Genomic DNA, 57,205 nt, shown 5'->3' with positions numbered 1-57,205 from the left:
CGTCCGACACGGGGCGATTGCGCTTGACGAAGGCGGCGACGACCTTGCCCCATTTCTCGTCGGCGACGCCGACCACCGCGACCTCGTCGACCGCGGGATGCAGCGACAGGCAGCTCTCGATCTCGACCGGCGAGACGTTCTCGCCGCCGGTGATGATCATGTCGTCGACGCGCCCGGTGACGAACAGGTCGCCGTCGGGATCGACGAAGCCGGTATCGCCCGTAAAATACCAGCCCTCGCGCAGCGACTTGGCATCGGCCTCGGGGCGGCGCCAGTAGCCTTCGAAGGCCTCGTCACCGGCGAGCGTGGCGATGATCTCGCCCTCCTCGCCGACCGCGGCAAGCTCTGCGACCGACTTCGCGCCGATGCGCACGACCTTGACGTGCTGATTCAGCCCCGCCTTGCCGGCTGAGCCGGGCTTTGCGGCGGCGTTCTGGTCGATCGTAAAGGTGTAGATCTCGGAGCTGCCGTAGTGATTGACGAACAACTCTGGCTTGAACGCCTCGTTCAGCTTCTTGAGAAGGCCGTCGGTCATCGAGGCACCGGCGAAGCCCAGCTTGCGGACGCTGGAGACGTCGGTCCTGGCAAAGGCCTCGTGATGAACGAGGTCGTGATAGAGCGTCGGCACCAGATAGAGGTTGGTGATCTCCTCCTTCTCGATCAGCGCCAGCGCCTGCCGGCTGTCATAGCGCGGCAGGCAGATGAAGGTGCCGCCGATCAGCGACATCGCCAGCAGCGAGCGGACGCCCATGGTGTGGTAGAGCGGCATCACGCCGAGCGTGCGCTCGGCGCGGCCGTAGAGATTTTGCGCGACATGGGCGATCGCAGCAGCACGTTCGGCGCGATGCCGCCGCGGCACGCCCTTCGGCCGCGAGGTCGTGCCCGACGTGTAGAGCATGATCGACCATGCATCGGTGCCGACACGCGGCTCGGCGTCCGGCGCGCTGTCCTTGATCAGATCGGCAAAGCTGGTGGCCTCCCCCGTCCCGGGATCGACGGACACGCGCAGCAGCTTGCCTGCCAACCCCGAGCCCTGCACCGCCTCGGCAGAGATATCCTGATAGATAATCGCGCAGGCTTCGGCATTCTCGATGCAGTAATCGAGCTCGTCGGCCTTGGCGCGCCAGTTGATCGGCGTAATCACGAGCCCTGCGAACTGGCAAGCCCAGTGCAGCGTCGCCGCCTCCCGGCGGTTTTGCAGCAGCGTGACGACGTGATCGCCGGGCTTGAGGCCAAGGCGGTCGAACGACGCCAGCAGTGCGGAGATCTCGCCGTACCATTGGCGGTAGGTCAGGCGCAGATCACCGTCGACAATCGCAATCGCATGGGGATCGCGCGCGGCGCTGGCGATGAAGCTGCTGGCGAGATCAAGCATCGGACGTCTCTTTTTTGGATGAAGCGAGTTCGGCGGCGGCTTCGAGCGCCGCCTGGATGATCGGTGTGTAGCCGGTGCAGCGGCAGATATGCCCGCTGAGGAGGTCGCGGATCTCGGCCTCGGTCGGCGCCGGGTTCCTGGCGAGATAGTGGTCGAGCGACATCAAAATGCCGGCGGTGCAGAAGCCGCACTGGAGCGCGTGGTTGCGGCGGAACGCCTGCTGCAGCACGCCGAGCCGGTCCGCCGACGGTGCGAGGCCTTCGACGGTCCTGAGCTCGCAACCATCGACCTGCGCAGCGAGCGTGAGGCACGACCGCGTCAGCATGCCGTCGACGACAACAGTGCAGGCGCCGCAGACGCCGTGCTCGCAGCCGACATGGGTGCCGGTTGCTCCCAGCTGGTGGCGCAGGAAATCGGAGAGCAGCATGCGCGGCTCCGCCTCGCCCTCGACCGGCTTGCCGTTGAGCGAGAAACGGACGGCGTGGCGCTGATCTGCCTTGAGACAGGTCATTGCAGCACCTCGCCGAACAGATCGCGACCGATCATGCGCACGAGGTCGCGCCGGTAGCGCGCGGTGGCGTGGACGTCGTCGCGGGCACCTAGCTCGTAGGCGAAAGCATTGAGGGCATCGTCGAGCGCGCTGCCCTCCAGCCGCGGCCAGTCGCGCGCGGTCGGAACGTCGGCGACGCCGCCAACGGCGAGACGCACGCCCGTCGGTGTCTTCATCGCCGCGCAGGCGACAATGGCGAAATCGCCATGGCGGCGCGCGACCTCGCGGAAGGCGAAGCGCGATCCCTTGACGGCGGGCAGCGAGATTCCTTCGATCAGTTCGTCATCGGCGCGCGCGGTCAGCATCATGCCGGCGAAGAAGTCCTTGGCGGCAACGCGCCGCCGCCGCTTGGCGCTGCGCAGCAACACCTCGCCGCCGAGCGCAACCAGCGTCAGCGGCATCTCGGCGCTGGGATCGGCATGCGCGAGCGAGCCGCAGATGGTGCCTCGGCTGCGGGTCTGCACGTGCCCGACCCATGGCAGCGCCAGCGCGACCAGCGGCAGCGCCTCGGCGAGGTCAGGCCATGCAAGGAGGTCAGCCTGGCGCACGCCGGCGCCGATAGTGACGGCATCGCCCCTCCGCTCGATCTGGCGCAGCTCCCTGATGCGCATGATGTCGATCAGCAGTTTTGGCTTGGCGAGGCGCATGTTGAGCATCGCCATCAGCGACTGCCCACCCGCGAGCACGCGCGCATCGCCGCCCTGCTGCGCGAGTCCTTCGAGGACATCGCCAAGGGTTTCGGCACGGAGATAGTCGAATGCGGGCGGTTTCATCGGCGCCCCCCGAACAGGCTCGCCACCTTTGCCAGCAGCGCGAACAGCGAGAAGCCGCCCTTCGCACCACCGCCGCCAGCCTTGCGGGCCAGTGCGGTGAAGAACTGGCCGATGATCACGCGCGTCGCGCCATCGAGCAGGCGACCGCCGATGCTCGCCACCTTGCCGCCGATCGCGGCGTCGTAGCTGTAGCTGAGCCGCGTGCCACCGTTGCCGTCCGGTTCCAGCGTAATGCGTCCCTCCGCGTTGCCGAAGCCGAGTGCGCCGGTGGCTCCTCCGCGCAAGGTGACGGCGCGCGGCGGGTCGAGATCGAACAGCTCAACATCGGCGCGATAGCGTCCGCTGACGGGGCCGATGCCCAGCGTGACATCGGCGCGGAAATGCGTGTCGGTGATCTTGTCGACGCGCTGGCAGCTAGGAATGACCGATTGCAGAGTGGCGGGATCGAGTAGCATCGCCCAGACCTGCTCGGGCGGCCCCTTCACCGAGGCCTGCCCCTCACCGCGCAGCCGTCGGTCGCCTTCGCGCACAGGCGCGGCAATCGCTCCACCTGCCGGAGGCGGCGGTTCGGCACCGCGCACCAGCTCTGCAAGCCGCGCCGGCACCAGCGGCAAGGTGATGTCGGCAACGCCCAGCGCATCCGCGACCGCATTGGCAAGGCAAACCGGCGTCGACATGCAATTGCCTTCACCGACGCCTTTTGCTCCGAGCGGCGTGAACGGCGACGGCGTCTCCATGTGGATAATCTGCGGCTCCGGCACCTCGGTGGTGGTCGGCAGCAGATAGTCGGCGAGCGTTCCCGTCAGAAAGCTGCCGTCCTCGGCGTAGGCATATTCCTCGTAGAGCGCGGCGCCGAGCGCCTGGGTAAAGCCGCCGCGGATCTGGCCGTTGACCATGCCGGGATGCAGGATGGTGCCGCAGTCGTGCATGGTGACGTAGCGATCGATTCGCGTCTCCAGCGTCGTCGGATCGATCTCGACGCCGCAGAAATCGAAGATGAAGCCGTGGCAGAGCGAGGAGTTGATGCGGTCGTCCTCGTCGGGCGGCGTCAGCTCCGGCGGCGTCCAGAACACGGTCTCGCGGATGGTCTGGCCGGCATCATCAGGCAGCGAGCCCGGCGACCAATGGCTGAGCGCCGCGACGCGCGAGAACGCGATCCGGTTCTCCGGATTGTGCCTGGAGGCAACGAAGCCTTTCGCAAACACGATGTCGGCGGCTTCGACGTTCAACTGGCTTGCGGCGATGCGGGCGAGACGGCCGGCAACGCGCTCGGCGGCGATCTTCGCGGTGCCCGCCACCGCCGCCGCAAAACGGCTGGCGTAATTGCCGGACGCGATCGACCAGGCGTCCTTGGCGGTGTCGATCTCGGTGTTGACGCGGATATCCCTGGGCTGGAGGCCGAACACGTCGGCGACGACCTGCGACAGCACCGTGCGATGGCCCTGCCCCTGCGGCACGGAGGCGACGTGGATGGTGACGCTGCCGACCGGATCGAGACCGACGGTGGCCGTCGCCTGCGCGCCGTTCTTGGGACCTGCCTTGCGGCGCTCGGCCGCCGTCAGCACCGTCGTGATGTAGCCCATGTTGGAGACGCTGGGCTCGACCACCGCGGTGAAGCCGATCCCGTAGAGCCGCCCCTGCGCTCGCGCCTCGTCCCGCTTCGCCTTGAGCTCAGCGAGTCTGCCCTGCTCGACAGCGAGTGCAACGGCTTCCTGGTAGTTGCCGGAGTCGAGCAAGGCACCGGTCGCCGTGCGATAAGGAAACGCGCCGGCGTCGATCAGATTGCGCTTGATGACATCGAGCGGATCGAGGCCGAGGCCGATCGCGATCCTCTGCACCAGGCGCTCCAGTGCGAAATAGACCTGCGGGCCGCCAAAGCCGCGGTTGAGACCGGTCGGTGTCTTGTTGGTGACGACGACACGGTTGCGGATCTTGACGTGGCGGATGTCGTAGGCGCCGGTCAGATTGCCGTGCATGCGGTAGAGCGTGGCAGGCTCAGGCGCGCGCAGATGCGCGCCGCAATCCTCGACCTGGTCCCAGTCGAGCGCTAGGATCTTGCCGTCGGCCGCAACCGCCGCCGCCAACGTCGTCGCGCGGTTGGTCGCCGACACCGACGCGGTCAGATGCTCGAGCCGGTCCTCGATCCACTTCACCGGCCGTCCCGTGACGCGCGCTGCCGCCGCGATCAGCACGATATAGGGAAACACGCCCTGCTTGACGCCAAAGCTGCCGCCGGAATCAGGCGGCGTGCGCAGCCGCAACCGATTGCCAGGCACTTTCAGCGCGCGCGCAATTACGGTGTGAATGCTGAACGGGCCTTGGAAATTGGCGAGGACTTCGTAGGCATCCTCGCCCGCATCGTGCGATGCGACGACGCCATAGGTCTCGATCGGCGTGCAGGAATTGCGGGGATAGCGGATGTCGATGGAGAAGCGATGCGGCGCCTCCGCAAAGGCCTTTTCAGGATCGCCGTAGCGGAAATGGCGGTCGCTGGCGAGATTGCCGGGAAAGCCATCGTGGAGCACGGGCGCGCCCGGTGCGAGCGTCCCAAGCGGATCGACGACAGCAGCCCGCGGGCGATATTCGACATTGATCAGCTCGGCCGCATCCTCGGCGCGCGCACGGTCAGTTGCGACGACCAAAGCGACCGGTTCACCGACATAGCGCACGCGGTCCATCGCAATGGGCCAGCACTCCACCGGCGCCTTCACGCCAACGACGAGGGTTGTCGTGACGGCCTTGACGTCGCTGCCGGTCAGAACGGATGCAACGCCCGGCAGACGCTTGGCGGCTTCAACATCGATGGAGAGAATATCGGCATGCGCATGCGGCGAGCGCAGGATCGTCGCGTGCAGCGTGCCGGGCTGGACACCGAGATCGTCGATGAAGCGGCCGCGGCCAGAGAGCAGCGCGGCGTCTTCGACGCGCTCGATCGAACGCCCGACCCACGGCTCATCGCCACTTCCCGGATTTGCGGATTTGACCGCCTGCAACATGTCCCGGCATACCTCCCGACGCGTTCTTTGACGCGACGATGACGTTTGTCAGGACTGGGGGTGCGGGAGCCATACCGCCCGCTCTCACGACTTACCAAATCGTCTCATTCGAGAGCGTGCAGCGCAATATCAGCCCGCAAGACTCAACCCGCGAGACGCGAGACGTTGCGAAACTCGCGCGGGCTGACGCCGGCATGATCCCGGAAGAAGCGCGTGAAATGCGCAGGCTCCGGAAAGCCAAAGCGCTCGCTGAGCTCGCCGAGCGGTGTGTCCTCGCGCATGACAGCATCGAGCGCGCGCTCCATCCGGACGACATTGAGATACAGCTTTGGCGAGACGCCGAGCGAGGTCTCGAACAGGCGGAAGAACTGCGCGCGCGAGAGGCCTGCGCCCTTCACGAACTGATCGACGTTGGCATAGGAATCGTGCACGCGCATCGCATCCATCGCACGGCGGATGCGCCAATCGCAGCTCACCGCGCTCATGCCGCGGATCGAGGTCGGGAAGCTGCGCCAGGGCGTGAAGCGCTCGATCACCGCGATCATGAGATCCGAGAGCGTCTGCTCGTGGGTCCGCACCGCATCCGGATTCGCCATCATTTCGGCCGCCAAATGCAGCGTGAGCTGACGGATGCGCGGCGACACCTCGCCCGACGGCCGCTCGAAAAAGCCCGGCGCACCGCTGGCCGCCCAGCCGGGACGGAACTCCTTCAGCCATTCCGGCTCGATATAGAGCGCCATGATCAGCGTGCGCGGACGGTTGGCGTCGTGCACATAGGCATGCGGCTTCCAGCCGTCGACGAGCACGGCGGCCGTATCCGTCAGCGGCGCGACCTGGTCGCCCACAAGAAACTGCGTGTCGGAGCCCTCGACCTTGAGCAGGACGTGGCAGTGATGATGAGCGTGGCGGACCAGCGAACGGTCCATGTCGAGCAGAGCGACCCTGCCGAAAGCGCCATGAGCGATGCGCAGGGCCGTCGACATCAGTTCCTTCCTCCCGGCAGCGTTGCGCTGCAAAATGATTGCTTCATTGGCGCGGCACTATAAGCAGCACCCGCTTCATATTCCAACGGCGCAAACCGACGCAAGTTGCTTCCGAGCGGTAATCCGCTCATGCGCGCGTCTCCGAAAGAAACCGCGCGACCGCAGCGCCGGGGTCGGCCTGCAAGGCAGTGGCGAGATCGACCTCCTCCTCGCCCTTGACGCGAATGCGCTTGAAAGCGAGCTCGGGCGCGTTGACCGGCGCGGTCGCATCGAGACCCATCTTGGCGCTGATGCCGTTGTCGGTGGTCGGATCGAGCTTCGAGCCGAGCGCGCCGGCGACGACCATGAGGTCGCGGTCGGCCTGGAAGCGCGTCGCCACCGCCCATTCGATTTCCTCGGACGAGGAGATGTCGACATCCTTGTCCACCACGATCACCTGCTTGATGTCGTAATGGGCGCCGAACGCGCACATCATGATGTTCTTGGGCTCGCCGTCGTTCGCCTTGTCGATCTTGATCGCGAGGTGGTAGCGGCAGGTGCCGCCGCGCGTGAGGCGGACGTCGATCACGCCAGGAAAACTGCGCCGCAGATGCTGGAGCAGCGTCGCCTCGCGCGGCACGCCGCCGAGGATCAGGTGCTCAAAACCGCCGCCCACGATGGTATGGAAGATCGGTTTCGCACGATGCGTGATCGCATCGACCTCGATCACCTCGCGATTGGCGCGCGGACCGTAATATTGGGGGAATTCGCCGAACGGACCTTCCGGTTCGCGCACGCCCTGAAGAATGCGTCCCTCGATGACGATCTCCGCGTGGGCGGGCACGCGGACTGAATTGGTGCGGCACTTCACGACGTCGACGGGCGCGCCGAGCAGCGCGCCCGCAATCGCCATCTCGTCCTCGTCAAGCGCGGCGATCGCCTGCGAGGCCAACATCAAGGCCGGATGCGCGCCGATCACGATCGCGATCTCCAGCGCCTGGCCCAGCTCCTCCGCGAGGCGGTAGTAGGAGAAGGTGTGCCGCGGCAGCAGCAGCACGCCGATGCGGTTCTTGCTGCTGATCTGACAGCGGTGGATCGAGACGTTCTGTACACCGGTCTTCGGGTTGCGCGCGATCAGCAGGCCGGCCGTGATGTAGGGGCCGCTGTCGCGTTCATTGTGCTTGGGCACCGGGAGTTGGCGGAGCAGATCGACGTCCTCGTGGACGACGTCCTGCACCGGTCCGCTCGCGACCTCATGCGTCGGCAGCGGATGGTTTGCGGCAGCCAGGAACCGTGACAGCAACTGGTCCTCGGTCACGCCGATGGAATCGGCGACCCAGTCGCGGCCCGCGAAGAGATTGGCGACGACGGGAATTTCATGCCCATCGGGGCGCGGGAAGAGCACCGCGCTATCGCGCTCCAGCCTCTTGGCGACGGCGGCGAGCTCGTCGGCAAGGGCGATGCCCTCCCGCGCAATGGCGAGCTTGCCGCGCTCGGCGAGAAACGCGAGCCAGGCGCGCAGATCGGCGGGCGTGTTCGCGCCTCTCCTCGCAACATTTTCCATTCGCATACGGGTCATTCCTCAGGTCTTCAGGTCAAGGCGCGATCTTGCGCAGCGGCGGCGAGCGGCGCTTGAGCGCCTCGTCCTCGCCCCAGCGGCGCACAACGCCGATATCGATGTCGAACAGGTCGAGCACACGGCCGACGGTGTGCTCGACCATGTCGTCGAGGTTCTCGGGTTTTGCGTAGAAGGCCGGCACGGGCGGTGCGATGATCGCGCCCATCTCGGACAGCGCCGTCATCGTCCTGAGATGCCCGGTATGCAGAGGCGTCTCGCGCACCATCAGCACCAGGCGCCGGCGCTCCTTGAGCACGACGTCGGCGGCGCGGGTCAAAAGCGTCGTGGTCACGCCCGAGGCGATCTCGGACATCGAGCGCATCGAGCACGGCGCCACGATCATGCCGGCGGTGCGGAACGAGCCGCTGGAGATCGCCGAGGCCATGTCGTCGATCGCATGGCAGACATTGGCGAGCTCCCTCACCTCCGCAATCTTCAAATCGGTCTCGTAGGCAAAGGTCTGCTCGGCGGTCTTCGACATCACCAGATGCGTCTCGACGCCGGCATTGCGCAGGAGCTGCAGCAGGCGCACACCATAGGTGACACCGGAGGCGCCGGAAATGCCGATGATCATCCGTTTGGGTGTGGCGTCCTGCATATGTCTGATTTCGCTCCCAGACGGCGCGGCCCTCGAGGCCTCGCGGTCCGTCACGAGACTAGGCAATCCCACCCATCACTACAAATAATGATTGATTATATCATTCATCATCCGTGATGATGGCCGCGCGCAAGCAACAGCGAACAAAGGACAGCTCCGTGGAACTCCGGCAGATGCAATATTTCCTTTGCCTGGCCGAGGAAAAGAACGTCACCCGCGCCGCGCGCCAGCTCAACATCGTGCAGCCGGCGCTGAGCATGCAGATCGCCAAGCTCGAGGCCGAGCTCGGCCAAAAGCTGTTCGACCGCAGCGTCCAGGGCATGACTCTGACCAGCGCCGGCGAGGCGCTGGTGCGGCTAACCGCTCCGATCGTGCGCGACGCCGAGTACGCGCGGCAGGAGATGGCGCAGCTCGGCGGGCGCATTTCGGGGCGGGTCTCGGTCGGCCTCATCACGTCGGTGGCGCAGAGCACTATGGCCAGTTCGTCGGCGACGGTCGCCAGTCGTTATCCCGAGATCACGCTGTCCGCCTGCGAGGGCTATACCGAGACGCTCGTGGACTGGGTCAACACCGGCCAGCTCGATTTCGCGCTGATCAACGTGCCGCGCCGGAAGACGCCGCCGTCCGCGCATCACATCATGGATGAGGAGATGGTGTTCGCCTGCCGCAAGGACAGCCCGGTCAGGCCACCGGCAAAGCTACGCTTCGACCACGTCGCGAATTTCGACCTCGTGCTGCCGTCCAAGCGCCACGGCCTGCGGCTGATCCTGGATGAGCACGCCGCCGCCGTCGGCATCGACCTGCGGCCGCGGCTCGAGCTCGACACCCTCCCCGCGCTCTGCGACGTGATCGCGACCACCGATTTTGCCACAGTGCTGCCGACCATCGCGCTCCGGCAATCGCTCGCGAGCGGCGCCATCCGGGCGCATCGCTTCGACCAGCAACGGATCGTGCGCTCGATTGCCTGGGTGCATCACCCGCGGCGAGCGGTGTCGGTCGCGGCCAAGGCGGTGCTCGACGTCATCAGCCACGATCTTGCGCAAGCGGCCGCGGTGGCGAGAGAGTTTGTGGTGCCCTCCGCCGGCGGGGCTAGCTTGCCCTCCCGCAAGGAGCGCAGGAAGCCGCGGAAGCGAGCTGGTTAGAACTGATCGAGATTCGCGCCATCTGCGTTGAAACTCTCAATCGCAGGCCGATATTGTCTGACGCACGCCACCGCGTCCGGACCAATCACCGCCCAATGCCTTTCTTCCGGCTCAACGACGACCATTTTCGCCCCGATGATCTCGGGGATTTCGACCCCGAGACCGTGCCAAGCGCCCTCGCCGCCTTCGGCGGTCACATGGTCACGAAGGGCATGGAGCTGGCCATGCACGAGCATCGCAAGGACGAGCTTGTCCTGACCTTGCGGGGCATCGTCAGGCTGGAGGCCGGACACGGCGTCTGGATCGTACCGCCGCGCTGTGCGGTATGGATTCCCGGCCGTGTCCCGCACAGCGTGACCGTCGTAGGCGATGTCGAGATGTATTGCCTGTTCGTCGAGCCGGATGCAGCATCAGGGCTGCCGAGACACTGCTGCGCTCTGTCGATCTCGCCTTTGCTGGCAAATCTGCTGGTGCATGCGACCCACATGCCTGTCATGTACGATGTCGATGGCGCCGACGGCCGGATCGCTACGGTGCTGCTTGACCAGCTGTCGACGGCGCCCGTCGAGGAACTGCGCTTCCCGATGCCTGTAGATGCCAGACTGCGCCGGATCGCCAGCGCGATGATGGCAAATCCTTCCGATCGCGCGACGATCGACGATTGGGGCCGGCGCATCGCCGTTGCCCCGAGAACCCTCACCCGCATCCTGCAACGCGAGACCGGCATGAGTTTTGGCCGCTGGCGCCAGCAGCTTCACATCCTCATCGCGCTTCAGCGCCTCGACCAGGGCGCTTCCGTCCAGGCCGTGGCGCTCGATCTCGGCTATGAGGGCGCGAGCGCCTTCGTCACCATGTTTCGCAAGGCGCTGGGCAAGCCGCCGGCACGTTATCTCGCCGAGCGTCGCATCGGCGTACACTGACCGGAAATCGCAATCGATTGTCCCGTTCGCGGAATGCGGTCAGAGGCACGATTTCGTATCGAGGCTCCGAAGCGCCAGTGGGCGCATTGCAAGGAGCCGACCAAGATGGATTCACTCAGCACGGGCCTCGTCGCAGACGTCCTTCATCGCCTTCACCAGGAGGCGAAGATTGCCGACGCGCCGCTGATGCAGACCTTCGCGCGTGAGGCCAGCAGTCGCGAAGAGATGATCAGCCAGGCCATCGCGGCCGAAAGCCGCGATCTCAATGAAGTCTACCAGAGATTTGCGGACAACTTCCTGAGCGTCTCTCCGCGGTTCGGACGCTTCCTCTACATGTGCGCCCGTACCTGCAAGGCGAAGCGCATCGTCGAGTTCGGCTCCTCGATGGGGATTTCGGCGATCTACATGGCGGCAGCGTTGAGCGACATGGGCGGCGGCCGCCTGATCGGGACCGATCTCGAGTCCGGCAAGATCGAGCGCGCCCGCGCGAACGTTGCCGCCGCGGGGCTCGCGGACTTTGTCGAATTCCGGCTCGGCGATGCCCGCGAAACGCTCGGCTCCGGCCTCGGCGAGATCGACATGGTGATGCTCGATGGCGCCTTCACGCTCTATCTTCCCATTCTCAAGCTGCTGGAGCCGCAGCTCAAGCCCGGCGCACTCATCGTCGGCGAGAACGCGTTCGAGGAAGCTTCGGGCTATATCGACTACGTCAGAGATCCCGAGAATGGCTACCTCTCGCTGTCGCTGCCGTTCGACCCCGGCCGCGGCAATGAACTCACGATCAAGACCAGATAATCCGGGAGCCAAGCCTTGATCGAGCCCAGCCCGGCACCACAAATCTCCGAGTCATCACAGGCACCGCAGGGACGTGTCACACGCATGTTACTGCGATGGCTGATGCGTCCTGCGCGCGTTGCAGCCATCGAGACACTCTCGCCGCGCTTTCGGCTCATCGAACTCGAAGGCGAAGCGCTTAAGGACGTCAAATGGACCGCCGGCCAGAAGATCCAGATCGCGATGGGCGCGGGCCTGAGTGCGCGCACCTATACGCCGATGTCGTGGGACACAGGCAACGGCAGAACACGCCTCGTCGCCTTCGTACATGGCGACGGCCCCGGCAGCCGATGAACGAGTGGCTTGCGCGAAGGCGATACCTTCCAGTTCTTCGGGCCGCGCCGCTCGCTCGATCTTGCCGGCTTTGAGGCGCCAGTCGTCCTGTTCGGCGATGAGACCTCGTTCGGCATTGCCGCAGCTCTCCGCAACAATTTGCAGGCCGGCGGCGCGCTCCACATGTTCGAAGCCACTGATGCCGCGGAGTCGCGGCAGGCGCTCGAGGCTATTGGCCTCGGCCAAGCAAGATTGATCGCTCGCAGCGACAGCGACGACCATCTCGCGACCGTTGAGGCGGAAATGCTGCGCCTTGCTGCAAACGGAGCGCAGTTCGTCCTGACAGGTAAGGCCTCATCGATCCAACGCGTCAGCCGCGCGCTGAAAGCTGCGGGCGTCACATCATCGCGGATCAAGACCAAAGCCTATTGGGCGCCGGGCAAGAGCGGGCTGGATTAGGCGTCGCTGTCGTCGTACTCGGACAAGATGTCGCGCCCACTGCAAAATGAGACGGGTTGGTAAGTTTTGAGACGTGCAGGCATGACGGTCGTAGCGGCCTGCTAACTACGGTCCAGGCGCAGAAAAATGCGACCTGGCGCTCATCCCCGACGACTCCCGTCCCGGACGCTCCCTGGGCTCGCAGAACAAGACACAGTCGGGAGATTCAGTCCGAGATGGCACGGTTCGGTCGCAGCAAGATCACAGATGGCGCTCATCAGCAGAACGAGGGATTTCGTCCTGACCGGAGGTCGCTGCTCTCGCTCGGTGGTGGCGCCCTGCTCGCAGCAACGGGAATGCGGCATGCAAACGCGCAAGACTATCCGACCCGCCCGGTCCAGGTGCTTGTGCCCTTCGCCGGCGGCAGCGCCAGCGACGTCATCACCCGCATCCTGCTCAACCGCATGTCCATGTCACTCGGGCAGGCCTTCGTGGTCGACAATCGTCCCGGCGCCGGCGGCAATATCGGCACCGCGGCTGCGGCACATGCCGCACCCGACGGCTACACGCTGCTTATGAGCACCTCCGGTCCACTGGCCGCGAACAAGTCGCTTTACAAGGAGCTGCCCTACGATCCGCAGAAGGATCTCGTCCCGATCGGCCTGTTCGCGACGTTACCGAATGTCATCGTGATCAATTCGAGGCTGCCACCGAAATCACTGAACGAGCTGATCGACTATGCCAAGGCGCATCCGCGGGAGCTGAACTACGGAACGGTCGGCGTCGGCTCGTCGCAGCATCTGGCGGCCGCCTATTTCGAGCAGCTCACGGGCACCGAGATCACGCACGTTCCCTATCGCAATATCGCCGCCTATACGCCGGACTTCATCGCGGGCCAGGTCCCTCTTGGCTTCCAGCTCTTGCCGAACGTCATCAGCCTGATCAAGAGCGGCGATGCACGCCCGCTCGCGGTGGCCAGCGACAAGCGCATGACCGCGCTGCCGGATGTGCCGACCGCGGCGGAGGCGGGCCTCAAGAATTACGAGAGCGCCGCTTGGCTTGCTCTGCTCGCGCCCGCGAGCACAGGCAAGGCCGTACTCGACAGGCTCTATGCGGCGATGGCGGAAGCCGTGAACGATCCGAAGGTGCGCGCCCTCTTCGTCGAGCAAGGCGCTGAGCCCATGGTGATGGACCCACAAGGCCTGAAGGATTTCATGACATCGGAAACGACGAAATGGGCTGCGGTCATCAAGAAGATCGGCATCGAGCCGATGTAACCCCGAGCTTTTGTGCAATTATCAGCATCGTCCGGATGATCCGTCCGCGATAGCTCGCCAAAAAGCGCCTCCAACTTACGCTGCCGTGAAGGGCCGCAGATCCATGTGCCGGTTGACATCCTTATAGAGGAGATAACGGAACCGACCTGGGCCCCCAGCGTAGCACGCCTGCGGACAGAACGCCCGCAGCCACATAAAATCTCCTGCCTCGACCTCGACCCAGTCCTGGTTGAGCCGGTAGACGGCCTTGCCCTCCAGAACGTAAAGACCGTGCTCCATGACATGGGTCTCTGTGAAGGGAATAGATGCGCCCGGCTCGAACGTGACAATATTGATGTGCATGTCATATCGGATATCGGCCGGATCGATGAAGCGTGTGGTCCTCCATCTCCCATCCGTATCTGGCATTAGCGTCGATGCGACCGAGTCCTCGTTGGTCACGATGACGTCGGGGTGAGCAAGCCCCGGTACGCCCTGATACAGCTTGCGGATCCAATGAAGATGAGCTGGGCTCGAGCTGCGATTGCGAATGCTCCAGCCGCGGCCGGGCGGAAGATAGGCAAAGCCCCCGGGCCGCAGCTCCCGCTCCTTGTCCGCCACCTCGAGGCTCAATTTGCCACCCGCGACGAACAGCGCGCCTTCGGCATCCTTGTCCGGCTCCGGCAGCTCACTTCCCCCGCCCGGTGCCACCTCCATAAGATAATGGGAAAATGTCTCGGCGAATCCGGAGAGCGGTCGCGCCAGCACCCAGACACGCGTGTTATCCCAATGCGGCAGATGGCTGACGACGATATCGCGCTGCACACCGCCGGGTATGACGGCATATGCGTTCGTGAAGACCGCCCGGCCGCTCAAGAGCTCCGTCTGGGCCGGATGGCCGCCCTGCGGCACGTGATAGGTTTGCGATCGCATGGTCGTGGCCTCCGATAGGTTTCCCGTGTGGTATGTCATTGCGCGGCTCTGCTTGCCGCGCGTCATTTTCCGAGAATGCTGTCCGGCGCAAGATCGAGCTGCATCACCTCTTCCAGCCAATATTCCTCAAGATTGTCGCCCCCACCCTTCCGGTCGACGACGAAGAACGGACTGGCGTCTTCCAGAACAAGCAGCGGATGGTGCCAGCAGTTGCGAGCATAGTTCACGCCCTGGTGTCCCGTTGCAGCGAAGCCCCGATAGGTCGAGGCGATATGCGGATCCGTGCAGACGACGATCAGCCAGTCCTTGCGGTTCAAGGGCATGAACAATTGACTTCCTAGCGGATGGCGCTCCATCAGCCGGATCGTGATCGGCGCAGGCCGGGTGGAGGCGACAAACCAACTGATGTTGATCTGTCCGCCTTCCGCGGTGACATCGATAGTGGCGAGATCGTTGAAGCGCCGGGCATAGCCTTCGTTGATCGGCAGGGGCGTCAACCCATCCGTATCGACGACATCGCCAAACGGCGCAAATGCCTTCCTCGTTAGAGGCTCAATCGAAAGCGTCAGCATCGCCATATTCCAACCAACACTCGCGCTTCACGCCGTCTGTGCACTCGGGACGGGCTCATCTCCGCCGACGGCATCGACCAGCCCCTCACTTGAGGGATCAATCTCGCCGTTCAGGATACGATGCGCCTTTGCCCTGTCGATGTCGCCTTCCCAGGACGCGACGACGACGGTGGCAACGCAGTTTCCGACATAATTGCCGAGGGCGCGGGCAATGCCGATGAACCAGTCGACCGACAGGATGAGCACAAGGCCAATCGCCGGAATAGCCGGGATAGCGGCAAGCGTCGCAGCGAGCACGACGATGGCCGAGCCCGGAACGCCGTGCGCGCCCTTCGAGGTGAGCAACGCAATGCCAAGGATGGCCAGGAGATCGCCCGTCGCAAGCGGCGTGTTGGTCGCCTGTGCGATGAAGACTGCGGCCAGGGTCAAGTAGATGGAGAACGCGTCCAGATTGAACGAGTATCCGGTCGGTATCACCAGACCAACCGTCGACCGCTTGATGCCGAGCTGCTCGAGCTTTCGCATGGTTTGCGGCAGAACGCTGTCACCTGCGGCGGTGCCGAGAACGATCATCAGCTCTTCGCGCAAGTAGGCGAGCAACTTGAACAGGCTGAAGCCGGACAGTCGCATGATCGCGCCGAGCACCACGATCACAAACAGGACCACGGCCAGATAGAACAGGCCGACGAGCCCGCCGAGTTGCTTGAGCGAACCAACACCGTACTTCCCGACCGTGAAGGCGATGGCACCGAAGACGCCGATCGGCGCGAGCCGGACGACGAAATTCATCATCTTGAAGATGATCTCGTTCACGCGCTCGATGAACTCGACGACCGGCTTCGCTCGCTCGCCGCACAAGGACACGGCGCAGCCGAACATGATCGAGACGATCAGCACCTGCAGGACGTCGCCGGAGCTGAAGGCCCCCACAATCGTTGAGGGGATGAGCTTCATCAGGAATTCGGAGACGCCGCCTCCCGCGACCTGAGCCGCGGTCTGGCTGAACCCGCTAAGGGCCTTGGCGTCGAGCGTCTTCGGGTCGATGTTCATTCCTGCGCCCGGCTCGAAATAGTAGGCAAGCCCAATGCCGAACACCAGTGCGACGGTGGTGACGATCTCGAAATACAGGAGAGAGCGGATGCCGACCCTTCCAACCTTCGACAGGTCTCCCGCCGCGGCGATACCGTGCACGACGACGCAGAACACGATCACAGGCACCAGCATCTTGATCAGCTTGATGAAGCCGTCGCCGAGCGGCTTCATCTGAAGGGCGAGGTCGGGATTAGCCATGCCGAGGGCGATGCCCAGCATGAGCGCAATGACGACCTGGAAGAAGAGTGACTTGAAGATCTTGGGCACGGCTTTTCCTCGCTTGGCTGGTCTTCGGCTGGCGCGGCTTGGTGGGCCTTCGGGCCTCCGCCTATCTTGTTGTTTGATGGTGACGTGTCGTCGTACGCACAAAGGAGCGAGCTTGCCGTGATCGCGGACTAGGCCCGGCTCGCAGAGGGCTCCGTCGGTCATTCGTTGACCATCGCGGATCTCAAGTCCAATATATAGAACGACACGATTGATAGGTTTTCCAAATGGATCTCCGCCAGCTCCGATATTTCATCGCCGTCGCCGAAGAACGCAGTTTCACCCTCGCCGCTCGGCGACTGAACCTTTCCCAACCACCGCTGAGCCATCACATCCAGACGCTGGAGTCCGAGCTCAAGACGCAGCTTCTCCACAGGACCAGCCGCAGGGTCGAACTGACTAAGGCCGGTGAGGCCCTGCTGGACCGAGGTCGCGCCATTCTCCAGCAAATCAAGCTCGCGGAAGACGAAGTTCAGTCGATCGGCGCTGGCCTTATCGGCACGCTTGACGTTGGTGCAACCGGCTCCATCCTGCGCGGTCGGCTGGCGGAACTGCTTGCCGCCTACCGAAAGGTTGCTCCGTCGGTGAAAACCACGGTGCATGAGCAGGCGCCTGCATTGCAGATCGCAGCACTCCTCAACCGCACGACCAACATTTGTCTCATTCGCAGCGTTCCGACCGAACACGGCCTGACCAGCAAGCTTGCTTGGCGCGAAGAGGTGGTCCTCGCACTGCCGCACGCGCACCCGTTGGCCGGGCGCAAGCGCGTTGCGCTTAGCGAGCTAGCATCGGAGGATCACATCGTCCTCGACCCCAACAGCTCCGAGTTCGCACGCTACATCCAGAAATGCTGTGTCGATGCCGGCTTTTTGCCGCGGGTATCCCAGCAGGTCGTCGACGCCCAGTCGATTCCGAGCCTGATCGTGGCGGGCTTCGGCGTGGCACTGGTGCCCCAGTCCATTGCGCGCTTCACGACAGCCGACATTGTATTCCGGCCCATCAGACCCTCGCCACCCTCGGCCGATGTGTTCTTGGTGTTCCGAGAGGATGAGACGTCGATGGTCGTGCGCAATTTCATCAAATTGGCCGTTCGGTACCTAGGCCACCGCAAAAGCCCGAGGCAAGCCTCCTGAAACAGCACGACGGTCGTTGTCGCCGCGGCGGTCGCGTCTGGCTGGCTTCCGGACATCCCGGCGTTGAACGCTCGACGGATTGTCGACTGCTGCATCGCGACCCACGCGGGCCCTGATGGCGTTCGTCGCGTCGAACTTAAGAGGCTCGCAGTGCGTTCGTTAGTGCAGACAGCGCAGCCGGCTGATGCTGACGACTGGGGTAATACATGAAGAAGCCGGGAATTGGCGGCGTCCAATCTTCCAGCACACGAACAAGGCGACGTTTCGCAACATGCTCCGCGACCTGCTCTTCGAATGCGAGCCCGAGGCCGGCGCCAGCGAGTGCCGCCTGAATCACCAGGTGGGTATCATCGATGATGAGCGGGCCATTCACGCCGACCGTGACCGCCTTTCGTCCTTTCTCGAATTCCCACCTGTATGGACCGCCCGGAAGACGCAGGCTTATGCATCGATGGTCATTTAGATCCTTGGGTTTCCGGGGAATGCTTCGTGATGAAAAATAGCCGGGCGATCCGACCACCGCCAATCTCAACTCCTGGGTGACCCGCACCGCGATCATGTCTTTCTGAATGTACTCGCCAAGTTGAATACCGGCGTCGAACTCACCCGCAACGAGGTCGACGGGGCCAGTGACGGTAACAACGTCAAGAACGATGTCGGGGTAAGCTTCCGCGAATGCCGTGAGCCGCGGCAACAATACCATCACGGCAGCCGACCGGGACATTACAATCCGAAGGCGCCCTGCAGGCCGGTGCCGAACGTTTCGGGCTTCGTTGATGGCACGAGCAATCTGCTCGAGTGCCGGAGACAATTCCTTCAAGAGGGCTGCGCCTGCAGCGGTTGGCGCGACGCTCTTGGTCGTTCGAGCAAGAAGCTGCAGCTCGAGCCGTTGCTCAAGTCCGCGGATCGTGTGGCTCAGGGCAGACTGAGACACACCGATCTTTGCCGCCGCTCGTGTGAAGCTTCGCTCCCTGGCGACGATTACAAACGTAGCGAGTTCGTTCAGTTCGTTTCTCATGATTTATGAATATTCCTCATAAGCTCATGTCGTTCAACATGCCTATCCTCATAAGCTACTTTGTCCTAGGTTCGGTCAGCAAGGAAGACTTGAGGCAACATTCTGCGGGTTTCGGCCGGAGACCAGGCTTTCCAGCCACGCGCAGCTTCTTTCCATTCCCAAGCTGATGGATAACAGGCCTATGGATACCGATGCTCATGCCTTGCGCTCCCTGGCGCAGACCTATTTCGACAGTGCCTATGAAATGGATGCTGACAAATTCGCGTCTATATTTGATCCCTCGAGTTCCGTGACCAAGGTCGGCGACGACGGCAACGTGAGCGTGACGCCAATTGCGACGTGGCTGGCAGCCGTCCGCAATTTGAAAGCTCCGAAGCAACATGGCCTGGAGCGCCAAGATCAGATCCTCTCAATTGACGTTGAAGGAGAGCTCGCGCTTCTGAAGCTGAAGTTGCAAATTCCGCCGCGATACTTCACCGACATGCTGTCGTGCTTGAAGGTCGACGGAACCTGGAAGATCGTTCAGAAAGTGATGACTTCGAAACTCTGACGGTTTCGGTGCCGTTTTGAGAAAGTGAATCAAACGCTCGTCAGGTTGTCCGTGAAAGCTCTATCACAAAGCCCCAACACCTTGGGCTGCGCTTCGGGATCATGGAGGATTTGGTCACTCTCTGATGGATATGTCGACCTGCCCGCCGAATCCCTCAAATATCCAAACGACAAAGTAGGCAGGCAGACCGAACCGCCTCAGCGGGACGCTTCGCTGGTTCGATTGTCGGTCAACTGCTTCCTATTCGATCGCTCTGGCATGGATCGCGTTTTGATCGATTGTGGAGCCGGCGGGAGTTGGGACCCGTCCATGGGTCACCTGGCGGAGGCGATGGCGGAGGCAGGCATCGACACGTCATCGATCACGATGATCGCCCTCACTCATGCTCATGGCGACCACATCAATGGTCTCCTGATGCCCGACGGTCGACGCGCGTTTAACGGCCTGAGGAAGATCGTGATAGGGGCAGACGCCGTCGGGGAGTTTCTTGCCGAGCCCCTGCTGGAGCAGTTTCGTTCGCTCCTTACCCCCGTTAACGGTGGAGATCGGCTGGCCGATCATTTACTGGCGGTGGATATACCTGGGCACGCTCGGGGCCATATGGGTTATCTCCTCAACACTGACGAGGACGATGTCTTGTTCTGCGGCGACCTTATCCACGTTCCCGCCGCACAGTTTGCCCGTCCCGAGCTTACCTGGGCCTATGACGATGACGAAGCCGTGGCGAGGGCTACCCGGATCAGGTTGCTTCGGGACGCAGCCAATGCGCAGACGTGGCTGGCCGGCGCTCATTTAGGTCGACCAGGCATCGGCAGAGTGGTCGAAGAAGGGCAAGGATATGCGTTCATTCCGGTCGCGTAGCGGCCCATGAGCCCGCGCGACGGGCGGCAGCACCCTCATCAGCGCGGGACGACGGCAGTCGCTTCGATCTCGACGCGCGCGGATGGCTCGACGAGGCGCACCACCTGCACGAGCGCCATGCTGGGGTAGTGGGTGCCGACCACCTCGCGATAGGCCTTGCCGAGCGCCTTCAGATTCGTGGTGTATTCATCCATGTCGACGACATACCATGTCAGGCGCACGAGATGGTCCGGCCGGGCGCCGCCTTCCGCCAGGATCGCAACGATGTTTTCGAGCGTCTGCCGAACCTGCGCGACAAACCCGTCGGCGAACCGACCTGCGACATCCCAGCCGACGACACCACCCGTCACAACGAGACGTCCTTCGGCCATGATGCCGTTGGCATATCCCTTCGGCTGCGGCCAGCCGCCGGGCTGAAGCACTTGCAGACCGCTCGTCGCGGCGGCTTCTGATTTCATCATCGTACTCATGCGGAGTTCTCGATCCTCTCAGCGCGGCTTCAGGAGATCGCGCGCGACAATCAGTTTCTGGACCTCCGTCGCGCCCTCGTAGATGCGCAGCGCGCGGATTTCACGGTAGAGGCTTTCGACGATCTCACCCTTGCGCACGCCGCGGCCGCCGAACATCTGGACGGCGCGGTCGATGACGCGCTGCGCGGTCTCGGTTGCCGTCAGCTTCGCCATGGCAGCTTCGCGCGTCGTCGGAAGCTTCTGGACGTCGCGGCGCCAGGCCGCGCGGTAGGTCAGGAGCGCGGCGGCGTCAGTCTCCGTCGCCATGTCGCCGAGCGCGGCCTGGGTCAGCTGGAGATCTCCCAGCGTCGCACCGAACATATGCCGGCTGCGCGCGTGCGACAGCGCTTCGTCCAGTGCACGCCGCGCAAAGCCGAGGGCCGCAGCGGCGACAGACGCGCGGAAGATATCCAGCGTCTGCATCGCGAGCTTGAACCCGCCGCCCGGCGCGCCGAGGCGACGGCTCGCCGGAATCCGGCAATTGGTGAAGCGCAGCGTCGCCAGCGGATGTGGCGCGATGACGTCGATACGGTCGGCGATGCCGAAGCCGGGATCGTCCGGGAAGACGACAAAGGCCGAGATGCCGCGGGCGCCCGGCGCCTCGCCCGTTCGCGCAAACAGCGTGTAGACGTCGGCAATACCGCCGTTGGAGATCCAGGTCTTCTCACCGTCGATGACGTAGTCGTTGCCGTCGGCCCGCGCCGTGCAGGACATCGCGGCGACGTCCGATCCTGCCTCCTTCTCGGACAGTGCGAAGGCCGCTAGCCATTCGCCGGCGCGAACTTTCGGCAGCACGGCCTTGCGCAGGTCCGCCGAGCCGCCGAGCGCGATCGCGCCGGAGCCGAGCCCCTGCATGGCGAAGGCGAAATCGGCGAGGCCATCGGCATAGGCCAGCGACTCCCGCGACAGGCAGATCGAGCGGGAATCGATCGTCGTCGCATCGCCGTCGGGCGCCGCGACGGCGCAATCGAGCACCCCCGCCTCGCCCATCGCGCGCACCAGCTTGCGGCAAGCGCCATCGACATCATTGTGATCGATTGTGTCGAGAGCCCCCGACTGCACGAAGCGGTCGAGCGCCTCGCCGATGGCATGATGGCGCGGCTCGAAAAACGGCCAGTCGAGCCATTCGCGCCGGATCACTTTCGCCGTGGAGTTCATCTGATCCCTCCTCCGCTCATTGCGCGCTAGCTGCCGCGGCGCGCGCCAGATTGGTTTCGTATTGTCCCTTGGCGGATAGATACTGCTTCGGCCACTCGACCTTGGTGATGCCGATGCGCGCGGCTTCGTGCAGCGTCCAGGCCGGGTCGGCAAGATGCGGCCGCGCGATGGCGCAGAGATCGGCGCGGCCGGCCGCGAGAATCGAATTGGCGTGATCGGCCTCGGAGATCGCACCGACTGCGATGGTCTCAATGCCGACCTCGTTGCGGATCAGGTCGGCGAACGGCGTCTGGAACAGGCGTCCATAGATCGGCCGCTCGTCCTTCCAGACCTGCCCCGACGAACAATCGATCAGGTCCGCCCCGGCCTCCTTGAACATCGCAGCGAAGATCGCCGCATCGGCCGGAACATTACCGCCGTCGGTCCAGTCATGGCAGGACAGGCGCACCGACATCGGCCGCTCGGACGGCCACACCGCGCGCATCGCCTCGAACACCTCCAGCGGAAAGCGCGCGCGGTTTTCATGGCTGCCGCCGTATTCGTCCGTACGCCGGTTGGTCAGCGGCGAGAGGAAGCTCGACAGCAGATAACCGTGCGCGCAATGGAGCTCGAGCCACTCGACGCCGACGGCAGCGGCACGATGTGTCGCCGCGACAAAATCGTCGCGCACGCGTTCCATGTCGCTGCGGTCCATCGCCCGCGGCAACTGGCTGTGGGGCAGATACGGCAAGGCCGACGCGGAGATCAGAGGCCACTCTCCGGATTCAAGGGGTTGATCGATCCCTTCCCAGGGCACCCTGGTCGCGCCCTTGCGGCCGGCGTGGCCGAGCTGAATCCCCACCTTGGCATGCCCGACGCCATGGACGAGCTCGACCAAGCGGCGCCACTGCGCCGCCTGCGCATCGTTCCAGAGCCCGAGGCAGCCCGGCGTGATCCGTGCATCGGGCGAGACGCAGGTCATCTCGGCGAAGACCAGCGCGGCGCCGCCCATGGCGCGCGCGCCGAGATGGGCGATGTGGAAGTCGTCGATGAGTCCGTTCTGTGCCGAATACATCGCCATCGGCGAAACCATGATGCGGTTCGCAAGCGAAAGGCCGCGCACGCGGTGTGGCGTCAGCATCGGTGGCGGCACCCGTTCGCCGTCCTTGACCGCGATCCCTGAGCGTTCGGCGAACCAGCGCTCAAAGCCTTCCAGCCAGGAGCGGTCGCGCAGGCGAAGGTTTTCGTGGCTGATGCGCTGCGAGCGCGTCAGCATCGAATAGAAGAACTGCGGCGGCTCGAGCGTATCGGCATAGCGGTGGCCGACCACCTCGAACCATTCCATGGCGTTGCGCGCCGCATTTTGGATGCGCGCCACGTCGACGCGGCGCACCTCCTCGTACGCGTCCAGCACGGTTTCGATGCCGGCGCGACCGTGACCATGGCGATCGAACTGGTTGGCAAGCTCGATGGCGTCGTCGAGCGCGAGCTTGGTGCCCGAGCCGATCGCGAAATGCGCGGTATGCGCGGCGTCCCCCATCAGCACGACATGAGACTTGCCGTTGAACACGCTCCATTTGCCGCAGATCAGGCGGCTGAAATTGAGCCAGGCCGAGCCGCGCAGATGGCGCGCATTGGTCAGGAGCTTCGCGCCATCGAGCGTCTCGGCGAAGATTTTTTCGCAGAACTCGATCGAGGCCTGCTGATCGAGCTCGCCAAGCCCGTGGGCGTTGTAGGCTTCTTCCGTGGTCTCGACGATGAAGGTCGAGGTCTCCGCATCAAACTTGTAGATGTGCGCCTGGAACCAGCCGTGCTCGGTCTTCTGAAAATCAAATGTAAAGGCGTCGAACGCCTTCTTGGTGCCGAGCCAGATGAAGCGGTTGGGCCGGATCACCATGTCGGGCTGGAATTGCTCGGCATAGCGAGCGCGGATCCTGGAATTGACGCCGTCACAGGCGACGATCAGGTCGGCGTCGGGGTATTCGAGATCGGACTCGACCTCGCGCTCGAAGACGAGCTCGACGCCCAGCGCCTCACAGCGCCGCTGAAGAATATTGAGCAGATGCTTGCGCCCGATACCGATGAAGCCATGGCCCGTCGTGCGCTGGCGCGTCCCCTTGAAGACGAGCTCGATGTCGTCCCAGTGATTGAAGGCGTCCTCGATCTCGGCCGCGCTCTCGGGGTCGGCAAGGCGCATCGCGGACATCATGGCATCCGAGAACACGACGCCCCAACCGAACGTGTCGTAGGGCTTGTTGCGCTCGACGACCGTGATGACATGCTCCGGGTGCCGGCGCTTCATCAGCAGGCCCAGATAAAGACCGGCCGGGCCGCCGCCGATACAGACTATGCGCATGATCCCTCGCTTTCGCGCGTCGCGCCGTGTGCCGAGCTTTCACCCAAATTATTTTAAGCATAAAATATTTCCTCGGCGCGCGTCTTGTCAAGGCGGTTCTGCAAAGACCCGGCCCACGGGCTGGTCTCCGCGGCGTCGATCTGGAGATTCAGTGTAAATTGGACACACGGCAGCGCCGATTCTGAGCCGCTCGGGCGCAGCCTTGAATTTACTTTTGGCACGAATTATCTTGCCAATGACCACGACAGCTGCGCCGGCTTTCGTCAGGCCACCAAGCCCGGGAGATTCAATTGGCACTCGCGAAGGAGTCCACGCCTGTTTCAAAGAATGGGGCGGATCAGGACGCCGAGTACAGGGCTCAAACGAGGGTCTGGCTCCGGCTGCTCGCCTGCACGACCCTGATCGAAGGCGAGTTGCGGCGCCGGTTTCGCGAAGAGTTCGATTTCACGATGCCCCGCTTCGATGTTCTGGCCCAGCTCGACCGCGAACCGAGCGGGCTTGTGCTGGGAGAATTGCCCAAGCGCCTGATGGTCTCGGCCGGGAACCTCACGCCGATCGTGGACCGCCTGGTCGAGGACGGATACATCACGCGCACGCCCTCGAACCTCGACCGCCGCGTGCAGATTGTCTGCATGACGGTCGAAGGCCGCAAGACCTTCAGGCGGATGGCCAAGAGCCACGGCGCGTGGCTTGCCGAGCTGCTGGCGGATTTCCCGGCGGACCGGTTCGACGGATTGATCGGCGAGCTCGACGACCTCAAGGCTGCCGTCAGGGACGCCCTGCAAAATCCTTGAGCGAACCGACAGTCAGCGCCGCACCTTCACTCCGGCCGCCTCGCGATCCCACGTATCCGTGGTGATGCCCGCCTCGCGCAGCACGCCCTTCTTGATCTTGCCGTTCTCAGTCAACGGCATCTGGCTCAGAATGCGCACATAGCGCGGGATGGCGAAATAGGCGATCTGGCCTTCGCAGTGCCTGATGATGTCGACGGGCTCCAGCGATTGGTCCGGTTTGAGCAGGATCGCAGCCGCAACCTCGTCCTCGCCCAGCTCCGACGGCAGGGGGTAGATCGCGCAGGCGGCGACCGCGGGATGGGACTGGATGGTCTGCTCGACCTCCCATGAGGATACGTTCTCGCCACGCCTGCGGATGGAATCTTTCATGCGGTCGATGAAGCGATAATGTCCGTCAGCATCCCGAACGACCCGATCGCCCGAGTGAAACCACAGATTTCGCCAGGCCTCGACCGTCTTCTCCGGCATGCCGAAATAGCCGGTGGCAAAGGCAAAAGGTTCTCCGGCGCGAAGCACGAGTTCGCCGGCCTGTCCGTCAGGAAGCGCCGAATCGTTTTCATCGACGATCCGCGCCTCGATTCCGTCGGCCAGATAGCCCATCGTTCCCGGACGATCCGACGGGATCGTGCCCGCGAATACGAAGTTGGTCTCGGTCGACCCGTAGCCGTCGACCAGCGGCACGCCAAACCGCTCGAGGAACGGACCGTGGATTTGCGGCGGCACGCCGCCGCCAAGCGCGACGCGAAGAGGATGCGCCGTATCGTTCGCATTCTTCGGCTGCACCAGCAGCATCGACGCCATCGCGCCGAGCAGATAGCCGACCGTCGCCTTGTGCCGTTGCGCGGCGGCCCAAAAGCCGGACGCGGAGAATTTTGGCTCCAGCACGTAGGCGCAGCCGTTCAGGAGCGCCTGATAGAATGCGTTGAGCGCGTTGGTGTGGAACAGCGGCAATGTCGTGAACAGCACATCGCCCTCGCGGATACCAAGCGCCCGCGCCGAATAAATGCCCCACCAAAACAGCTGCGCCTGCGGACAGCACACACCCTTCGCTGGCCCCGTCGTGCCCGACGTGTAGAGGATCGCAACGGTATCGCCGGGACGCACGGCACCCGCCGGCGCCGCGGCTCCGAGCGCCGGCAACGGTACCGCGGAAAGCCGGGCGTCGATTGCACCGGCGGCAGCTCCGACGATCCAGGTGCGAGGTGGCAGGTCGACACCCGCCTCGACACTCTCGATCGCGTAGACGAACTGAGCCTCGACGACGAGGAGCGCGGGACGCGAATTGCGGAAGATGTGGGAGAGCTGGAAGCCGCGCAGCGCGGTATTGATCGGGACTGCGATGGCGCCAAGCCACGCGCAGCCGAGATAGACCTGCAGGAACTCCGGACGGTTCGAACACATCAGCGCGACCCGATCGCCCGGCTTGATCCCGGCATCGACAAGCGCCTGGGCCGACGCGGCCGCGATCGCCGCGGTCTGCGCAAAGCTCCAGCGCGTCTCACCGGCGACAAGCAGCACGCGCTCGCCATAGCGCTCGGCCTGCCGCGTGAGGATCGTTGAGAGGATGCGGTCCGACGGCGGAAACGACGTCACTGCACACGCCCAGGCCGGCGTCACGTTCTCCTGGCCGACCGCGTCGCTGACGTTCACCGGCGCGTTCTCCGTCACGGTCATGCTCCCGTCTCAGGGCAACAGCTTGTACTTGCCGTTCTCGATCTGGACCAGGACGCGCGAGCGATCGTCGACGCCATGCCGATCCGCCGGTGTATAGGTGTAGACGCCCTGCGTCCCGACGACCTCCTTGGTCGTGAACAGCGCCTGACGAAGCGCGGTGCGGAATTCCGGCGAACCGGGCTTGGCACCGGTTGCCATCGCGCGCTTGGCGGCATCGGCGAACACGAGCCAGCCGTCGAAGGAATAGGACGAGAATGAATCCGTCGGCGCCTCGCCATTCGCCTTCTCGAAGGCAGTGCGGAAATCCAGGGCCACCTTCTGGATCGGATTGCTCGACGGAAGTTGCTCCGCCGCGGTCACGGGTCCAGTCGGGCAGATGATGCCGTTGGCGGCCTTGCCGGCGAGACGCAGGAAATCGGCGCTGATCAGCCCATGATTGCCGTATAGCGGCCCTTTATATCCGCGCTCGGACAAGGCGATGACCGGCAACGCGCCGGGCGTTCCAGTGCCGCCGAGCATGATCGCGTCGGGACGTGCGGCGAGTGCGCGCAGCACCTGAGCCGTCACCGAAGAATCCGATCTGGCGTAGCGTTCGTTGGCAATGATCTTGATGTCGGTCGTCTTCACACTCTGCTCGAGCGAGTTGTACATGAGGTCGCCGAACGCATCGGAGAAGCCGATGAACGCGACGGTCTTCAGGCCCTTCGTCTTCATGTGATCGACGATGCCTTGCACGAGAAGCGGCGTCGGCTGCGGCGTCTGGACGACCCAGGGACCGCCATCGCCCGGCGGCACCGGCGCGATCGGTGACACCGCGATCATCGGCACTTTCATCTCGATCGCGGCGGTCGCCATCGCCAGGGTCTGCGGCGCGCCCGACGTTCCGATCAGGATATCGACCTTCTCCTGCTCGACGAGCTTGCGCGCGTTGCGCGCCGAGGCGGTGGCATCGGAAGCGTCGTCGAGTTGGATGACGCGGACCTTCTCGCCGCCGATCTCACCGACATAGGCCTCTCCCGCGGCGATGCCCTTCGCATTCGGGATGCCGATCGAGGATACCGGCCCGCTGAGACCGGTGACGAAGCCGACGAGGATCTCGGCCTGCGCAAGTTGCGGGACGGCGAGAAGCAATGCGGTGGAAGCCAGCAGGCTCTTGATCAAGTTCATGGCACCTGTCTTTCGTGAGGATGTCTGTTCCGATTGGCAAGCGCCATGGATTGGATTCAGGCAGACGCAGCCAGCGCGATGACGCGAAGCGGACTGCCGGAGCCGTTCTGGATCTTCAGCGGCGAGGCCACGATGACCGCCCCGGTGGGTGGAAGCTGATCCAGGTTGCACAGGCATTGCAGGCCGTAGCGTCCGGCGCCGTGCAGGAAATGATGCGCTGGATAAGGCGGCTCGAAATGACCGGCCTGCCCCGCATCCGTACCGATAGTCTCGGTGCCGAACCCGATGACGCCGCGCTCCTCCACTAGCCACTTCATGACGGCCGCGTTGGGGCCCGGCGTGTGTGCGCCGTCATCCCTGAGATTGGAATAGTCGCGCCAGCCCTTCTTCGACCAGTCGGTCCTGAGCAGCACCCAGTTCCGCTCGGGGATCCGGCCGTGCTTTGCTTCCCAGCCCTCGACGAGCGGGACGGTCAGCAGGAAATCGGGATCCTGCGCCGCCTGCGCGGAGCAGTCGATCACGCAGGCCGGCGCGATCATGTCCTTGGCCGGCATCGTGTCGACGGCATTGTTCGGCAGGTTCTTGCCCGTGAACCAGTGGATCGGCGCGTCGAAATGCGTGCCGGTGTGTTCGCCGAACGTGACGTTGTTCCAGTACCAGGCCGGACCGCGACCGTCATAACGCGAGATTTCCTGGATACGGACCGGCGCGGCCTGGCCGAACTCGGGCGGCAGCACGATGACCGGAAAATCCGGACTGAGCGTAAATGTCAGGTCGACGACGCGCACCGCGCCGGAAGAAACCGCACCCGCCAGCTCCAGGAGATTGTTGCTCTGCATCGTCACGTCCTCCGGCTTGGTTGAAATCCCGATGTCACCTGTCGAGCTCGCGCTCGAGCGCTTTCGGATTGGCCGCGAGACGTTGCCTGATCTCTTCGGCGACATCCCCGACATACATCTCCTCGAGCCCGCCTCTCAGCCCCGACACGATCGCCTGCGCGATGGCGCGCGGCGCGACCTTCGGCGGCGGCACGGTCTGGAACCACTCGGTGTCGACGGGCCCGGTGAACAGGTTCATCACCCTGACGCCGCCGGGCCTGAGCTCGGCGCGGAGGCAGTGCGAGAGCGACAGGCACGCCGCTTGCGAGGCCGAGTAGGCGCCAAAGGCAGGCCAGTTCGCCAGCGCATGGACCGAGAGAATGTTGACCCACGCGGCGCTGTTGTTGGTGCCATCGGCACCCCGCATCCGCATCGCGGGGCCGAAGGCCTGCGCGAGGTTGATGAAGCCGAGATAGGCTTGGTCGATCTCGTCGCGCGCGATGCTTGTGCCCCTGCGGTCGAGCAGGCCGCCCGGCCGCACATATTCCGTCGTGTTGACGAGGATATCGACCTTGCCGCCGATGTCGGCCGCGAGATCGGCCGCAGATTTCTCGTCGGCGGCGTCAAGGGTCACGATCTCGATTCCGTCCTGGCCGCGCAGCAGCTGCTCGCCGGCGAAAGGCCGCCACGGTTCGGCAACCCCGACGAACACCGTCTTGGCGCCTGCGGCCTTCAAGGCGGCGACGGCCTCCTGACCGATCACGCTCCGACCGTTGGTCACCAGCACGCGCCGGAATTTCGGATCGGCCGTCATTTCCCGCCATTGCTTGTCGTCTGCCATGTTGGGAGTCTCCCCCTCGGGATGGGCAAAAGCCACCGCCTGGCCGCTCTTGTCGAGTTGAAACGACATGCGGACGGGTGCGCCCTCCACGCAGTCGGCATGGAGGTGCGTCACAATCGTCGGACCGCAATCCATCTTCACGAGGCCGATGCGCCAGGGCGCCCGCTCGCGGAAATAGACATCGCTCGGCACGCGCGCAGTCGTTTCGGCAAGAAGAACACCTCGTCGTGGCGCATCAACGAAGGCAAGTCCGGCCGACAGGCAAGACGGACAGGCCTCCCGCGCCGGATAAGCAAAAGAACCGCAGGCGTCACAGCGTTGCAGCATGAAGCGGCCCTCGGCGGCTGCCCGCGTAAACCCATGCGACGTCCTGCTGCGCGGTCGCGGCGGCGAAGCAGGCAGCCGCGTCCGCAGCAGCGGGTTCTTGCGCCGGGGCGGCTTGATCGGCTCTATCATCGTGACGGCCCTGCAAAGATCGCGGCGCCCGAGGCGAGACCACGGTCATAGTTGATCATACCGAACCCCGAGGCCAAGGCGAGGCTCGCGTTCTCGACCTGCGTGGGGCCTGCAGTCCCCAGAACCTGTCGAAGTCCCTCGACGAGACCGAGATAGGCGCCGGCGGCGCCAGCCTGTCCGGCCGAGAGCTGTCCGCCCGACGTGTTGTGCGGAAAGTCGCCGTCGATGGTGAGATCGTGCTGGCGCACGAACTCGGCCCCCTCCCCCTTGTTGCAGAAGCCGAGATCCTCGAACTGCATCATCGTGATGACGGGGTAGTCGTCATAGGTCTGTACGATATCGAGATCGTCGCGCTTCACGCCGGCCATCGCATAGAGCTCGCCGACGTCCATCGCCCAGCCGCCGCGGACCTGCATCGGATCGTCGGCAAAGGCATTGTGCCGCTCGATCGTCGAAAGCAGCCGTGCAGCTGTCAGCCCGAGCGAAGCCGCGGTCTCGTCCCGCATCACCAGGAAGGCCTCGGCGCCGGCGCATGGCATCACGCAGTCGAAGAGATGGATGGGATCGGAGATCGGCCGGGCCGCCAGATATTGCTCCATCGTCAGCGGCGTCTTCATCAGCGCATGCGGGTTGCGCAGGGCATTGGCGCGCTGGGCGACGGCGATCCTGCCGACATCCTCACGCGTGACGCCGAAGGTCCGCATGTAGTTGCGGGCGATCAGCGCGAAGCTCGCATTGGCGCCACCGGCGCCATAGGGATAGACGGCATCCTGGTTGAAGCGCGAGAAGTTCTCCAGCGTCAGCCGGAAGGAATCGACGTGGTTGGTATCGCCGGCGATGCACGCCACGATGTCGGCGTCGCGCGCCTGAACCGCGCGCGCCGCTTTTCGCAAGCCTGCGATGGCGCTGGCGCCACCGAGCGGAATCGTATCCAGCCATCGCACGCAGAGTCCGAAATGCTGCGTCAGCCCGATCCCGCTGTCGGTGCCCATGGTGAAGCTGGAGACGCACAGACCGTCGACGTCGGAAGCCTTGATGCCGGCCTGCGCAACGAGCGTGCTCAGTGCCCGCCCGATCCACCACTGCGCACTCTCGATGGAGTAGCGCACATAGGGAATCGTGACGGGCGCCGCAATCACGACGCCGTCGTACGGTGTGCGCAAGGTATTGGTCACTAACCGCCCGCCTCGTTCATTGTCTCAGATGACCGTCAGCTTCACGGCAATATTGCCGCGGGTTGCATTCGAATAGGGACAGCGCTCGTGCGCGCCCGCGACGACCTCCTCGGCCACCGACCTCTCGACACCGGGCAGATTGACCTTCAGTTCGACGGCGAGCGCATATCCGACGGGAACCGGACCCATCGCAACCTTCGCGGTCACTGACGGCTCAGCGGATGGGACGACCTTCCGGGTGCGCGCGACGAGCTTGACCGCACCGAGAAAGCACGCGGCGTAGCCGGCCGCAAAGAGCTGTTCGGGGTTGGTGCCTTCGCCCCCGGGACCGCCCAGCGATTTCGGCACGGACAGCGATACCGACAACAGGCCGTCGGCGCTGGCGGCCTTGCCGTCCCGGCCGCCGATCGCCGTCACCTCGGTCTCGTACAGGATTTTTTCGGGAGTCATCATAATTCATTCTCCAGTCCTAGCGGCTGTTGCGAGCAAGCAGTGCGCGGAAATCGTCGCGCGCCTGGGCGCTGGCCCGCTTGAAGCTCGGCCCGCGGCTGGGCTCGGTGCCATTGAGCTGCCGGAGCTGCACCCACATCTCGGCACTTTTCAGCGCCACCGCCGCGCAATTGACCACCGGCGCGTGCCCGACTTTCAGGCCATGCTCCCTTCCGATCAGAAGGCCCGGCAGTACACCGGCGGGGATCACGACGTCGGCGCCGTGCTCGATCAGCGGGCGCGCGCAGGCGACAAAGTCCTTGATCATGCGGGCTTGCGCGGCCTGATCTCCGTCAAAGGCATCGGCGAAATCCGCCGGCTTGCAGCCAAGGCCGGTCACATGGACCACGCGATCGCCGAGGCCATAACGCTCGGCCTGCTCGTAGTGCCAGACCTCGAAGACGGGATCGAGCGTCACAAGGCCGAGCCTCCGGCCGAGTTGAGAGGCTGCCAGCAATGTCGCCTCGCCGGTCCCGATCACGGGAATGTCGAGCGTCGAGCGCAACTCGTAGAGTCCGGGATCCTGGAAATGTCCCATCACGAAGGCGTCGAACCCGCCCTCCTCGGCCGCGATGCCGTTGTCGATCGCCTGGACGGCGCAGCGCAATTCCGCGAGCCGTCCGAACTCCCGGTCGGGCGGCGAAATGCCCTCGACGTGAACTGTCGTGCCCGATGCAGCAATGTTGTTGAGGTATTCCGACAGCCGCGCCATGTAGGGCGCGTTCACGCTCGCATCAACGAAGCTCTGCCAGAAGATGCGCATCGTCCTTCTCCTCAGGCGGTGATCGGAGGATCGGTCGTCGACGGCCGATAAATATATTTCAATCATAAACTAATTCACGCGTCAAATGCGCTCGGCGTCGCCGCCGACGGCGACCGCCACCGCAAGGGAAGCCCGGCCATTTTGTACGCTCGATCGGCACTGAGGCGGCGCACTCTGGCGAAATTGTATGCAACAACATTTTTTCTGACAGAGCCGTGACACGTGTTGACGGCTCCACCAACAATACTTTAGGCTTTAAGTAATTCCTCGCCGGCCAGGGACCGGTGGATGTTGCAGGGCACCGATTTTGAGAGACTCGATCGTGTGGACAGTCGCCGTGCTCGAACAGCCGGCAGCAACAGCATCGCCGGCCGCGCAGCGCGGCCGGGTCAACGGCCTTTCGTTGCTTCAGGAAAGTCCCGCCCGCATCTGTCGATGGGCCTGTCGTTCGAGCGGCAACCAGCGCCATGGCCGCTGAGATCCGGCCGAGTAAACCCTCTTCGAGAGCGCCCGGATTTCGGCGCTGCAGCAAAGCTTTCAATCGGTTCATTCGTCGTTCGGGCTCCCCGCACGGCAGTTTCGAGGCATTCCTATCCCGCACCAACGGAGGAGAACGCGTATGCGCAAGACTCTGAGCCTACTCGCACTTGTCGCCGGACTCTTCGCAGCGCCGGCTGCGCAGGCCGACATCACCATCGGCTTCGTCACCTCGCTGAGCGGCAACGGCTCGTCGATCGGAATCCCCTATGGGCGCGGCATCAATGCCGCCTATGAATACAAGAAGACCATCAACGGCGAGACCATTCGCCTGATCCAGCTCGACGACGGCTCCGACCCGTCGGCCGCGACCCGCAATGCGCGCAAGCTGGTCGAAGAAGAGAAGGTGGACCTCCTGATCGGCACGGCCACGGCGCCCTCGACCATCGCCATGGCGGCGGTGGCGAGCGAGCTGAAAGTGCCGATGATCGCGGTCTCGCCGATCGGCAAGCTGCCGGATACGCCGGAGCAGTGGGTGGTGTCGGTGCCGCAGCCGGCCTCTCTCCTCGTCAAGATCGTCGCCGACCGCATGAAGCGCGACGGCATGAAGAACATCGGCTATGTCGGCTTCTCCGATGCCTGGGGCGACCTCGTGTATAACGGCGCCAAGGCCGCCGAAGCCGCCGGCGACATCAAGATACAGACCAACGAGCGCTACGCCCGCACCGACACCTCGGTCACCGCGCAGATTCTCAAGGTGATGGCCGCACGTCCTGACGCCGTGCTGGACGGCGGCTCGGGTACGCAAGGCGCGCTGCCGCTCCTCACGCTCGCCGAGCGGGGCTTCAAGGGAAACACCTACGGCACGGTGGCACTCGTCAATCCGGACTTCGTCAACGTCGGCGGCAAGGCGGCCGACGGCATTCAGGTCTCCGCGGGTCCCGTGATCGTCGCCGAGCAGCTTCCCGACGAGCACTTCGCCAAGAAGATCGCGCTGGATTTCCGCAGCGTCTACCAGAAGACCCATAACATCCCGACCACCGACGGCTTCTCCGCCTATTCGTTCGACGCCTGGCTGATTTTCGCCAACGCTGCCGAGCGCGCGCTCAAGACCGCCAAGCCCGGAACGGCGGAATTCCGCACGGCGCTGCGAGACGCGATCCTCAGCACCAAGGAGCTCCCGGGCGTGCATGCCGTCTACAATTTCAAGCCCGGTGCGGTCACCGGCGTCGACGAGCGCTCGCTCGTCGTGGTGCGCCTGACCGGCGGCACCTGGAAGTACGCGCCATAACCGGATCAATGGCCCCGGCATCACAGGGAGCAACGACGTCTCAATGACGAGCGACATTGCAGCCATTCTCGCGATCGACGGGATCGCCACCGGGGCGGTCTACGCCCTGGTGGCGATCGGGACCGTCCTGATCTTCACGGTGACGCGAGTCATCTTCATTCCCTTCGGCGACATCGCGGCCTTCACCGCGCTGACGCTGGCTGCCCTCGACGCGAAACGCTTTCCCGGCACGGGAGCGCTGGTCGTGATCCTGGCCTGTCTTGCGACCCTGATCGAGATCATCTCGCTGGTGCGCTCCGGCGAACTCCGCCTGCTGCCCCGCGCGGTGTCCTTCTATCTCCTGCTTCCGCTCGCCGTAGTCGGTGCAGCCTGGCTTGTCATGCGCCTGGACCCGCCGCTTGCCGTCAGGCTCGTGCTGGCGCTGATGCTGATCACGCCGATCTCTCCGCTTCTGGATCGGATCGTCTTCCGTCCCATCGCTGACGGCACCGTGCTGCTGTTGCTGACGGTGTCCGTGGCGCTGCATTTCGCGCTGGTCGGCCTTGGCCTGTTGTTCTTCGGGCCCGAAGGGGTTCGAACCGAGCCGCTGACCTCGCTCTCGACCGAGTTCGCGGGCGTGCTGATCTCGGGCCAGACCATGCTGATCGTGATCGCGGCACTCGTTTTCAGCGGCCTCCTCTACCTCTTCTTCGACTTCACCCTGGTCGGAAAATCGCTGCGCGCCACGGCCGTGAACCGGACCGGCTCCCGGCTGATGGGAATACGCCCCGCCCGCGCCGGCACGATCGCCTATCTGCTGGGGTCGCTGATGGCCGGCGTATCCGGCATCCTGATCGCTCCGGTGAACACCGTGTTCTACGATTCCGGCTTCCTGATCGGCCTCAAGGCCTTTGTCGGCGCCATCGTCGGCGGCATGACCAGCTATCCCGGTGCGGCGATCGGCGCCGTCGGCGTCGGCATCCTCGAAAGCTTTGCCTCCTTCGAGAGCAGCGCGCTCAAGGACGTCATCGTCTTTTCGCTGCTGATCCCGATCCTGATCTGGCGATCCCTCGCCTCGCTGCATTCCGAGGAGGAGATCGAGGAATGACGCGCCTCCACGTCCAGCTTGCCGCCGTCCTCGCCGTGCTGTGTCTCGCGGTGGCTCCCTTCGTGCTCAGTCCGTTCAGCATCACGCTGATGAACTATATCGGCATCTATTCGCTGGTCGCCATTGGTCTTGCACTCCTCACCGGCGTCGGCGGCATCGTGTCCTTCGGTCAGGCGGCGTTCGTCGGCGTCGCGGCCTATGCAACCGCGTGGGTCTCCGCGCTGAACGGATACTCCCCGTGGCTCGGCCTCGTGTTCGGCGTGGCGCTGACCTGCGGCGTCGCAACCGTTCTCGGCGTCGTCACCCTGCGACTTCAGGGCCATTTCCTGTCGCTCTCGACCGTCGCCTGGGGCCTCGCGATCGGCTTCCTGTTCGGCAATGTCGAGGGGCTCGGCCGCTTCAACGGCATCTCGTCGATCCCGCCGATCAGCTTCGGTTCGATTGCGCTGGTCACGAGCGCCCAGATCTATTTCCTGATCTGGGGCATCGTCGCCGCGGTGCTTTTCCTCGGCTACAACCTGCTGGACTCCCGGCTCGGCCGCGCCATGCGCGTGGTCCGCGGCGGCAACACGCTGGTCGAGAGCCTCGGCATCAACGCTTTCCGCATCAAGCTCGTGACCTTCGTGATCGCGGCCTTCCTCGCCTCGCTCTCCGGCTGGCTCTACGCACATATGAGCCGCTTCATCAGCCCGGGTCCGTTCGATGCCGGCATGGGCATCGAATATCTGATGATGTCGATGGTCGGCGGCGCCGGCAGCCTGCTCGGCGGTGTCGTGGGGGCCGCGGTCGTTACGCTGCTCAAGAACAGCGTGCAGGATTATCTGCCGCTGATAGCCAAGGGTGCCTCCGGCCAGCTCGAGATCGTCGCCTTCTCCGCATTGTTCATCCTGTTCCTGCAATGGGCACGGCAAGGCATCGTTCCCTTCGTCGCCCGCTATCTGCCCAAGGCCAAACGCGAGCGACCTCAACCGGCGCCGCCCCTGCCCCGTCGCGCGCAACCGACGCCCGGGGAGCTGCTTCTGAAAGTGGATGGTGCCGAGCGCCGGTTCGGCGGCCTCGTCGCGGTCAACAATGTCAGCTTCGAGGTCCGCGCTGGCGAAATCCTTGCCGTCATCGGCCCCAACGGCGCCGGCAAGAGCACGATGTTCAACTGCCTGACCGGCGCGCTCCGGGTCAACAAGGGTGAGATCGTCTTTGCGGGACGCCCGATCACGCATGATGCGCAGTCCCGCATCGCCAAGGCCGGCGTCGCCAGGACCTTCCAGCATGTGAAGCTGAGGCCGCGCATGAGCCTGCTGGAAAACGTGATGCTCGGCACCTATGCGCGCACGAGCACCGGCCTGTTCGCCGGCGCCTTCCGCCTCAACGGGCGCGAGGAAGCCAGTACCCGGCACGAGGCGCTGATGCAGCTCGAACGGGTCGGGCTCGGCGACAAGCCGTTCGAGCTCGCGGGCAACCTGCCACTCGGCAACCAGCGCATTCTGGAGATCGCGCGTGCGCTCGCCGCCGACCCTGCGCTGCTGGTGCTGGACGAGCCGGCCGCCGGCCTTCGCCGCCAGGAGAAGCTGCGGCTTGCGGAACTGCTCCGCTCGCTGCGGGCGGACCATCTGACGATCCTGATCGTCGAGCATGACATGGAGTTCGTGATGTCGCTGGTCGACCGCATCGTGGTGCTCGATTTCGGCTCAAAACTCTGCGAAGGCGCGCCGGCCGCGATCCGCAGCGACGAACGAGTCCAGGAAGCCTATCTCGGAGGCGTCGCGTGAGTCAGATGCTGTCCATGACGGATGTGACGGTCTGCTACGACAATGTCGAAGCGGTCCGCAACGTGTCGCTGTCGGTCGAGGAAGGTCAGATCGTCACCGTCATCGGCCCGAACGGTGCCGGCAAGACCACGCTGCTGATGGCGGCCATCGGCCTGCTGGCCTCGCGCGGGCGCATGGTCTTCCAGGGTCACGACATCGGCAGGATGTCGGTCGAAGACCGCGTCGAGCGCCGGCTGTGCCTGGTGCCGGAGAAGCGCGAGCTGTTCTCCGACATGACGGTCGCGGACAACCTCCTGCTCGGCTCCTACAGCCTGCGCGACCGCTCGGGCGTCCAGAAGACGCTGGACGAGGTCTATGACCGCTTCCCCCGGCTGAAGGAGCGGCAGCGCCAGGCGGCAGGCACGCTCTCCGGCGGCGAGCGCCAGATGCTCGCGCTCGGCCGCGCGCTGATGGCCAAGCCGAAACTGCTCATGCTGGACGAGCCGAGCCTCGGCCTGGCGCCGCTGATCGTGCGCGAGATCTTTCGCACCATCGCGTCGCTACGCGACCTCGGTGTGTCGATCCTGCTGGTCGAGCAGAACGCCCGCGCCGCGCTCGAGACGGCCGACTATGGCTATGTGCTCGAGACTGGCGAGGTCGTGCAGTCGGGCCCGGCCAAGGACCTCATCCACGATCCCAGGCTGATCACGGCCTATCTCGGCGGGCACTAGCGCTGGTTCGGATCAGGCTCGGCGAGCCGCACAACAAAAATATCGAAAAACAACCCCATGCACAGTAGCTGGCGACAGCGATATCAATGGCTTGATACCCAGCAACTGCGGATTTAACGAAATCAACTTGATGCGTCGGACAAAACCCATCATCGCTGCCCATGGATAGCCGATGGCTTCCATCGCCAACTCGGACATCCCAGTTACTAGGGGATCAGCAAGCTAAAGCCCGCCCGCGACAATTGGGAACGGTGGAGCATACCATCACCCGATGAAATGGCGCCGCTTGCGCGCCCACATCTTGGGCGACAGCAAAGGCAAATCAATGATGCTCTAATCAGCGCGATAAATCGAACATCAGTTGCGCTCCATCTTGAATCCGCATCTTGGCACAAAGTGCATATTACGTCCGGCCTCGCCGAGGACCGCTATTGGCTCATGGCAGACCTATCGTCGCCGTCTGCTTGATGTCGGCTTTTGACCCAACTGCGACATCGCTTGGCAGCATCCAGTTTTCGCTGGAGCCCTTTCAATTGGGCGAGAGGTCCGGCGATCTGCGCTTCCGGCGATAGATGCGCCTTCGCAGGCTATTCCAATGTGCTATTCTTATCGCATAGGCCATAGGTATCCCATGACAGGTACTGCAGAGTGGCTCGCATCGATCGGTTTGGGGGAGTACGCCCAGCGTTTCGCCGAGAACGCCATCGATTTCTCGGTCGTTAGCGATCTCACGGAGCAGGACCTCAAGGACCTTGGCGTCCTGCTTGGGCACCGGCGCAAAATTCTGCGCGCAATTGCAGAACTCAAGAGTGAAGTCCTCGCATCAGCACGAACAGCCGCCAAACCAGCGCCGCGGGACAGTGCCGAGCGGCGCCAACTGACGGTCATGTTTTGCGATCTCGTGGATTCGTCGGCACTTTCGGTCCGACTGGATCCAGAGGACTTGCGCGCAGTCATCGGCGCCTATCACGACTGCATCGCGGATGTTATCGCCCGGAGTGAGGGCGTAATCGCGCGGTACATGGGGGATGGCGTGCTTGCCTATTTCGGCTATCCCCAGGCGCACGAGGACGATGCCGAGCAGGCGACACGCGCGGGGCTGACACTGGTCGATGCCGTGGCCAATCTCCAGACAGATATCGGTACGAGACTACAGGTCCGCGTTGGCATCTCCACCGGAATGGTCGTCGTGGGCGATCTGACCGGCGAAGGCGCCGCCAAGGAGCAGGCGGTGATTGGTGAGACACCGAACCTGGCCGCTCGCCTGCAGCAGTTCGCCGAGCCCGGCATGGTGCTGATTTCCGAGAGCACACACCAGCTCACCGATGGACATTTCGAGTACCGCGATCTCGGTTCTGTCGCGCTCAAGGGATGGGCGGAGCCAATACCTGCATGGCAGGTGCTCGGGATCAGTGGAGTGGAAAGCCGCTTCGAGGCCCAGCACAAGACGCAATTGACACCGCTAATCGGGCGTGACGAGGAGATCGAGCTGCTATTGCGGCGCTGGCGGCATGCCGCGTCAGGCGAAGGCTGCGTCGTGGTTCTAACTGGAGAGCCGGGTATCGGTAAGTCGCATATCGCGCTGGCGCTTCAAGAGCGGCTCCAGGCCGAACCACACATTACGGTACGGCACTTCTGCTCGGCGCACCACGCCAACAGTGCGCTGTATCCATTCATCGCCAACCTCGAACGTGCCGCCCGGTTCGAGCGAGGCGAGACGCCGACGGAGAAGTTTGCCAAGCTTGAAGCTCTGCTCTTGCGGTTTGGCGCCGATGCAGACCGCGTGGTGCCGGCCCTGGCCAATCTTCTGTCGCTTCCGCTCTGCGACCGCTATCGCCTTCCCGAAATGACTCCGCAGACCCGCAAGGACATGACGCTGGCAGCGTTCCTGGCCCAGCTCGAAGCATTGGCGGCGCGTCAGCCGGTGTTCGTCATCTTCGAAGATGCCCATTGGGCGGATCCGACTTCGCTGGAACTGCTCGCGGTTACACTGGAAAAGCTGCCGCGGCTTCGCGTGCTGCTGTTGATCACGGCGAGACCGGAGTTCGCGCCGCCCTGGCCTGGTCATGCCCATGTAACGACGATCTCGCTCACGCGGCTCAGTCGGCGCAACGGGGCAGCATTGGTCGAGCGCGTCACCGCCGGCAAGACGCTCCCCGAGGAGGTCATGCACCAAATCCTCGCCCGTACCGATGGCGTACCCTTGTTCGTCGAGGAACTGACGAAGGCCGTGCTCGAAACCGGGCTGTTGCAGGAGCGGGACGACCATTACACGCTCAGCCGTCCGCTACCATCGATGGCGATTCCGACGACGTTGAGCGCATCGCTGATGGCCAGGCTCGACCGATTGGCTCCTGTGAAATACGTGGCTCAGATCGGCGCCGTCGTGGGGCGCGAGTTCTCCTACGAACTGCTGAGCGCCGTTGCCGAGTTGCCAAGGCAGACGCTGGAGGAAGCGCTTGCCCAGCTTGTCCGGGCGGAGCTGATATTCTGCCGGGGCGAGATACCCCGGGCTGTCTATACTTTCAAGCATGCGCTCGTACGCGACGCTGCCGAATCCGGGCTTCTGAAGAGCCGACGCGCTACGCTGCACGCCACCATCGCGGACGTGTTCGAGCAACAGTTCCCGGAAATCGTGGAGGCTCAACCCGAGACTCTCGCGCTCCACCTCACGGAGGCGGGACTGTTCGAAAAGGCAGGAGAATATTGGCTTCAGGCGGGAAGGAAGGCGGCCACGCGCTCCGCCAACCTCGAAGCTATCGCACACCTGCGGAAGGGCATCGAGGTGTTGGCCCATTTGGCCGACGGTGCTCGGAAGGACAGACGAGAGCTTGATTTCCAGTTCGCGCTGGGACCATGCCTGATCGCTACCCAGGGACCGGCATCGCCACATGCGGTGGCGATCTTCGCTCGCGCGCGCGAGCTGTGCCAGCGCCTCGCAGATCCCCCCGAGCAACTACAAATCATGTTCTGGTTGACCACCGCGAGCGTCATTCGTGGTGAGTTGCCGGTCGCCGAGGAAATGATCTCGGCGCTGCTCGAACTCGCGGAGGCGCGCGGCGATCGACCAACGTTGCTCAACGCGATGCGTGGACAAGGCATGATTCGACTTTTCATGGGACATCTCGAAGGAGCCCACGAAGTGATCGTACGGGCCTTCGAAGCGTTCGAGGCAAGCAACGAGCAGGACAGATTGGCGGCGCGTGCCGCCGGCCAGGATGCGGGCGTGGCCGACCTTGCCCTGATGTCATGGGTGCTCTGGCTGCTGGGCCGCCCCGATACCGCGCTCGCACGACTGGATACCGCCATTCGGCGTGCCGACGCCATTGGTCATCCGCATTCGCAGGCCTATGGATGTTACTATGCGTCCATTCTCCACGCTCTTCGGGGCGAGTTCCTGACTGCGCACGGCTATGCGGAACGCTGTCTTGCCTTGTCGGAGGAGCACGGATTCCGGCAATGGAGAGGATTGGCGCGCGCCGTTCGGGGGATAAGTGCCACCTTTCTTGATCCTTCGTCCGCCGCGCTCGCGGAAATCCAGGGTGCGATGAACGAATATCGCAACGCGGGCTATCAGCTCGGCATCACGGCCCTATACGTGCTCCTGAGCCCGGCCCTATTGTCGAGCCGTCAGCGCGAAGCCACGCTCGAGCTGATCGAACAGGGCCTTGCCACAACCAGCCGCAATAGCGAGCGGATATTTGAGGCCGAACTGTACCGACTGAAGGCGCGCGCGCTGCTCTTCGATGAAGTACCGGGAGCCGGCACCGAGGCGCAATCACTGTTCGAGCGCGCACTGACAACTGCAACAAGCCAACACGCCAAGGCCCTTGAACTTCGAGTTGCAGTGGACCTCGGCGCCTTGTGGGTCGATCAGGGCAGACGCAAGGACGCGCTCAATCTGCTCGCGCCCATCTACGCCGGCTTCGCCGAGGGTTTTGAAACGCAGGATCTAAAGCAAGCGAAGGCACTGCTCGATCGACTGCAGTAATTTTTCCCGGATCACAGATATTGGAGTCTGGTTCAGCGGTCGCAGAGCTACTTGCCTTTGGCACTAGGCATCCGCTCGCTCTTGGCATTTACGATACGTATCTTTCACCTCTTGCCATCCCTCCTTGTCGTTCTTCTCTGGATGCTCATTTATGAAGTGTGGCCCATCATGCGGGTCGAGGTCTGCATGTGCGTGATACCTCTTGATTGCTTGTTCCGCAGCGGCTCTTCCCAACACTCGCCCGTTATAGAGGTTGCTGTGATTCCATTTGAAATTGATGTGCCCCGGCACCTGGATCTCGACGATTATGCCTTCCCATTTGGGTTCGTCGTACTGCACGTGATATTTGAAGATCCTGACGTCATCTTCGCCAACGGTCGCTGCGAATAACTGGCAAAGATTCGCCAGGGCATCATGAAGGTCTTTCGGTTTGCGGACCTGCTTCGAATCGACGATCCTGCTCACCCATATTTCGTCCAGATCACGGTGCTCCTCGAGCAAGCTCTCGAAGTTGACCGTGTCGATCAGCGCTCCTTCGCAGTACGTAACTCCGTCGATCTCAACTGTTTCTTCGATGAAGGGAAGAGCTGAGCACGCACATAGGCTGGACGCGCTGATTGGCCCTTTGTACTCTTTCTTGTCGGCTTGCTGGATCATTGGTCGGTTGGAAAACAACGCGAGCTTATGGTCATCAAGATTCCAGGCGTTGTGAAATATGACGGGCTTTCCAGGCTCTTTGAGCGCTTCGAACTTTATGCTCTTCATGAACTGGCTATTCGGATAGTTGATCTTGGAGAGGCCAGTGACATGGGACAAGTACATCATTGACGTGAGATAGCGAACGAAGGGATTGGGTGCCAGGACCTGATTAAGGATCCATCTGTTGATGTCTCCGTCGTCCGGGATCGTGAACTTCTGTTGAGGGAACCAGAGCGACATAGAATCCCTGAAGGCATTCACCATGGTCGATGGGTCCCATAAATGCAGATAGTTCTTGGGATCCATGACGAAGCTGGTCAGAGCCCTGCTCATGCTTCCTGCCCAATCCGGACCAAACACGGTGTTTATGGGGAAGCGCTTATAGCCTTCGTCGTCTCGAAACACGCCATTCTTGAAGAATTGATAGGTCTTTTCCGCCCTGGCTTTGTTTTCAACTCCATCAAACTGATTGTAGACGATCCCAACCCAAGCGCCGATGCAGGACAAAGCCCACACGTCAAACCTTATATCTTCGTTGGCAAGGGCTTCCAGAACCCCGATGTGCAATCCTGCTGCCGGACCGCCTCCGCCGAGCGCAATCGCTCTCTTTACCATCGGATCCTCCATCTGATTTTTCGTGTGGCTTATTCTCCAATCAACTTTCTGAATTGCGTGAAGAGATTGGTCATTCTTGGGCTCTCGGCCGCACAGAATGCCATCGAACCAAACTTGACAGTTCATAGAGCCAGCATTGCGAAATACGATACGTGCGACGGAGCGGTGGACGTCGATATTCGATCTCGAATCCGCTGATCCCACAGGCGCACGAAGAGCCTGCTTAGCCTATCGCGGTCTGAACCGTCCATTTGTGAACCACTTCACGTACGATACTTTGCCGCCCATGGCCGCGGACCTGTTGTCCAATCGCGACTTCCGTTATTGGCCCAAAGCGGACGCTTTGTAGTCTTTGCTCAGATGTCGGCTTGTGACCCGGAACGGACATATCGAAATCAAAACAGACCGAAACGGACGAGAAGCACCGCGACCCAACTACGGGAGTCCTTTTGTCACCGTAAAGGGATTGAACCCACGTTCCGCGAGGGCAGCCCACGAAGCTGCGCCAAGATGTGACAATCGGAAATAGAGCCGCGGTTTGGTCGGATCGGTGTCCAACACGAACCCGGTCGGCAACTCGCGGGCAGTTGTGGCATAGAACCCACCATCCGGCGACCTCTGGGATTCGACTACAGCGATCAACGAGTCTGCTCTCCCAGTCCTGCCGAGCAATTTCATCAAGAGAGCCATTTGGCCCGTTCCTTCGGTCCACACACCGTCTCGGTCTTCACCGTAAGAAAAGCCCTCATCGACACTCATTCGCTGTTCGGCGGTCGTAATTGCCGATGCAAATTTCTCGACCGCTCCGTGGAGCGCTATTAAAGGCCAGACCTGAGCATCGAGAGCCAAAATCGGATTGTGCGTGACACCGTCTTCAGCGGTACCTGCGGCGAAACAGGCGCATGCCGGATCCCACATCGTATTTACGAAGTACTCAGCGACCGTTGCCTTATCGCGCCAGCGCGAATCCCCTGTACGGATCGCAAGAAGGCCAAACGCGGCGGCGAGGTCAGTATTATGTTCAGTCGATTTCCACGTCCGCACTTCCGGCGTCGGTTCGTGCCCAAACGTACCACCCGTGAAACCGCCAGTACCGCGCGTATCGGCCCATTGCGCGACCCAGGCGCCAAGCCGTGCTGCACCATCGCGGAACCGAGAGCCGGCGTTCACATCATCAAGCGACAGCAACGCCAACATGGCCCATGCCATGTTACCAACATCGCTGCCCACCTGATATCGATCCTCTAACCATTTGTTCTGAATATTGTCCCACCACCCCGGAAGTTTGACGGGGCCATTCCCCACCACGCCCGCGGCGTAAGCGTTCCGGAGCCGTCCATCATGCCAGGTGCGGTCGTTGTCGATGGCCCAGAGAAGCGCCGAGCCAATCCGATACGCTTTGTCTTGCTCACCGCAACCGACCAACGCGATGGCGGCTACCGCATTGTCATAGAGGTAGGCGGCGCCATGCAGAGGCCCCGATTCGACGGTCGGATAGCTGGGCAGGAGCAACGGCCCTGATGGCGGTGCCTTATTAATTAGACCAGCGAGGTATCCGCACGCTGACGTTTTTGGTGCTGTTGAGGCTTGCAGTGGAGCGGAGGCCATCATGATTGCGAAAGTCGCGACGATCCAAGTCTGAAGGCAGAGTCCGCGACAACGGTAGAAGCAACAAGTGATTGGTGCCGGTAGCATTTCGCTGCCTCTCGTGTCTTTTCAACCAAGATAGACTTTAGGACATCGGGAAGAAAGCCGGTCAGGATCGAGAAACAAATGTGCCTTCGTCTTCAATGGCAGCTTATGGCACTTTTCGGACCTGCGGCGGCAGTGTTCCGATGTCCGCTGTTGAGGGTTGAACGGACCTAAATCAGCCGCGCCCGAAGGTCGCCTTTTTTGACCCAGACCGGACCACCCGTTCGCCGCGCAGGCATTGGGCTTAGGCTCGACCGGTCCTCGCGCTAGTTTGAAGGACCTCGTGTTGCCAGACAGAGCGGTCGTCCCCATCGTATAGTGATCAGAAATCGCCAGCCACGAAAAGACCAGACTACTGGCGATTGCCGCGCTTGCGCCGCCTGCTTGGGCGGAAGGGCGCGGGTACGGGTGCCAGGGCGAGCCCCTGGTACGGTATGGCAATCATCCCTCGACCATGGCCGATGAGTGCCGGTCATGCCAGTCCCGTGGATTATCGAAGAGCTGATCTATGGCCAAAAGCATTCTTGTCATCGTTGCTATTCTCGCAATTTCTACTTCTGGCGCTTTGGCCGCACAGAGGACCCATCATGGCCGCGCGTCGCCTGCGCCGTCGCCGTCGCCGAGCGAGGGGTCGAGGGGGCTGAGCCCATATGCTGTGGGCCCAGGTAATTCCAACGACCGCGAGATGTACATCAAGAACCTGCGCGACTCCGGGTATAATCCGGAGAACAACTTCAACAGGTTCGGGAACGTGCAGGCAGCACCTTATGGGGGCGGCTAAACCTCGAATCCCCTTAACCCGGTACCGGCGCGGCTGCCGTCGCTAGGCCCGCCAAAACGGCTTTTCGAGTTCGTGCGCGATGTCGCTCCGGGAGACGCCGATATCGTGCAGGTCGGGCTCGGTCCAGCGCGCGAGCTCCCGGCGATCGCGATAACGCTGCCGCCAGAGATGAAGGGTCGCGCCAACGCTGGCCCAAACCTCGTAGAGGTTGACGAGAGCCTTGATATCAGCGGAGATCAGGCGTGTTGAAGACAACTTCACAGCTTTATCTCCCCCTATAAGTTCGGGAGGACTGTATCGCTGTGCTACTGACAGCATACTGTCAGCAGCAGGTAGCATCTCTGGCCCGAGGAACGGAGATGCCCCGGCTTCGGCTGGCAATCACTTTGCGTCATGTCTTCTTGGGAAGATGTTGGCCCATCAGCGAAGTGACGACACCGCTCAAGGAGGTCCGCTTAGCGAGGCGGTGCGGACTGGATTTGCTCGCTCTGAGTTCTTCGCATTTTGACCCGAAGTCGACCTTAAACTCGTAACCAGCGAGAGGCTGATCGCAGCTTAGCAGAGTCCTTGGTGGGACTTAGCACAAGCGGCACGCTCCCCAGGATCCGCAGCAACCCGCGCAACCACCGAACCCCCAGCCACCATACCCCCAGTCATCGAACCCGATGTCGTCATAGAATCCGATGCTGAACCCGCAGCCGCCGCAACCGCAACCACGGAAGCCACGGCAACCACGGAAGCCACCGCAACCTCGGATGCCAACGAACCCGCTACCACCGCAACCTCGAATGCCAACGAGCCCGCCACCACCGCAACCTCGGATGCCAACAAACCCACCACCACCGCAACCTCGGCCGCCAACAAACCCACCACCACCGCAACCTCGGCCGCCAACAAACCCGCCGCCGCCGCAACCTCGGCCGCCGCCGCACCCCCCGCCACCATGGCCGCACCCGCAACCACCGCACCCCCGCGCTAGCTGCACGCCGCCGCCAAAGTTTTCTCTATCGAAAAGATGGAACGTGGCCAGACTGACGTCGGCCATTTCCTCTTCGCCAAGAAAGAAGCGCTGATTTGGCGAGGTGTTGGATTGCGGGATACCGGTAGCGGGCATCGTGGATGCGGATGCGCTACTCGCCAGCGAAAGACCCAGTCCGGCCGCACCTAGCACCTTCACGGTGGCGGCTTTGGCTGTGCGCTTCTGCTTCGAAGCTTGCTTGACCCGTGGCATGGTCGCACCCTCCGTAGTTCTTGTGAAAGCGCTCTGCAAGAGTGCGCTCGGCGAAACCGGCGCGCAAGGGTTACCTGTGCCATAAAATGCGAAACATCTCATCGAGCTCCATTCATCTTCAGAACCGAGATCGACACATGACCGCTTTTGGTTGAGCAGAATCACGCCAGCTGACCAGCGCAAGAGGCGTCGCGATGTCGGCTGTCTACGGGAAAGCGGACGTCACACGATGGTTGGGCTGACCGCAGCTTTTGACCCAAAGCGGAAATCACTAGCTCGGTACCCCGCTTAGGTGAAATGTCGTAGCAAGGATGCACCAGCCGTCGGGGGAGCGAACAAGGTTGTACGACTGCCGCCATTGCCTTGTGACGCTTCCATCCGGTCGGAGGTTTTTCCACGTTACAGTTCCGAGAGCACTGCGTTCGCCTATAGGAACAGCCACTACATCGTGCAGAGTTCCACTTTCGGCCCCTTCGCGTCGGTAGGTGTCGGCCACTCCTTGGAAAAACCGCGCAATCTCGTCACGTGACTGAAAACAATGTATCGACCCGTCACCCCGCATGGTGATGCAGGGAGCGCAGTAGAGTTTGGCGATTTGATCACCATCCCAGGTGGTGAATGTCTGCATGTATTTGTTGAAGAAGGCAGATATCTCGACTTCAAGCGCTTCCGGCATGATTTGTCTCCAGAGCTTTCATGTTCTGCGACGAGCAAGCCAACCCGAATTGTCTTGGGTTGCGATACAGCGCACGCGGAATTCGGATGGCGACATGCCGTTCAGCCGATCCGCTGCTGGGTCCAACTCCGCGCAACTGGCCTGCTCTACAGTTACGATCTGATCCGCGGCCAACCAAGCTACGATTGGAACCGAAGGGCCAATGATTACGAGATAGGCCAAGCCGAGAGCGGGAGACCAACGTTCAATACCAAGCCCCGTCCGGAAGACCACGGCCATTCCTAAGCCGAAGCACGCGATCCAAACGGCAAGCCAACAAGCAGAGATCATTCGTCTCTCCCCGCTCCAACAGTGTGCGCAATGTTACCGTTGACGCCCATCTCTCGCCAGAAGACAGTTTGCACCGAAGGGGCAATGCACTTGACCGATTCTGGATGGTTAAGCTCACCTGCCCGTCAGGTGTTGATGGAAACGACGAGGTCATTGAATGCAAAAGGCTGATCGGCGATGTCGCCTATTGGCCCCAAGCAGCGGTTGGTGGATGTGTGGGCGCTCTAGCACCCGTCGTCTCCTTCCACGACGGTCGACAGGAAGCTGGAACGAGCCAGATCACATGCAATCGGTTTCGAGAACGAGGTGCCAAACCATCTACTCGTCAACGAACCATCGTTGGTGACCCAGGGGATTGGCGGCAGTTGCGGCAGATAAGATGCATACGGCATCACTTTCGCAAGCGTCACTCTGACCAGATACTTTGCAAGAAAAGCCTCGTTCATTCCGCCGTCCAGTCCGCTATAGATCGGGGCTGCCGGCACGTTGTCATTGAGCAATCGCGCGAATTCGAGTTCGTCGGTACGTTGCTTCTCAAGCGCCCGCCGCGCAATTTTGGAATCCACAACAAACGCGGGGCATTTATCGGTGGGACTGAACACGAGAGGATACGGCGAATTTGGTGGAGCTTGCGCATCGAACACATAGCGTCGATTGCACACGTCCACCTTAGGTTCGAGATGCGTCGTCTCGAAGTGATCGTTGCCGACTTTGAGCATTTTCCAGAAGGAGAGGTTCGGGCTATTTCGATGCTGCGCCAGGTTTGCCGGCGTCAGGCGGAATGGATAAGCCTGGACCTGAAAGGACGGTCGGCCGCCGAGGGAGTCCCGCGCTAGCGAATAGATCTCGCTTATCTGTTCGTCGGTCATGGCATAGCAACCGCTCGATGAGCAGTCGCCATGGATCATGAGTAAGCTGCCGTCGCGATTGTTTGCCTTGTCGAAGCTGTTGGGAAAGCCGACGTTGACCGCGAGATGGTAATCGGAGTTGGGATTCATCAGCTCGGGAGTAATCGTATAGAACCCCTCTGGAGCCTGACGGTCACCCTCCTTCAGTTTCGGCCCGAGATCCCCCGACCACCGACAGATCGGGTACACCTTGAGGATTTTGAAGAGGCCGGTGGTGTCCTGTTTCCAGACTTCGAGCTCCGCCTCTTGCTTGAAGACGCGCACAAGGATAGGCGAGTATTTTGGCATCTTCTTTTGTCGGAGCAGCGAGAGCAACTCGGGTGGTAGCTCCTTTGTAGCCTTGGCCGGCAAGCGGTTGCTGTTTTCGCCAAGGCAGGTGGCCGGCGACAACGCCGCGAAAAAAGCTGCAGTCAGCACAAGCGCACGGAGTGCCGTGGCGCCGATCATGACCTTACCTCGGGCGTGGAATCTGCTCATTTGGGTAGCGTGTAGTCAGTGGGTTCGTAAGGCAAGCCCTGATGGACGCAGCCACCGGAGAAGTTCGAGCTTATCGTTGGCCCTGGGGATGCCAAGACGCTCGGTCTCGTCGTCCGCTTCTGGCCCATAGCTGACCTGCCCGATCGGTTCAGCCGAGGACTTCTTTTAACCCAAAGCTGACCTCAAGCAGTTCCGGAGACAATTAGGCAAAAAGCCCGCATTGGTTATGACAGCATTCTTGGCGGCGCTCGCGACATCGGCCAAGTCGGAGTTCATCAATGTGCCGAAGGAGTGATCGCCACCGATAGCCAGGACCGGCATCGGCAATTTTCCAGTCTTTACGAACAGCGTTTTGTTGTCCTCGCCGTCCTTAGTGAAGGCAGCAAACTGTCCGCCAAAGGCATCGTGGATGGCATCCGTACGAGCATAGAGCACCGCATCGTGATCCCGGGTCTTTCGTCGATCGCAGCGGGGGTATGGGTCAACGGCCTGGTTCGAAAACCGATACGGTTATCGAAGCATCGAGGCGGACAGTGCCGATGTTAGCGCTCGCCCTGCCGGAAGCCGCTGGAACTCGTGCTAACGAGAAATATCGAAGTGTACTGCTTTGATAGTGTGAACCGCTTCCAACGGACGACTCTCGGAGACGTCAGGCGCAGGTGTCGTGCGCAGAAGCATTGTAGCCTGGAATCATGGGAGGACCGCGCATGGATTCCATTTCTCGTCGCCATATGTTGGCAGCGACTGCTACCGGAGGTCTTCTAACGAGCGTTGGGCTGGCGCACGCGCAAACCGCGGGCGGCGCGATTCCTCAGCCACAGCGACCTGGTCACGGCGGCACCGATCCCGGTCCGCGCAATCTGATGCGGGATCAGCAGAACCCGGATCTGCTGGTACCGCCGTCGACCGATCATGGCACCTTGCCGAACCTGCGCTTCTCGTTCTCGGACGCCCATATGCGGCTTGAGCCGGGCGGCTGGACCCGCCAGGTCACGCAGCGTGAGCTGGGCATTGCCAAGTCCATGGCCGGCGTGAATATGCGCCTGAACGCGGGCGGTGTGCGTGAGCTGCATTGGCATAAGGCGTCAGAATGGGCCTACATGCTCTATGGCAAGGCTCGCGTGACGGCGGTCGATTCCGAGGGGCGCTATTTCGTCGATGACGTCGGCGTCGGAGATCTCTGGTTCTTCCCGGGCGGAACCCCCCACTCGATCCAGGGCCTCGGCCCCGACGGCTGCGAATTTCTTCTCGTGTTCGACGATGGCGATTTCGACGAAGACAACACCTTCCTGCTCAACGACTGGTTCAAGCGCATACCGACCGATGTGCTGGGCAAGAATTTCGGAGTGCCTGCCTCGCTGTTCGGCCACACCCCCGATGAAAGCGAGCGCTATATTTTCCTGGCCCCGTTGCCGGGGCCGCTCGGATCGGAAGCCATATCGGGCGCAAAGGCGTCGGAGACGAGCTACACGTGGCGGATGATGGAGCAGGTGCCCATCAAGACGAAGGGCGGAACGGTGCGGATCACCGATTCCCGTTTGTTTCCAATCAGCACCACGACCGCAGCGGCCCTGGTTGAACTCGAACCTGGCGGATTGCGCGAGGTGCACTGGCACCCTAACGGAGACGAGTGGCTCTACGTCATCGAGGGACAGGCGCGCATGGGTGTGTTTGCCGGCCAGGGGCAGGCGCGCACATTTGATCTGCAGGCCGGCGACGTTGGTTACGTCCCGGTGGCGATGGGCCACTATCTCGAGAATACCGGCTCGACCAGCTTTCGATTTCTCGAGACGTTCAAGAGTGACCGCTTTATCGATTTCTCGCTCGATACCTGGATGGCGGCAACACCTCCGGGACTGTTGCAAGCCCATCTCAAACTCGACCCGAAGGTGATGAGCGCGCTGCGCACGAACAAGGCTCTGGTCGTGCCGGAATAACCGCCCAAGTCGGAGTGAATCGCGGCGCACTCGTCCGGCGCCCGGTGGGCAGGCCGCTGGCGGACCGCCGGCAAGATTGCGCCATCTCCGGCTGCAGAAGGAGAACGCCATGAATGTTCTGACCTGGGCCGCCCTGCGTTGGTGGTCGCCGGATCCGCCTTAGCATCAAACGGTCAGGCCGAAACGGGCAACCGAGCGTCAGTGGCATCCTCAGTTTGCAGAGACAAGCTTTAGTCCAATCACGCCGGCCACAATCAAAGCAATGCAAAGTATCCGCGCCGGCGACGCAGAGTCGCCCAGCACTGCGATACCCAGAACGGCGGTACCCGCGGCACCGATACCGGTCCAGACCGCGTACCCCGTTCCTACGGGAAGTGTGCGGAGCGCCAGCGAGAGAAGAAAGACACTCGACAAACCGGTGGCAGCCGTAAACAGCGCGGGTATCAGCAGCGTGAAGCCTGCGGACCACTTCATGCCGAAGGCGAATCCGATCTCGAGAAGGCCGGCGGAGGCCAATATCATCCATGCCATGTGGGTCAATCCATTCGCTGGTCACCGGGCGTTACCGCCGGGCCGCTTGTGAGGGGCTGGACGCGCATGGAGGATTCCATGCGCGACATGCTTGCTGATGGGCGCCTCAAGCCTTACTGGCGGCAGCGGGAATCGAGCGGAACGAAATTCCCAATCGATTGAACGCGCTCATCAAGCCGATGGCATAGGTGAGGTCAGCGAGTTCCTTGTCGCTGAATTCGCCGGCGGCGGCCTCGTAGTCGGCATCGGGAACGCCGGTTTCGGCCACCCTCGTCACGGTTTCGGTCCAGGCCAGCGCAGAGCGTTCGCGCTCACTAAAGACTTCCCCCGCGTCTCGCCACACAGGCACCAGCACGAGCTTGTCCGCGGCGACACCAGACTTGAGCAGGTCGCGGGAGTGCATATCGATGCAGTAGGCACAGCCGTTGATCTGCGAAACCCGCAGATAGACGAGGTCGACAAGTTGCTTTGAAAGGCCGCTTTTTTGAAGATAGACGTAGACCCCTCCAAAAGCCTTGAAGCCTTCCGGTGAAGCCTTGGCGTAATCGATGCGCTTGTTCATGATTGAATCCTCATCTGGTTGAAGGATTCCATCGTTTCGCATCTTGGCCTATTCAAGAAGGTCCATGATAGGCATTTATAGCTGGGCCATGATTTCCATAATCCGGCAGATCACGCTCGAGCTTCAGTCACATCAATCCCAAAATGCGCCGTCCGAAATTTTCGGCCGTGCGCCGCGAGGCGATATTCGTGAAGTTCAAAAGAAGGGCGGAAGCCCCATCATTGCGCCTCGTCCAATCCGTAAGTGCCTCCGCGTACAGGCCTTGTTCCCGCATGCTCGCAGCGAGCCGGCGATCTGAACGGTTGCCTCGCAGACGCAAGATCAGGTGCATGCCCCCCGGCTGTAAATCTATTCGCACATTTTTTCCCAGCACGCTTTCCAGCCCCGCCGCGGTTGCCGCCCGGCGCTCGGCATAGAGCCTCCGCATCCGCTGGATATGGCGCGCAAAATGTCCTTCGGCGATGAATGAAGTGACGATGGTTTGCGTAAGCCCCGGAGAGCCAGTTGAAAGGCTTTCGGTGACCTCCTCAAACCGCTCGACCTGCGCTTCCGGCACGACGAGATAGGCCAGCCGCATGCCTGGAAAAAGTACCTTGCTGAAGGTACCCGCATAGAGCACCCGCCTATCACGATCGAGGCTTTTCAATGCAGGGAGGGGGCGGCTGACATAGCGGTATTCGCCATCGTAGTCGTCTTCGATGATCCATGCCTTGTTTCGCGCGGCCCAGTCCAACAACGCCAGACGCCGGGGTAACGACAGGGACATGCAGAGCGGGCTCTGATGCGCAGGCGTGACCACCGCTGCGCGCGCCCGGGGCGCGAGCTTGACGGCATCGGAAACGACCATGCCTTCCGCATCGACCGGCACCGAGATGCCTTCGATCTGCATATATTCGAAAATTTCTCGCGTGGGCGGATATCCCGGGTCTTCGAGCCAGACGCGATCGCCCGCCTTCAGCAGGGCATGACCGATCAGCTCCACGGTTTGGCGGTATCCCGAGGTAACGAACACCTGAGACGGGGAGCAGTTGATCCCACGCGAGACCTGGAGATATCTCGCGATTTCAGCACGCAGCGAAGGCAAGCCGGACACAGGGGGATGGATCATATCGGAAGGCTGCATGGCCCGCGCACTACGCGCGCCAAGGCGCGCCCAGATCTTCCGGGGAAACGCATCCAGGGCAGGCAAACCCATCTGGAACGGCAGGATGGAATCCGGACGAAAACTGACTGCGTCCATCCGGGGATCCGCCCGCGGCGTCGGGTTCGCAATGGATATTCGCGGCGTAAGATCTGGGCTTACAATGGTTCCTGCCTGCCCGCGCGCCTCGACATACCCTTCAGCGGCCAGCAAGGAATAAGCCGTGTCGATGGTACCTCTGGCCAGCCCCAATTCCTTGGTCAACGCCCGTACCGACGGAATGCGGTCACCAGGCTTCAACATTCCAGTGGCGATAGCGTCGCGAAACCGATCGTAAATCTGCCGGTAGAACGGTGCTGCCGCCTTCGGATCAAGCGGCGGGAGCTTTCGGGGATTCGCGGCAGGCATGGCCCGGTCCGATCTCTCGATGAACGAAAAACCCACTCTGCCATAACGATTCGGATCGGTCTCCAGTTCTCGCACGCGACAGCGGTCAAGCCTGCGCCAGCAAATCATGGACCAGTCGCAAAGCTCATTCATGGTCCTTGGATGCAGGCCGAAATTGCTCTTTGTTGATGATCAGAGTTCGGACAGCAGCGATTGGAAAACAGATGACGAAAATACTGCATTTGATTTGCAGCCCCCGCGGGCAGGCCTCGGAGAGTTACAGGCTGTCTCAGAAAATCGTCGGCCACTTGCTGGATGGCGAGCCGACGGCAACCGTCATAATTCGGCCGATCAGCGGCGTCGCCGACATCGACGAAGGCTACGCAACTGCTCTTGGCGCGACCGAGCGATCCTGCCTGGAAATGTTTGTCGAGGGTTCCATGTCCCGGTCCGAAGAACTGATCCAGGAACTGGAGAGCGCGGACTTCGTCGTCATCGCAACTCCGATGCATAACTTCACCGTGCCTGCCGCTCTCAAAGCTTGGATAGATCACGTCGTTCGAGTCCGTCGAACGTTCGACGTGACTGCCCAGGGAAAACTGGGGGCGTTGCGCGACCGCCCGGTTTTTGTCGCAGTGTCCTCGGGCGGACGATTTTCCGGCGATCGCGCGCATCAGCCCGATTTTCTCACGCCGTATCTAAAAGCTATCCTCGGCACCATCGGGCTGCATGATTTGACGTTCTTCTCCGTTGAAGGATCGGCCCTTGGTCCTGATGCATTGGTCGCAGCCCGAACCAAGGCGGATCAGGCAATGCAGAGGTTCTTCCTCCGTTTCGCGCGCCATTCAACGGGGGCGTTTCAGCAAGCTGTATGAACGGGCAACGGCCTTCCCGCGCTCAGTTCGGCCACCGATACGTCCGTTCCTGGCCCTGAGCAGACGCTGCCGCTTCGCGCGGAAGCTGGGGGACGCCTGCACCTCGCGGGCTTCCCTACCAGCGAGACCAGTACAGCGCCCGGGAAGCTGAGGTACTTGCCTCCTCAATTGAACAAGCAAAACTTCCCCCAAACATCAGAGCCTCGCTAAGAACGGAAATTGGCTTAACCGAGAGCACGCAAAAGACCTTTTGCTCGCTTAAGGTCGGCGGTGTCCAGACCTTCGGTAAACCGGTCGTAAATCGGTTGCAGCAGCGCCTTCGCTTCAGCCGGTCGGCCCCGATCGCGAAACAACTGTCCCAAGCTTGTGGCGGCGCGTAGTTCCCAGGACAGAGCGCCCTGCAGGCTCGCCCACTTCATCGCCTGGTAAAACTGATCCTCGGCCGTTGCCGCAGCGCCGGGCGCACCTTGCAACAGCAGCAGTTCGCCCTTGATGCGCAGCAGCTCGGCGATGCTCAAGCGTTCTTCGGTCTCCTCTGCGCGCGCGATCGCATCGTGTACCACCGAAAGTCCCTCGCCCACTTGCCCGACGCGCCCCAAGCCTTCCGCCATCTCACCAACGAACAGGAAATAGCGATGCGATGCGTTGACTTCGTCGCCGAGTTCGTCGATGCCTGACCGCACCAGCGGCAAGCCGCCGGCGGTATCTCCGCGCTTGATCGCAAGCAGTCCTTGATGGCTGCGGGCAAAGGCAACATAGCGCATCAGCGAATGCCTGGTCGAAAGGTCGATCAGCCTTGCCACGTAATGGTCTGCGACATCCATATGGCCGCTCCACAGCGCGATCGGGCATGCTGCGTTGGCGACGATGTAGCACACCGAGTTGACGTGTCTGCTGGCCGATGCCTCATGCAGGTATGTTTCGGTGACGTGCATTGCGCGATCCGGAAATCCCTGCAGCCATAGGGTCCGGCCCAGAAAGGCGCCGGCGGTCACCCGCTGGTTGCTCCGGAAGCGGCTGATCCGCGACTTTTGGACGGGAGGAACATAGTGCGCGAGCATGCGTTCGAGGTGATACCGCGCGCTTGGTTGATCGCCGAGGCATTGCTGCGAGATGCCGATCAATCGCTCACCGATCAGCCGATCGTTGGAATTTGACCGGCTTGCCGCAAGGGCGCTGAATCGTTGCGCGGCGGTCAAGGAGGCGCGAAGGCGGCCGGCAACCCGGTGAAAGAACCACAGGCCTAGCAGCGACCGCAATTGGTGCTCGACATCGTCAAGCCTCTCTGCAAGCTCCAGCGCCTTTGTCCAGGCTTCGCCGAGCGCGGGAATTTTCGCGTCGGTGACAAATATCAGGGTCGTACCGAGCGCGGTATACAGCTTCATCTCGAGGCGCGCGTCGCCATTGACGGCAGCCCCAAGGGCGGCGATCGCCCGCTCCACGCGGCCGCGGCATTCCTCCAGCAACGACGAATGGACGCATAGGGGCACTGCGGCCGCGGTCAGCCCCGCGCCAATCTGCACGTCACCGCTGGGTGAAAAGGCCCAACCCAGCGCCGCGCGCAGGTTGTCGATGTGCCGTCCGTAGTCGCCCATCCAGTCGACCGTGGGGCGCATCTCCAGCTCCGCTTCAGCCCGCTCGAACAAGTCCCGGTAATATTCGGCATGGCGACGTGCGAGCCGTTCCCGTTCCGCGCTCTCGCCGAGCTTTTCGAGGGCATACGTATGGGTCGTATCCAATAAGCGGTAGCGCGCCGTGGTGGCATCGATTTCCGCCACAACGAGCGACTTCGAAACCAGGCTGGAAATTCCATCGACCACGTCCGGCAAAGCGATCCCGGCGCCCGTTACCACCGCGCAGATCGCCTCCAGGTCGATGGCGCCGGCGAAGACCGCGAGCCGGCGGAGGAGCACCAGCTCAGGCTCAGTCAGTAGCTCGTAGCTCCAATCGAAGGTCGCCCGCAGAGTTTGGTGCCGCGGCAGCGCCGTCCGCCCTCCGGTCAGCAGCTGAAAGCGATCGTCAAGGTGAGCGGCGAGTTCTTCGACACCGAGTGCCGTAACACGTGCCGCCGCCATTTCAATCGCGAGCGGTATGCCATCAAGACGCCGGCAGATCGCCGCGATCGTCTTTGCCTGATAGCCATCCAGAACCGCCCCTGCCTCGGTTGCTCGCGCACGTTCGATGAATAGTCTGACGGCGCCGTATTCCAGGAGATCGTCCGCGTCCTCCGTCGGAATCGAGAGCGGCTGCACCCAGTAGACCTGCTCCCCCTCGGCCCGGAGCGGCTCGCGGCTGGTTGCGATGATCTGAGCCGAGGATCCGGCTCGCAGCACGCCCTCAGCCATCCTCGCCGCGGCGTCGATCACATGCTCGCAGGTGTCCAACACCACCAACAAGCGCCGCGCTGCCAGTGCCAGCGCCACGCGCTGCGTCGAAATTTCACCTCCGCCGAACTTGAGTCCGATCGCGACAGCGAGCGCTATGGGAACCAGACTGGGATCAGCGAGCGGCGAGAACTCGGCCAGCCACACGCCCTCTGGAAAATGCGGCAGCAGTTCACGGGCGACCGCGAGCGCGAGCCGTGTCTTGCCGATGCCCCCCGCCCCGGTCAGGGTGACGAGCCGGCCGGCACGGACAAGCTTCGAGATTTCCTCGACCTCGGCGGTGCGGCCGATCAACGCTGAAACCGGCTGCGGCAGGTTGG

General features: G+C 62.7%; 49 protein-coding genes (2 of these 49 only partly in view). 17 read left to right on the top strand and 32 right to left on the bottom strand.

Translation table 11 applies throughout. The features are described from left to right. The 7 genes from ABIA90_RS03375 to ABIA90_RS03345 form a co-directional block, all read right to left on the bottom strand. Positions 1–1,375: the 5' portion of an AMP-binding protein gene (locus tag ABIA90_RS03375; protein ID WP_354117285.1), read on the bottom strand. 170 nt of this gene lie to the left of the window's left edge; the window shows 1,375 of its 1,545 coding nt (coding positions 1–1,375); the start codon lies at positions 1,373–1,375; its stop codon lies beyond the left edge, outside the window. After that, positions 1,368–1,886 carry a (2Fe-2S)-binding protein gene (locus tag ABIA90_RS03370; RefSeq protein ID WP_354117284.1) on the bottom strand — a complete coding sequence of 173 codons (519 nt, stop codon included), beginning with the start codon at positions 1,884–1,886 and terminating at the stop codon, positions 1,368–1,370. The genes ABIA90_RS03375 and ABIA90_RS03370 overlap by 8 nt, the downstream gene beginning before the upstream one ends. Further along, a complete protein-coding gene (locus ABIA90_RS03365) occupies positions 1,883–2,698 on the bottom strand; it encodes an FAD binding domain-containing protein (RefSeq protein ID WP_354117283.1) in 816 nt (271 codons plus the stop codon). Before ABIA90_RS03365 ends, ABIA90_RS03370 begins: the two co-directional genes overlap by 4 nt. Beyond that, the gene (locus ABIA90_RS03360) at positions 2,695–5,694 is read right to left on the bottom strand and encodes a xanthine dehydrogenase family protein molybdopterin-binding subunit (protein WP_354117282.1); all 3,000 of its coding nucleotides are present in this window, start codon (positions 5,692–5,694) and stop codon (positions 2,695–2,697) included. The genes ABIA90_RS03365 and ABIA90_RS03360 overlap by 4 nt, the downstream gene beginning before the upstream one ends. A 143-nt stretch (positions 5,695–5,837) precedes the next feature. Beyond that, a complete protein-coding gene (locus ABIA90_RS03355) occupies positions 5,838–6,677 on the bottom strand; it encodes a helix-turn-helix transcriptional regulator (RefSeq protein WP_354117281.1) in 840 nt (279 codons plus the stop codon). A gap of 127 nt (positions 6,678–6,804) precedes the next feature. Further along, on the bottom strand, positions 6,805–8,226 hold the full coding sequence (locus ABIA90_RS03350; protein WP_354117622.1) for a UbiD family decarboxylase: 1,422 nt from the start codon (positions 8,224–8,226) through the stop codon (positions 6,805–6,807). Positions 8,227–8,251: 25 nt separating this feature from the next. After that, on the bottom strand, positions 8,252–8,872 hold the full coding sequence (locus ABIA90_RS03345; RefSeq protein ID WP_354117280.1) for a UbiX family flavin prenyltransferase: 621 nt from the start codon (positions 8,870–8,872) through the stop codon (positions 8,252–8,254). 173 nt (positions 8,873–9,045) lie between these two features. Here ABIA90_RS03345 and ABIA90_RS03340 point away from each other — a divergent pair, with 173 nt between their 5' ends. The 6 genes from ABIA90_RS03340 (at position 9,046) to ABIA90_RS03315 (ending at position 13,756) form a co-directional block, all read left to right on the top strand. Next, the gene (locus ABIA90_RS03340; RefSeq protein WP_354117621.1) at positions 9,046–10,014 is read left to right on the top strand and encodes a LysR family transcriptional regulator; all 969 of its coding nucleotides are present in this window, start codon (positions 9,046–9,048) and stop codon (positions 10,012–10,014) included. Between the two features lie 95 nt (positions 10,015–10,109). After that, the gene (locus tag ABIA90_RS03335; protein WP_354117279.1) at positions 10,110–10,934 is read left to right on the top strand and encodes an AraC family transcriptional regulator; all 825 of its coding nucleotides are present in this window, start codon (positions 10,110–10,112) and stop codon (positions 10,932–10,934) included. A 105-nt stretch (positions 10,935–11,039) separates the two neighbouring features. Further along, positions 11,040–11,729 carry an O-methyltransferase gene (locus tag ABIA90_RS03330; RefSeq protein WP_354117278.1) on the top strand — a complete coding sequence of 230 codons (690 nt, stop codon included), beginning with the start codon at positions 11,040–11,042 and terminating at the stop codon, positions 11,727–11,729. A gap of 84 nt (positions 11,730–11,813) precedes the next feature. Continuing rightward, a complete protein-coding gene (locus tag ABIA90_RS03325; protein ID WP_354117277.1) occupies positions 11,814–12,062 on the top strand; it encodes an SIP domain-containing protein in 249 nt (82 codons plus the stop codon). 9 nt (positions 12,063–12,071) lie between these two features. Beyond that, complete coding sequence (locus tag ABIA90_RS03320; protein ID WP_354117276.1) at positions 12,072–12,500, top strand: SIP domain-containing protein; 429 nt, start codon at positions 12,072–12,074, stop codon at positions 12,498–12,500. A 215-nt stretch (positions 12,501–12,715) separates the two neighbouring features. After that, positions 12,716–13,756: a Bug family tripartite tricarboxylate transporter substrate binding protein gene (locus ABIA90_RS03315; protein ID WP_166093381.1), complete on the top strand. Its 1,041-nt coding sequence runs from the start codon at positions 12,716–12,718 to the stop codon at positions 13,754–13,756. 75 nt (positions 13,757–13,831) lie between these two features. Here ABIA90_RS03315 and ABIA90_RS03310 read toward each other — a convergent pair whose 3' ends face one another. The 3 genes from ABIA90_RS03310 to ABIA90_RS03300 all read right to left on the bottom strand — a co-directional run bounded on the left by ABIA90_RS03310 (position 13,832) and on the right by ABIA90_RS03300 (position 16,599). Then, positions 13,832–14,668 (bottom strand): bifunctional allantoicase/(S)-ureidoglycine aminohydrolase, encoded by an 837-nt coding sequence (locus ABIA90_RS03310; RefSeq protein WP_354117275.1) that lies wholly within the window; start codon positions 14,666–14,668, stop codon positions 13,832–13,834. A 62-nt stretch (positions 14,669–14,730) separates the two neighbouring features. Further along, complete coding sequence (locus ABIA90_RS03305) at positions 14,731–15,240, bottom strand: ureidoglycolate lyase (protein ID WP_354117274.1); 510 nt, start codon at positions 15,238–15,240, stop codon at positions 14,731–14,733. A gap of 27 nt (positions 15,241–15,267) precedes the next feature. Beyond that, positions 15,268–16,599, bottom strand: a complete 1,332-nt coding sequence (locus ABIA90_RS03300; RefSeq protein ID WP_063984202.1) for a C4-dicarboxylate transporter DctA — start codon at positions 16,597–16,599, stop codon at positions 15,268–15,270. 224 nt (positions 16,600–16,823) lie between these two features. Between ABIA90_RS03300 and ABIA90_RS03295 the strand changes: the two genes are divergently transcribed. After that, complete coding sequence (locus ABIA90_RS03295; RefSeq protein ID WP_354117273.1) at positions 16,824–17,729, top strand: LysR substrate-binding domain-containing protein; 906 nt, start codon at positions 16,824–16,826, stop codon at positions 17,727–17,729. 136 nt (positions 17,730–17,865) lie between these two features. Here ABIA90_RS03295 and ABIA90_RS03290 read toward each other — a convergent pair whose 3' ends face one another. After that, positions 17,866–18,747 (bottom strand): LysR substrate-binding domain-containing protein, encoded by an 882-nt coding sequence (locus ABIA90_RS03290; RefSeq protein ID WP_502916616.1) that lies wholly within the window; start codon positions 18,745–18,747, stop codon positions 17,866–17,868. Between the two features lie 181 nt (positions 18,748–18,928). Here ABIA90_RS03290 and ABIA90_RS03285 point away from each other — a divergent pair, with 181 nt between their 5' ends. Then, complete coding sequence (locus ABIA90_RS03285) at positions 18,929–19,297, top strand: nuclear transport factor 2 family protein (protein ID WP_354117272.1); 369 nt, start codon at positions 18,929–18,931, stop codon at positions 19,295–19,297. Between the two features lie 24 nt (positions 19,298–19,321). Continuing rightward, the gene (locus ABIA90_RS03280) at positions 19,322–20,158 is read left to right on the top strand and encodes an MBL fold metallo-hydrolase (protein ID WP_354117271.1); all 837 of its coding nucleotides are present in this window, start codon (positions 19,322–19,324) and stop codon (positions 20,156–20,158) included. Between the two features lie 38 nt (positions 20,159–20,196). On the opposite strand, the gene ABIA90_RS03275 is transcribed toward ABIA90_RS03280, so the two are convergent. The 3 genes from ABIA90_RS03275 to ABIA90_RS03265 are packed head-to-tail and all read right to left on the bottom strand — an operon-like array spanning position 20,197 to position 24,160. Next, positions 20,197–20,628 (bottom strand): RidA family protein, encoded by a 432-nt coding sequence (locus tag ABIA90_RS03275; protein ID WP_354117270.1) that lies wholly within the window; start codon positions 20,626–20,628, stop codon positions 20,197–20,199. An 18-nt stretch (positions 20,629–20,646) separates the two neighbouring features. Further along, positions 20,647–21,825, bottom strand: a complete 1,179-nt coding sequence (locus ABIA90_RS03270; protein WP_354117269.1) for an acyl-CoA dehydrogenase family protein — start codon at positions 21,823–21,825, stop codon at positions 20,647–20,649. A 16-nt stretch (positions 21,826–21,841) separates the two neighbouring features. Further along, complete coding sequence (locus ABIA90_RS03265; protein ID WP_354117268.1) at positions 21,842–24,160, bottom strand: bifunctional salicylyl-CoA 5-hydroxylase/oxidoreductase; 2,319 nt, start codon at positions 24,158–24,160, stop codon at positions 21,842–21,844. A 290-nt stretch (positions 24,161–24,450) separates the two neighbouring features. Here ABIA90_RS03265 and ABIA90_RS03260 point away from each other — a divergent pair, with 290 nt between their 5' ends. Next, complete coding sequence (locus ABIA90_RS03260) at positions 24,451–24,954, top strand: MarR family winged helix-turn-helix transcriptional regulator (protein WP_354117267.1); 504 nt, start codon at positions 24,451–24,453, stop codon at positions 24,952–24,954. A gap of 12 nt (positions 24,955–24,966) precedes the next feature. Here ABIA90_RS03260 and ABIA90_RS03255 read toward each other — a convergent pair whose 3' ends face one another. The 7 genes from ABIA90_RS03255 to ABIA90_RS03225 are packed head-to-tail and all read right to left on the bottom strand — an operon-like array spanning position 24,967 to position 32,337. After that, positions 24,967–26,628 (bottom strand): ATP-dependent acyl-CoA ligase, encoded by a 1,662-nt coding sequence (locus tag ABIA90_RS03255; RefSeq protein WP_354117266.1) that lies wholly within the window; start codon positions 26,626–26,628, stop codon positions 24,967–24,969. Positions 26,629–26,637: 9 nt separating this feature from the next. Further along, entirely contained in the window at positions 26,638–27,795 is a 1,158-nt protein-coding gene (locus tag ABIA90_RS03250) for an ABC transporter substrate-binding protein (protein ID WP_354117265.1), read from the bottom strand. A gap of 56 nt (positions 27,796–27,851) precedes the next feature. Continuing rightward, the gene (locus ABIA90_RS03245) at positions 27,852–28,634 is read right to left on the bottom strand and encodes a cyclase family protein (RefSeq protein WP_354117264.1); all 783 of its coding nucleotides are present in this window, start codon (positions 28,632–28,634) and stop codon (positions 27,852–27,854) included. Between the two features lie 34 nt (positions 28,635–28,668). Then, the gene (locus tag ABIA90_RS03240; protein ID WP_354117263.1) at positions 28,669–29,910 is read right to left on the bottom strand and encodes an SDR family NAD(P)-dependent oxidoreductase; all 1,242 of its coding nucleotides are present in this window, start codon (positions 29,908–29,910) and stop codon (positions 28,669–28,671) included. Beyond that, positions 29,907–31,085 (bottom strand): thiolase family protein, encoded by a 1,179-nt coding sequence (locus tag ABIA90_RS03235; protein ID WP_354117262.1) that lies wholly within the window; start codon positions 31,083–31,085, stop codon positions 29,907–29,909. Before ABIA90_RS03235 ends, ABIA90_RS03240 begins: the two co-directional genes overlap by 4 nt. A gap of 24 nt (positions 31,086–31,109) precedes the next feature. Continuing rightward, positions 31,110–31,538: an organic hydroperoxide resistance protein gene (locus ABIA90_RS03230; RefSeq protein ID WP_346016140.1), complete on the bottom strand. Its 429-nt coding sequence runs from the start codon at positions 31,536–31,538 to the stop codon at positions 31,110–31,112. Positions 31,539–31,554: 16 nt separating this feature from the next. Continuing rightward, a complete protein-coding gene (locus ABIA90_RS03225) occupies positions 31,555–32,337 on the bottom strand; it encodes an aspartate/glutamate racemase family protein (protein ID WP_063984212.1) in 783 nt (260 codons plus the stop codon). Positions 32,338–32,956: 619 nt separating this feature from the next. Here ABIA90_RS03225 and ABIA90_RS03220 point away from each other — a divergent pair. The 4 genes from ABIA90_RS03220 to ABIA90_RS03205 are packed head-to-tail and all read left to right on the top strand — an operon-like array spanning position 32,957 to position 37,668. After that, a complete protein-coding gene (locus ABIA90_RS03220) occupies positions 32,957–34,105 on the top strand; it encodes an ABC transporter substrate-binding protein (protein ID WP_354117261.1) in 1,149 nt (382 codons plus the stop codon). A gap of 43 nt (positions 34,106–34,148) precedes the next feature. Then, complete coding sequence (locus ABIA90_RS03215; protein WP_354117260.1) at positions 34,149–35,192, top strand: branched-chain amino acid ABC transporter permease; 1,044 nt, start codon at positions 34,149–34,151, stop codon at positions 35,190–35,192. Continuing rightward, the gene (locus ABIA90_RS03210) at positions 35,189–36,958 is read left to right on the top strand and encodes a branched-chain amino acid ABC transporter ATP-binding protein/permease (protein ID WP_354117259.1); all 1,770 of its coding nucleotides are present in this window, start codon (positions 35,189–35,191) and stop codon (positions 36,956–36,958) included. The genes ABIA90_RS03215 and ABIA90_RS03210 overlap by 4 nt, the downstream gene beginning before the upstream one ends. Then, positions 36,955–37,668, top strand: coding sequence for an ABC transporter ATP-binding protein (locus ABIA90_RS03205; protein ID WP_354117258.1), 714 nt, complete (start codon positions 36,955–36,957; stop codon positions 37,666–37,668). The genes ABIA90_RS03210 and ABIA90_RS03205 overlap by 4 nt, the downstream gene beginning before the upstream one ends. A 12-nt stretch (positions 37,669–37,680) precedes the next feature. Here ABIA90_RS03205 and ABIA90_RS03200 read toward each other — a convergent pair whose 3' ends face one another. Continuing rightward, positions 37,681–37,851, bottom strand: a complete 171-nt coding sequence (locus tag ABIA90_RS03200; protein WP_354117257.1) for a hypothetical protein — start codon at positions 37,849–37,851, stop codon at positions 37,681–37,683. Between the two features lie 448 nt (positions 37,852–38,299). Between ABIA90_RS03200 and ABIA90_RS03195 the strand changes: the two genes are divergently transcribed. Further along, positions 38,300–41,659 carry an AAA family ATPase gene (locus tag ABIA90_RS03195; RefSeq protein ID WP_354117256.1) on the top strand — a complete coding sequence of 1,120 codons (3,360 nt, stop codon included), beginning with the start codon at positions 38,300–38,302 and terminating at the stop codon, positions 41,657–41,659. A 63-nt stretch (positions 41,660–41,722) separates the two neighbouring features. Here the strand turns inward: ABIA90_RS03195 and ABIA90_RS03190 are convergent, their stop codons facing one another. The 6 genes from ABIA90_RS03190 to ABIA90_RS03165 all read right to left on the bottom strand — a co-directional run bounded on the left by ABIA90_RS03190 (position 41,723) and on the right by ABIA90_RS03165 (position 49,503). After that, positions 41,723–42,985 (bottom strand): patatin-like phospholipase family protein, encoded by a 1,263-nt coding sequence (locus ABIA90_RS03190; protein WP_247314950.1) that lies wholly within the window; start codon positions 42,983–42,985, stop codon positions 41,723–41,725. Positions 42,986–43,408: 423 nt separating this feature from the next. Beyond that, positions 43,409–44,485, bottom strand: a complete 1,077-nt coding sequence (locus ABIA90_RS03185; protein WP_354117255.1) for a hypothetical protein — start codon at positions 44,483–44,485, stop codon at positions 43,409–43,411. A gap of 1,003 nt (positions 44,486–45,488) precedes the next feature. Beyond that, positions 45,489–45,707, bottom strand: coding sequence for a DUF1127 domain-containing protein (locus tag ABIA90_RS03180; RefSeq protein WP_414643248.1), 219 nt, complete (start codon positions 45,705–45,707; stop codon positions 45,489–45,491). A gap of 1,241 nt (positions 45,708–46,948) precedes the next feature. Beyond that, positions 46,949–47,353 carry a nuclear transport factor 2 family protein gene (locus ABIA90_RS03175; protein WP_354117254.1) on the bottom strand — a complete coding sequence of 135 codons (405 nt, stop codon included), beginning with the start codon at positions 47,351–47,353 and terminating at the stop codon, positions 46,949–46,951. 554 nt (positions 47,354–47,907) lie between these two features. Continuing rightward, positions 47,908–49,038, bottom strand: coding sequence for a L,D-transpeptidase family protein (locus ABIA90_RS03170; RefSeq protein ID WP_354117253.1), 1,131 nt, complete (start codon positions 49,036–49,038; stop codon positions 47,908–47,910). A 195-nt stretch (positions 49,039–49,233) separates the two neighbouring features. Then, positions 49,234–49,503, bottom strand: coding sequence for a hypothetical protein (locus ABIA90_RS03165; RefSeq protein WP_354117252.1), 270 nt, complete (start codon positions 49,501–49,503; stop codon positions 49,234–49,236). A 272-nt stretch (positions 49,504–49,775) separates the two neighbouring features. On the opposite strand from ABIA90_RS03165, the gene ABIA90_RS03160 reads away from it, so the two are divergent. Next, positions 49,776–51,005, top strand: a complete 1,230-nt coding sequence (locus tag ABIA90_RS03160) for a cupin domain-containing protein (RefSeq protein ID WP_354117251.1) — start codon at positions 49,776–49,778, stop codon at positions 51,003–51,005. 210 nt (positions 51,006–51,215) lie between these two features. Here ABIA90_RS03160 and ABIA90_RS03155 read toward each other — a convergent pair whose 3' ends face one another. The 3 genes from ABIA90_RS03155 to pdxR form a co-directional block, all read right to left on the bottom strand. Further along, on the bottom strand, positions 51,216–51,536 hold the full coding sequence (locus tag ABIA90_RS03155) for a DMT family transporter (RefSeq protein WP_063984222.1): 321 nt from the start codon (positions 51,534–51,536) through the stop codon (positions 51,216–51,218). Between the two features lie 106 nt (positions 51,537–51,642). Beyond that, positions 51,643–52,098 (bottom strand): carboxymuconolactone decarboxylase family protein, encoded by a 456-nt coding sequence (locus ABIA90_RS03150; protein WP_063984223.1) that lies wholly within the window; start codon positions 52,096–52,098, stop codon positions 51,643–51,645. A gap of 127 nt (positions 52,099–52,225) precedes the next feature. Then, positions 52,226–53,779, bottom strand: a complete 1,554-nt coding sequence (gene pdxR, locus ABIA90_RS03145) for a MocR-like pyridoxine biosynthesis transcription factor PdxR (RefSeq protein ID WP_354117250.1) — start codon at positions 53,777–53,779, stop codon at positions 52,226–52,228. A 71-nt stretch (positions 53,780–53,850) separates the two neighbouring features. Here pdxR and ABIA90_RS03140 point away from each other — a divergent pair, with 71 nt between their 5' ends. Next, positions 53,851–54,501: an FMN-dependent NADH-azoreductase gene (locus ABIA90_RS03140; RefSeq protein ID WP_354117249.1), complete on the top strand. Its 651-nt coding sequence runs from the start codon at positions 53,851–53,853 to the stop codon at positions 54,499–54,501. Between the two features lie 224 nt (positions 54,502–54,725). On the opposite strand, the gene ABIA90_RS03135 is transcribed toward ABIA90_RS03140, so the two are convergent. Next, a protein-coding gene (locus tag ABIA90_RS03135; protein ID WP_354117248.1) for an ATP-binding protein crosses the window boundary here: on the bottom strand, positions 54,726–57,205 show its 3' portion. It continues 388 nt past the right edge of the window; the window shows 2,480 of its 2,868 coding nt (coding positions 389–2,868); the start codon falls outside the window, past its right edge; the stop codon is at positions 54,726–54,728.

The organism is Bradyrhizobium sp. LA6.8, assembly GCF_040547935.1.
Lineage (GTDB): Bacteria > Pseudomonadota > Alphaproteobacteria > Rhizobiales > Xanthobacteraceae > Bradyrhizobium > Bradyrhizobium barranii.
This window is presented reverse-complemented; position numbering and strand designations above follow the sequence as displayed.

What these genes read in the sequence shown, in the direction of transcription:
- pdxR (WP_354117250.1), bottom strand. Translation starts at nt 53,779, where the DNA reads ATGAATGAGCTTTGCGACTGGTCCATGATTTGCTGGCGCAGGCTTGAC.
- ABIA90_RS03340 (WP_354117621.1), top strand. Translation starts at nt 9,046, where the DNA reads ATGCAATATTTCCTTTGCCTGGCCGAGGAAAAGAACGTCACCCGCGCC.
- ABIA90_RS03250 (WP_354117265.1), bottom strand. Translation starts at nt 27,795, where the DNA reads ATGAACTTGATCAAGAGCCTGCTGGCTTCCACCGCATTGCTTCTCGCC.
- ABIA90_RS03325 (WP_354117277.1), top strand. Translation starts at nt 11,814, where the DNA reads ATGTTACTGCGATGGCTGATGCGTCCTGCGCGCGTTGCAGCCATCGAG.
- ABIA90_RS03140 (WP_354117249.1), top strand. Translation starts at nt 53,851, where the DNA reads ATGACGAAAATACTGCATTTGATTTGCAGCCCCCGCGGGCAGGCCTCG.
- ABIA90_RS03175 (WP_354117254.1), bottom strand. Translation starts at nt 47,353, where the DNA reads ATGCCGGAAGCGCTTGAAGTCGAGATATCTGCCTTCTTCAACAAATAC.
- ABIA90_RS03305 (WP_354117274.1), bottom strand. Translation starts at nt 15,240, where the DNA reads ATGCTGACGCTTTCGATTGAGCCTCTAACGAGGAAGGCATTTGCGCCG.
- ABIA90_RS03355 (WP_354117281.1), bottom strand. Translation starts at nt 6,677, where the DNA reads ATGTCGACGGCCCTGCGCATCGCTCATGGCGCTTTCGGCAGGGTCGCT.
- ABIA90_RS03170 (WP_354117253.1), bottom strand. Translation starts at nt 49,038, where the DNA reads ATGATCGGCGCCACGGCACTCCGTGCGCTTGTGCTGACTGCAGCTTTT.
- ABIA90_RS03330 (WP_354117278.1), top strand. Translation starts at nt 11,040, where the DNA reads ATGGATTCACTCAGCACGGGCCTCGTCGCAGACGTCCTTCATCGCCTT.
- ABIA90_RS03150 (WP_063984223.1), bottom strand. Translation starts at nt 52,098, where the DNA reads ATGAACAAGCGCATCGATTACGCCAAGGCTTCACCGGAAGGCTTCAAG.
- ABIA90_RS03230 (WP_346016140.1), bottom strand. Translation starts at nt 31,538, where the DNA reads ATGATGACTCCCGAAAAAATCCTGTACGAGACCGAGGTGACGGCGATC.
- ABIA90_RS03190 (WP_247314950.1), bottom strand. Translation starts at nt 42,985, where the DNA reads ATGGAGGATCCGATGGTAAAGAGAGCGATTGCGCTCGGCGGAGGCGGT.
- ABIA90_RS03290 (WP_502916616.1), bottom strand. Translation starts at nt 18,747, where the DNA reads ATGAGAAACGAACTGAACGAACTCGCTACGTTTGTAATCGTCGCCAGG.
- ABIA90_RS03220 (WP_354117261.1), top strand. Translation starts at nt 32,957, where the DNA reads ATGCGCAAGACTCTGAGCCTACTCGCACTTGTCGCCGGACTCTTCGCA.
- ABIA90_RS03240 (WP_354117263.1), bottom strand. Translation starts at nt 29,910, where the DNA reads ATGATAGAGCCGATCAAGCCGCCCCGGCGCAAGAACCCGCTGCTGCGG.
- ABIA90_RS03315 (WP_166093381.1), top strand. Translation starts at nt 12,716, where the DNA reads ATGGCACGGTTCGGTCGCAGCAAGATCACAGATGGCGCTCATCAGCAG.
- ABIA90_RS03210 (WP_354117259.1), top strand. Translation starts at nt 35,189, where the DNA reads ATGACGCGCCTCCACGTCCAGCTTGCCGCCGTCCTCGCCGTGCTGTGT.
- ABIA90_RS03360 (WP_354117282.1), bottom strand. Translation starts at nt 5,694, where the DNA reads ATGTTGCAGGCGGTCAAATCCGCAAATCCGGGAAGTGGCGATGAGCCG.
- ABIA90_RS03195 (WP_354117256.1), top strand. Translation starts at nt 38,300, where the DNA reads ATGACAGGTACTGCAGAGTGGCTCGCATCGATCGGTTTGGGGGAGTAC.
- ABIA90_RS03285 (WP_354117272.1), top strand. Translation starts at nt 18,929, where the DNA reads ATGGATACCGATGCTCATGCCTTGCGCTCCCTGGCGCAGACCTATTTC.
- ABIA90_RS03350 (WP_354117622.1), bottom strand. Translation starts at nt 8,226, where the DNA reads ATGCGAATGGAAAATGTTGCGAGGAGAGGCGCGAACACGCCCGCCGAT.
- ABIA90_RS03245 (WP_354117264.1), bottom strand. Translation starts at nt 28,634, where the DNA reads ATGCAGAGCAACAATCTCCTGGAGCTGGCGGGTGCGGTTTCTTCCGGC.
- ABIA90_RS03370 (WP_354117284.1), bottom strand. Translation starts at nt 1,886, where the DNA reads ATGACCTGTCTCAAGGCAGATCAGCGCCACGCCGTCCGTTTCTCGCTC.
- ABIA90_RS03160 (WP_354117251.1), top strand. Translation starts at nt 49,776, where the DNA reads ATGGATTCCATTTCTCGTCGCCATATGTTGGCAGCGACTGCTACCGGA.
- ABIA90_RS03310 (WP_354117275.1), bottom strand. Translation starts at nt 14,668, where the DNA reads ATGCGATCGCAAACCTATCACGTGCCGCAGGGCGGCCATCCGGCCCAG.
- ABIA90_RS03365 (WP_354117283.1), bottom strand. Translation starts at nt 2,698, where the DNA reads ATGAAACCGCCCGCATTCGACTATCTCCGTGCCGAAACCCTTGGCGAT.
- ABIA90_RS03255 (WP_354117266.1), bottom strand. Translation starts at nt 26,628, where the DNA reads ATGACCGTGACGGAGAACGCGCCGGTGAACGTCAGCGACGCGGTCGGC.
- ABIA90_RS03155 (WP_063984222.1), bottom strand. Translation starts at nt 51,536, where the DNA reads ATGGCATGGATGATATTGGCCTCCGCCGGCCTTCTCGAGATCGGATTC.
- ABIA90_RS03225 (WP_063984212.1), bottom strand. Translation starts at nt 32,337, where the DNA reads ATGCGCATCTTCTGGCAGAGCTTCGTTGATGCGAGCGTGAACGCGCCC.
- ABIA90_RS03270 (WP_354117269.1), bottom strand. Translation starts at nt 21,825, where the DNA reads ATGAACTCCACGGCGAAAGTGATCCGGCGCGAATGGCTCGACTGGCCG.
- ABIA90_RS03345 (WP_354117280.1), bottom strand. Translation starts at nt 8,872, where the DNA reads ATGCAGGACGCCACACCCAAACGGATGATCATCGGCATTTCCGGCGCC.
- ABIA90_RS03295 (WP_354117273.1), top strand. Translation starts at nt 16,824, where the DNA reads ATGGATCTCCGCCAGCTCCGATATTTCATCGCCGTCGCCGAAGAACGC.
- ABIA90_RS03200 (WP_354117257.1), bottom strand. Translation starts at nt 37,851, where the DNA reads ATGGAAGCCATCGGCTATCCATGGGCAGCGATGATGGGTTTTGTCCGA.
- ABIA90_RS03265 (WP_354117268.1), bottom strand. Translation starts at nt 24,160, where the DNA reads ATGCGCATAGTCTGTATCGGCGGCGGCCCGGCCGGTCTTTATCTGGGC.
- ABIA90_RS03275 (WP_354117270.1), bottom strand. Translation starts at nt 20,628, where the DNA reads ATGAGTACGATGATGAAATCAGAAGCCGCCGCGACGAGCGGTCTGCAA.
- ABIA90_RS03215 (WP_354117260.1), top strand. Translation starts at nt 34,149, where the DNA reads ATGACGAGCGACATTGCAGCCATTCTCGCGATCGACGGGATCGCCACC.
- ABIA90_RS03335 (WP_354117279.1), top strand. Translation starts at nt 10,110, where the DNA reads ATGCCTTTCTTCCGGCTCAACGACGACCATTTTCGCCCCGATGATCTC.